The organism is Pseudomonas oryzihabitans (genome assembly GCF_032027545.1).
Lineage (GTDB): Bacteria > Pseudomonadota > Gammaproteobacteria > Pseudomonadales > Pseudomonadaceae > Chryseomonas > Chryseomonas oryzihabitans_F.
The window spans coordinates 1-56229 of record NZ_JAVSJB010000018.1 but is presented as its reverse complement, the minus strand read 5'-3'; the positions used below and the strand labels follow the sequence as shown (position 1 = coordinate 56229).

Below are 56229 nucleotides of genomic sequence, written 5' to 3'. Positions count from 1 at the left end.
CAATTGGGCTGAGCCGCCAGGGAGGAGGAGGGTGCATGCCATTCGTCAACGACCTGCTGGAGCATAACCGCGGCCAGTTGGCCCGTGAGGGCCAGGCGCCGCTGCCCTCGCGCTTCCTCTTCGAGCCGGCTGCGGTCATGGCCCTGCTGCGCGCCCGCATCCTTGGCCAGGACAGGGTGCTCGACCAGGTGGAAGCCTTGCTCAAGGTGGTGAAGGCCGACATCGGTGATCCGGAACGACCGCTCGGTGTCAGCCTGTTCATCGGCCCCACCGGGGTCGGCAAGACCGAGGTGGTGCGGCTACTGGCCCAGGCCATCCACGGCCGCCCGAATGCCCTGTGCCGCATCGACATGAACACCCTGGCCCAGGAACATTACACCGCGGCCCTGGCCGGGGCGCCCCCCGGCTATGTGGGCAGCAAGGAAGGCACCACTCTGTTCGATGCCGAAGCCATCGCCGGCAGCTATGGCCGCCCCGGCATCGTGCTGTTCGACGAACTGGAAAAGGCCGATCGCCAGGTCATCCGCACCCTGCTGAACGTCCTCGACAGCGGCCAACTGGTGCTCAGCGCCGGCAGCAAGCGTCTCGACTTCCGCAACAGCCTCATCTTCATGACCAGCAACCTGGGCGCCCGCGCCGTGCAGGCCTACAGCACCCGCTTCGAGCGCGGCTGGCGGCGCTGGCTCAACCTGCTGCCGCAGGACCAGGGCCGTATCCTGGAAGAGAATCTGCACCAGCACTTCGATCCGGAATTCCTCAACCGCATCGATCGCATCCTGGCCTTCGAACGCCTCGAACACGACTGGCTTCCCGGCCTGCTCGACATCGAGCTGGGCAAGCTCAACCAGCGCCTGGGCCGCCACGGGCGCAGCCTGGAACTGGACGAGAGTGCCAAGGCCTTCCTTTGCCAAGGACACGATGCCCGCTTCGGCGCCCGCGACCTGGTCAGGCGCCTGCGCCGGGAATTGGAACCGGCGGTAGCCGCCAGGCTGCTGGCTCAACCTATGGCCTGCCGCCTGCTGGCGTTGTACGGGGAGGAGGGCCTTATCGTTCGGGCGTTGGACTGACCCAGATCCTCACGACAATGAGGGCTGATAGGAATCAGCAAGGTAGCCAGTCTCAATCTTTGGTGCCCGGTCTGGCTGATCCGGGCGTCCTCTATCTTGGGGAAAAGCCACGCTGGAAAAGCTCAGCCCGGTGGCGAGCGAGAGGAGGGTGGCCGCCCAGGTTAGCCGGCCCTATTCGAATCCTGCTCCGCTGCGAGCGGGATACGGTCGATGACGTCCTGATAAGGCGCCAGGTCGAGAAAGGCCTCGACCCGGACGGCCTGGTCATCGTGCATGTCGAATATCCAGACGTATTCGTTGCGATAGGGCGCGCCATCGCGGGCGGTGGCCGTGCCCTTCCAGCGCACCACCACCTGGTTGCCCTGCGCCCAAATGGCCTGCACCCGGGGCACGATTGGCGTCGCCAGTCGCTGTGCGAAGGGCCGTACCGCGCGGTGCAGGAACTCCTGGCGACCGCGATAGACACCCGCAGCGGGGCCGCTTCCCTGTATGGTCCAGACCACGTCGGGCGAGATGACGTCCTCGAAGAAGCTGCCAGTGCCCGCTGTCCAGTTGGTGAAGGCCCGTTCGATGACCTGACGATTGCGCTCGGTGGTGGACTCGGCGGCTGCAGCGGTACCGACTAGCGCAGCGAGCATAAAGAGTGCGGTCCAGGCGAAACGATTTGATGGCTTCATGGTGGTTAAACCCCACAGCTAAGGCTCGTTGATGGGCGTCATGCACGGCTCCGAAATGGAGGCATCGCTTGAAAAACACCATAAGCCTGCAAGCCTGGCCAGATAATCCTCGAAAGCCTGGACAGTTCGATTAGCGTTTCTTACCAATCAGACCAGGGACTGCATTCGCCATCGGTGCTTGAGGTCGATACGTGCTGCGGGAAATCACCGTCCTAGGCCAGGATTTGGTTGTTTTGTCAGGGGGTCGTCAAGCTACAACGCGTTAGCGTCGATTCGACAGCCGGGCCATCTGCAGCCAGGGAAATGCGCCAATCGCGTTTCGATTGGAAACATTTGTGTTTTTCCATTCGTTTTTTAAAAGCGGTCCGTGACGTTCCGACCATTGATTCAAGCGGTTTGGACCCGCTGGCATATCCCGTTAATCGCGGAACGTAATCTCTTGAGAGGGCTACGAACGTGTAAAAGTCGGCTGCTCATCGAAGCTTCGATTATTGGCAGGCGAGGCCATGAGTAATCCCTGACCGCCAGCTACTAAAATACTTGTAACGCTAGGACGAACCTAGCGATTTCCGTCCGAATGACCAGACCTCATAGAGAGGCTCTCATACGCAGCATTGCGGCAGACCTCTAAGATCTCATCGGCGAGTGGCGAGTCATCGGGGCAAGCCCGTGACAGCAGTAGCCCGCCCACGACCTGTGCTATCAGGGCCAAATTCATGCTCCGAGAACGCCCGATTTGCTCACCAACCTCAGCTTCGCTGGTCTGCGTCGCCAAGAACTTCAGCATACCTTCCAATCCTTCGGCGAAGATCGCCTTGGTGGAGCCTGCTTGCCGGGCTGCATCCGTGCAAAGCGCCGCCATGGTACAGCCATTTCGGACATTGTCTCTGTGTGTCCGGGACAGGTAATGGCGGATAAATCCATGTTCATCAAGAACCTCGGCTTTCATTGCACCCTGAGCAAAGCCGCAGGCGGCGGCCTCATCCAGAAGGTCAGCCTTCGACGCGAAATTTTTGTAGAACCCCCCATGCGTGAAGCCCGCTTCTGCCATGAGCTCTGCGATACCTACGCCGTCATAGCCACGCTCGCGGAATAGATAGGACGCGGTTTCGACGATACGTGCGCGGTTGGCTTGCGCTTGTGCCTTAGTCACCTTCATGTCCGGCCCCTTATCAGCTCGACCTGCAAGAAAAAGCTTCACTATACATTGATGTTGATCATCATCAAAGCCATTGACGCCTTAGATTACGATTGACATCATTAAGGTGCGCCTGCGGAATCGCCTCACGCTATGCGCCGTCAGCGCAGCCGGATCCCTCCACGCTCTACGGAGCTGGGCCAAAGCTACGTGGGCTACCCCAACTCTCTATAAACCTCGAGAAATCAGCCATGACACCTCTCTCTACCGTTCTTATTACAGGTGCTTCCACCGGTATCGGCGCGAGCTATGCCGAGCGCTTTGCACATCGGGGGCACGATCTGGTTCTGGTTGCCCGGGATCACACGCGTCTGGAAGCCCTTGCTCAAAGGCTAAGAGAAGAGGCTGGCGTCGGCGTCGACATCCTTCCGGCCGACCTCACTCTGGCCGACGACCTAGCGACCGTTGAGTCGCGTTTACGTGAGGACACACGCATTGAGATATTGATCAACAACGCTGGAGCTGCACTCTCTGGTCAGTTCGTTGATCAGTCCACAGAGGCGGTCGCGCAGTTGGTTTCACTTAATACGGTAGCTTTGGTGAGGCTAGCCAGCGCTATAGCACCGCGGTTGGCGGCAGCTGGAAAGGGCTCGATCGTGAACGTCGGTTCAGTGGTGGGACTAGCACCTGAGTATGGAATGTCTGTCTATGGCGCTACCAAAGCGTTCGCTCTTTTTCTTTCCCAAGGCTTGAGCCTCGAATTGTCACCGAAGGGCGTTTACGTCCAGGCAGTACTACCTGCTGGAACTCGAACCGAGATTTGGGGACGTGCGGGCATCGATATTGCCACGTTACCCGATCTGATGGACGTAGATGAGCTTGTTGATGCGGCGCTTGTGGGATTCGATCGAAAAGAACTAGTCACTATCCCAGCGCTACATGTCGCAGCTCGCTGGAATGCTCTGGATGTTGCCCGGCAAATGCTGCTGGCGGATATCAAGCAAGCAAACGTCGCGGAGCACTATCGTCCTGATCTTTAGGTCGCGCCGTACATCACCTGGCTTGTGATGGAGCTGCGCCGCGCTGGCAAAGCGTTCGGATTTGGCCACCGCAGTTCCTCACGGAGTAGGTGATGACTTCAGCGAAGGCGAAGGTCGTAGGCGAAACATCTCTGCCGGCGTATTCATGGATCAACCCTCAAGGATGTTGGCCTTGGCGGGACATTTCAGTATCACGATAAATTTCGGCGTGTCAGCACCAGCGTTCCTTCAAGCACAAGGACGAGCGCTGAACGTTACGCTATCTTTCACTACACCCCTCAAACCTGGCAGTCGTATTTTTCGGAGAACTTCCTTCGCATGAAAGCATTCATCATTGATCGGTATGGAAAGCAGATCTTAGGCAGGTTGGGCGATATTCCGTCACCAGAAATGAAACCAGACGATGTGCTCATCCAGATTCATGCAACAAGCATCAATCCATTGGACATTAAAATAGGGAGGGGTGAATTCAAATTCATCCTTCCCTACACTCTGCCGCTGGTATTAGGTAGTGATGTGGCCGGTACCGTAGTAGCTGTGGGCTCGGAAGTTCATCACTTCAAGCCTGGTGATGAAGTCTATGCCCGTCCGGATCATGACCGGATTGGGAGTTTTGCCGAATTTATCGCCATTAAATCGTCCAGTATCGCGCTAAAGCCCACCACCATCAGTATGGTCGAAGCTGGTACCTTACCTCTCGTCGCCTTGACTGCTTGGCAAGCCCTCGTTGAGACAGCGAAGATAAAGAGGGGGCAAAAGATACTGATCCATGCCGGCTCCGGGGGAGTTGGCAGTATCGCAATTCAGCTTGCCAAGTATCTCGGAGCATTTGTCGCGACTACGACGAGCAGTTCTAATGTTGAGTGGGTCAGGGCACTCGGCGCTGATGTTGTCATTGATTATCGACAGCAGGACTTCGTGGAAAGTCTTCGGGATTACGATGTCGTCCTGACCAGCCTCGGCGCGATTGAGCTGAAAAAATCCCTTGGAATTATTAAGCCAGGCGGCCATCTTGTCTCTATTTCTGGGCCGCCAACTCCACAATTTGCTGATGATCAAAAATTAGCTTGGCCATTAAAACAGATTATGCGCCTATTGAGCCGTGGCATCCGTAAGCAAGCCCAGGCTCGCGGAGTTACTTATACGTTTGTGTTTATGCGCGCGGATGGGAACCAGCTTGCTAAGCTGGCGACCTTAATCGACCAGGGCGCAATTCGTCCAGTGGTTGACAGAGTGTACTCGTTAGCAGAGGCGGCAGAAGCGTTGGCCTATCTCGGGAGCGGAAGAGCGAAGGGAAAAGTCGGAATGCGGATCGCGGTACCCGGTTAATTTGCGGTGACTGATAACGCCCAGTAATGGAAGTGACTGGACGTCAAGGGGAGGGTGGTTGCGCTACCTTATCTCTCCTCAAGCTTACTGGCATTGACCGACAGTAGCCCAAGCTTTAGCTATATATTGTCGGAATTGATGTCCTCTTCCTCAAGAGCTTGGCTATTTACTTCATGTGCCATGCTAAACCTAACAATTGAAAGTTTGCAGTGTGATGGAGGGAAGCCTGGGATCTGGCTCGTAAGTGAGGAACAGCGTTCGCGTGCCAGGTTTTTTTACCAGCTCCGTATGGGTCTTGAGGCAATTGATTTCAATGCTTTTATGAGCGGAGATCTCTCAGCTGCAGCTCTGAATTGCTGTGATGCACGGAATGGCCACTCGGTACGAAGGGCTGCGGAGCTGCAATCGAGTCGAGCCTGTCAGCTTCATTCCACTAAGCCCGCGACTTCAAGGCGGGCGGTTTTCCATTCAAGTCGTTGAATGACATCGGGCGGCTGACCTGCCAGGAAGGCCATCAAGGGTTTGGGTCTTTCCACTCGGGTCGCAATCGGTGCAGGAGAGGCTAGCCCAATTGACCATCCTAGGAGGACCAGCAGAGATGTATTCAATTTAACATAATATACATTATGCGAAGTTATGCCTGTGAAGGCAGACCCTGGGCCTCGTGCTTTTTAAGCTTGAACCCTTCAGCTTGGTTCGCTCCCTAGCCTGCCAGGATCGTCGCCAAGCGATGCCAGTCACAGACGCTCATCACCCGGCGCTGCAGAATCCGAGTGCTCGTTCTGCCGCCGCTCATCGTTGGCCTGAACCCCAGGCGTATGCCTGTGCGGGTTTGAACAAGTCGCTACCGACAGCTTTAATCCGATGACGCCTTCGCCACGCCACGTCCCGTCGATTCCCCATTTCTTCCAAAGGAGCTTTGCATGGCTTATCAAGCCGCTTCCGATCGCTACGACCGTATTCCTTATCGCCGCGTGGGTCGCAGCGGTCTGGTGCTGCCGGCGCTGTCCCTTGGGCTGTGGCACAACTTCGGCGACAGCACGCCGCTGGATCGGCAGCGCGCCTTGCTGCGGACCGCTTTCGACCTGGGCATCAATCACTTCGATCTGGCCAACAACTACGGCCCACCCTATGGCAGCGCCGAGATCAATTTCGGCCGGCTGCTGCGCGAGGACTTCGCCGCCTACCGCGACGAGCTCATCATCTCCAGCAAGGCCGGCTGGGACATGTGGCCCGGACCCTATGGCCAAGGTGGCGGCTCGCGCAAATACGTCCTGGCTAGCCTGGACCAGAGCCTCAAGCGTCTGGGGCTGGACTACGTCGACATCTTCTATTCGCACCGTTTCGATCCGGATACGCCGCTGGAGGAAACCGCCGGTGCCCTGGCCACTGCGGTACAGCAAGGCAAGGCCCTCTATATAGGCATCAGCTCTTATTCAGGCACCAAGACCCGCGAAATGGCCAAGCTCCTGGCCAACTGGAAGATTCCGCTGCTGATCCACCAGCCGGCTTACAACCTGCTCAACCGCTGGATCGAGAAAGATCTGCTGGACGCGACCGAAGAGCTGGGTAGTGGCGTGATCGCCTTCACGCCCTTGGCTCAGGGACTACTGACCGACAAGTATCTCAATGGCGTGCCCGCCGATGCCCGGGTCAACCAGCCTGGTGGCCAGTCGCTGCAGCAGGGTCATCTGTCTGCCGAGAATCTCGCGCGGGTCCGTGCCTTGAACGATATAGCCAGGCGCCGCGGCCAGAGCCTGGCCCAGCTGGCCCTGGCCTGGACCTTGCGCGACTCACGCGTCACCAGTGCCCTGATCGGTGCCAGCCGGCCAGAGCAGATCGTGGAGAACGTGGCGGCGCTGGACAATCTGGCCTTCACTGCCGAAGAACTGGCCGAGATCGATACCCATGCGGTCGAAGGCGACATCAATCTCTGGGCCAAGCCGTCGAACGCCGAGTAAAGGGCAACCCATCCTGGCGCACTTGGACTCCGCGTTCGCCAGCGGCGGGCGAGGCGCCGCTACCCTCGCCCGCCCTCACCCGCCTCGCGCCTGGTTCTCAGCAGTCCGCGCCGATACTCACTCGGCGTCTGCTGCATTTCGTTGCGGAAATGCCGGTTGAAGTTGGACAGATTGGAATAGCCCACCGCGAAGCAGATGGTGGCGATGGAGAGCTCCGCCTGCATCAGCAAACGACAGGCACGCTGGATGCGCAGCTTGCGCGCCAGCTCGATGAAGCCATGGCCGGTGACCTTCTTGAAGAAGCGGGAAAACCCGGCCTCGCTCATGCCCACCCGCCGGGCGATCTCGGGCAAACGGATATCCTCGGCCAGGTCGCTCAGGAGGTAGTCGAAGGCCTGGTGCACCCGCGCGGCGCTACGGGCGTCCAGCGCCGGCGCATAACAGGCACTGGCGAGGACGATCACCTCGTCAGCCGGCGCCTGGGCCAGTTGGCCGAGCAGCCGGAACAAGGTGAGCAGCCGCGCCGCACCTCGCGCCTGGCCGATGGCCTCGATCAGCTCGGTGGCGTGCCGGGCGGTCTCGCCCCTGAATTCCAGGCCACGCCTGGCCCGCTCCAGCAGCGGTAGATAGTCGCCCAGTTCCGGAGCCAGGGTACTCAGCGCGCGTAGCCAGTCGCCCGTGAACTGGATGACCACGTCGCGCCCGGCGAGTACCTGGTCCGGCGGCAGATCGCCGATCCAGTCGTGCGGGAGATCCGGGCCGATCAGGGCGACGTGACCGGCCTCAAAGGGACCGACATAGTCCCCGGCCAGCAGTCGTCCGCTGCCCTGGCGGATCAGATGGATCTCATACTCCGGGTGATGATTCCAGCGGGCGAGCGCATAGGGATAGTCGTGCTCGTACCAGCGAAAGCTCTGGTCTGGCTCGGCCAGGATCACTTCCAGCTCCGCAGGTCGGGTTTCGAGGAAGGCGGAAACCGTCATGGCGCTTGCTCGGTTCGTTGTCGTGGGATCACTCTGCCCGCCCTCACCCGCTGCGGTCTACCGATGTTTTTTTGACTGCGCTGCAGCGGACGCTTCACATCAAAAAAGTATCAGCGATTGGTCAATGGCAGGTTAGCAAAGGCCTCGATGCTGCTGTTGTAATCAGTGCCGCCGCCACGACAAATCAAATTTCCATCGGCGGCGCTCGATCCATAACAACAACAAGCTGCCCGTCGCGGCAGCCACGGAGAGACAGGATGAAGCCTTCCCTCGCTTTGCTGCTGTCAACTGCACTCGGCTTGACCGGGGTCGTCCAGGCCGCCGAATCGGTCACCATCGCTACCGTCAACAACAGCGACATGATCCGCATGCAGCGGTTATCCCAGGTGTTCGAGCAGCAGCATCCCGACATCAAGCTCAACTGGGTGGTTCTGGAAGAGAACGTCCTACGCCAGCGGCTGACCACCGACATCACCACCGGGGGTGGCCAGTTCGATGTCCTCACCATCGGGACCTACGAGACCCCATTGTGGGGCGCCAAGGGTTGGCTGGAACCGTTGCAGGCTCTGTCGGCGAGCTACGACGTCAACGACATCTTCCCCGCGGTGCGCGAGGGACTGTCGGTCAAGGGCACCCTCTATGCCCTGCCGTTCTATGGCGAGAGCACCGTCACCTACTACCGCAAGGACCTGTTCCAGCAGGCCGGCCTGAGCATGCCCGCCGAGCCCACCTGGTCGCAGCTCGGCGCCTTCGCCGCCAAGCTGAACCAGCCGGACAAGGAGCAGTACGGCCTCTGCCTGAGAGGCAAGCCCGGGTGGGGCGAGAACGTCGCGGTCATCAGCATCCTGGCCAACGCCTTCGGTGCCCGCTGGTTCGACATGCAGTGGCAGCCGCAGCTCACCAGTCCCGAATGGCAGGCTGCCGCCACCTTCTATGTCGACACGCTCAGGAAATACGGTCCGCCCGGCGCTTCCAGCAACGGCTTCAACGAGAACCTGGCGCTGTTCAACAGTGGCAAGTGCGCGCTGTGGGTCGATGCCAGCGTGGCGGGCTCCTTCACTACCGACAGGAGCCAGAGCAAGGTGGCCGACGAGGTCGGCTTCGCCGCCTCACCCCGTGAAGTCACCGACAAGGGCTCCTCCTGGCTGTACGCCTGGTCGCTGGCCATTCCGGCGAGTGCCAAGCACAAGGACGCGGCCAGGACCTTCGTGACCTGGGCGACTTCCAGGGAGTACGTACAGCTGGTGGCTGACCGGGATGGCGTCGCCAACGTACCGCCGGGTACCCGTCAATCCACCTACAGTTCGGCCTATCTGGCGGCTGCACCCTTCGCCAAGATCACCCTGGACATGATGCAGCATGCCGATCCCGCCCATCCCTCGGCCCAGCCGGTACCCTACGTCGGCATCCAGTACGTGACCATCCCCGAGTTCCAGGCCCTGGGTACCAGCATCGGCCAGCTGTTCGCCGCGGCCCTTACCGGCCAGATGAGCGTCGAGCAGGCGCTGACCGCCGCCCAGACCGCGACGGTGCGCGACATGAAACGCGCCGGCTATCCCAAGTAACCGACTGACCGCCGCGGTGCACCTGGGGCACCGTGGCCCCAAGCTGCCCAGCGGAGCGACGAGCATGAACAGACTGGAAGGAAAGAGCGCGCTGATCACCGGAGCGGCCCGCGGCATTGGCAAGACCTTCGCCAAGGCCTATCTCGAGCAAGGCGCGACGGTGGCCATCGCCGACATCAACATCGACAAGGCTCGCGAGACCGCCGCGGAGCTGGGCGATCGCGCCTATGCCGTGGCGTTGGACGTGACCGACCAAGTCGCCATCGACGCCGCCATGGCCCAGGTGGTGGCCACGACAGGTAAGCTGGACATCCTGGTCAACAACGCGGCGCTGTTCGACCTGGCACCCATCGTCGAGATCACCCGCGAAAGCTATGACCGGCTGTTCGCCATCAACGTCGCCGGTACCCTCTTCACCCTGCAGGCCGCCGCGCGGCAGATGATCGCCCAGGGCCACGGCGGCAAGATCATCAACATGGCCAGCCAGGCCGGCCGCCGCGGCGAAGCCCTGGTCGCGGTCTATTGCGCGACCAAGGCCGCCGTGATCAGCCTCACCCAGTCGGCGGGTCTCAACCTCATCGAACACCGTATCAACGTCAATGCCATCGCCCCCGGCGTGGTGGATGGCGAACACTGGGAAGGCGTGGACGCCCTCTTCGCGCGTTACGAGAATCGCCCGCTGGGCGAGAAGAAGCGCCTGGTCGGCGAGGCCGTGCCCTATGGGCGGATGGGAACGGCGCAGGACCTGGTGGGCATGGCGCTGTTCCTGGCATCCAGCGACAGCGACTACGTGGTGTCCCAGACCTATAACGTCGACGGTGGCAACTGGATGAGCTGAGCGATGCGCCCTCAGCTCAGGTCGTGCAGGTCCTTGCCGAGCGCCGGACCGATCCGCAGGTCGGCAAAGGTCACTTCCAGGCCTTCGCGCTCCGGCGAGCAACAATAGGGCCCGACCTGGGGCGCCCCGCCCTCGCCCTTCGCGAACCGGCACAGGCGCAGCAACGGCCAGACCTGGCCGTCCAGCGAGTACTGGATGCGCAGCACCTCGGCCTGCAGTGTCAGGCGCAGCCAGAAACCGTGCAGCGCATCCGGTACCGCCCCCAGCGCCCAGTCGGAATGCCCCAGGGTCAGGACGCTGCCCAGGTGGGCGATGCCGTCGTTGATTTCCAGCCCGCTCTTGCACCACCGCTCGCTGCTCAGGCGCACCATCAGCCCAGCCTGATCGTACAGTGCGGTGAAGGTACCGGTAATCCTGACTTGCGCAGTGAAGTCCGCTGCCACCGGATGGCCGAGAAAATGCCCGTTGTCGCGCGCGAAGCCGTACTGGGTCTTCTGCCAGAAGTCGCTGCCGGCCTCGGTGCGGACGTGCAGCGAGCCATAGCTCTCGGACCAGCGTTGCGGCTCGTTCAGCCATTGGGGAGACGGGGCGTTCGCGGATTCCATGGCAGCATCCAGAGTGGAGTTGGGCTGCGAACACCTTAGTCCAAGGTGCCGCGGCGCGCCAAAGGAGGTAGCTGCGGACGCTAGCCGAAGAAGGCCAGCACCTGATGTGGATAGAGCTTGGTGACCATCATCAGGACGATGACGAACATCCCTGAAAACCCTGCTACGCCCATCCAGAACCAGAGAGCGTACGCGCGCTGGAATTCTGGCCCGAGCGCCCTGCCCTCGGCTACGGCGCGCTGAGCCAGCTTCAACATCCGACCTTGCAGCCAGAGCACGGGTAGCCAGAGCCCGCCTATCGCGAAGAACAGCACCAGCGAACCCAGTACCCAGCCCGAAGACATCGGTAACCCCAGCAGGCCGACCAGCGCGATGCCCGTGCCCAACTGCAGAAAGCCCGCCGGCGTGGTGATCCAGGTATCGAAGAACACCACCATCCGCGCGACGTGCGCGACCACCTGAGGGCTACGACTGCGCGCAGCGGCAATCAGGTAGAGATAGGAGCCCATGCCGAAGCCGAACAGGAACACGGCAGCCAGGATGTGCACATACTTCAGCGCCAGATAGGTCATCGCGTCCACTCCGTGACCGTGATGAACGAGGGTCCTATCTCGTCCAGGTATTCCCGCAGGTCCAGCTCGCCCACGCAGATGCGGGCACCAGGGACAGGTCGATAACCGGTGGCCATCTTGCGCGCCAGGGCGATGGCCGCGCAGCAGGGAATCTGCGGCCCCTTGTCATGCGTCGCCAGCAACTCCCAGCGGTAGGTCAGGGGTTGATCGTCCGCTGCCAGGCCGGTCAGCTCCAGATAGAAGGCACTCTTGCCGTTGCCGAACGGTTCGAATCCCTGGCCTAAGCGATGCAGCCAGCGCGCCGCCAAGTCGGTGTCGCTCACCAGGCCGCTACGCACAAGCCGCGCCAGCAGATAGTTGGCCAGGGTGCCCAGGGCCAGTCCGGGCCCGGCTTTGAAGCGAACGTCGCGTGCGCCGTAGCGCTGGGGAAAGAGCGCCATGTCCGGCACGTCGACATCGGCGACCAGTCGCCAGCCGCCGATGCCCTTTATCTTCACTGGGTACAGGCCCTGCCACCCCGCTACCTCGACGGGCTGGCCATTGCGCCATTGCGGGATGGGGCGGCCGGCATAGCTGAGTACACCCTTGATGGTGGAAAGGCCTGGCATCCTGGCGGACGAGGTGATGCCATAGTGCAGCGTTTCGACGCGAACTCCGTTGCCTGCTCGTGCGATGAAGGCGTCGATGACGGCCGCTGACAGGGTAGGTACCGAGCTACAGCCACTGAGGATGGCGACGCCGCGGTCAGAGGCCGCCTGGTTCAGTTGGGCGATACCTGCCACGAATTCCCGCGCGTCGGACAGATCGCAGTAATGCGCACCGGCTTCGATGCAGGCGCGGGCAACGTGATGACCCTGGCCCTGGAATGGCCCGGCGGTATGGATGACGAGATCGACGTCGAAGGTGCGCAAGGCAGCGACGAAATCAGGTCCGAGTACATCCCCCTGCCAGGACCTCGCCCCCAGCTCCGCCGCCAGGGCAACCACCTGGACCGAGCGCCCGGCTAGCACGAGGTCAATCTTCTGCTCCCGCGCCAGGCGGCGACTGATGATGGAACCGAAGTTTCCGTACGCACCGACCACCATCACGCGCAGTTCTACCGGCATCCATCCCATCCCCTGTCCAACCACCAGACTCGTCCCCGAACTGACGGCGACGTTTAGGGGAGCATAGGACAACTCAGGGACGCATGCAGGGCTCGCTTCAGTCTGCCGAAAGACGGTACCGGGCATGGCTTGGCGATTCGGCGAGACTTTTCGCCAGGCAAGAAAAAAGGGAACCCTCGGGCTCCCTCATCCAGGTACGTCGTTGTCCTTTTGTTTTTGTTGTCGGACGTCAACGTCATCGATTGTCAGTACGCCCCACCAGGAGGTGGGAAGTGAACAGATTACTTTGGTCACTCGAAGTGAGCTCCAAAATGATCGGTTCGCGAGCTTCAGCCGTCTTGTTCTTGTTGTGGGCTTGTGGCGGCGCATCTTGTTGTTCTTGTGCCAATAATAAAGCAGGCACTGTGCCAACATTATCAAGTCATTGAAAATAAAGGATTTTAAAAAATAACAACCAGTCACAGGCCCGGCGCAGCGAAGATTTCGTTACCTTTTCACCCGCTGCCGAAGGATCTCGTTACGACCTGGCTGCATCCGGTAACGCCCTTGCCTCACCCGCCTCGATCAGCGACTGTAGGTCGAACGCTTCAACGTGGCTTCGTTGTTTCGCTGGGCGGCTGGCCGTTCCGGATTGTCCGTGGGCAGGTACAGCAGCCGTGTGGCCAGCACTTCGCGACGGGGCTTGATGTCGGGACGCAGCGCGCCGCGCTGGGTGCGATCGAAGTCACGCAGATCCACTACCTGCATGCCGTCCTGGGCCGGCACCACGAACACGGGCAGGTTGGCGTGGATCATGGCATCGTAGCGGCTTTCCTCACCGAACCAGAGCATGGCCCTGGGATGAGGCGCGATCTTCTTGTGCCTGACCAGGATGTCGTCGTCCGCCATACGGATCAGCGCCTGGTGCTCCTGCCATTCCGGCGTGCGATCCAGGGCGATGTGCTCTCGATCCGCTCGGGCCAGGGCCAGCGTCTTGAGCTGCTCGCGGACCTTTGCCACCGTGACTCTCTCGCCACCGGCGGTATGGCCGGCCCAGGTGAAGGTCAGCTGGCGTACCGGATCAGGGAAACCATGCACCTTGCGGATCAACTGCTTGGTATTGAAAGCCCCGCCCAGCGCTTTGCGCATGATCCGCGGCCGTGCTTCCGGTGCCAGTTCCAGCTCGAGCCGGGTCTGCTCGATGGCTGCGCTGAAGGTGTGCTTGCATGCGTTGATGGCGAGGATTTCCTCCACCAGGGGTTCGCCCAGGGCTATGTAGCCCGGCAGGCGGCTGACCGTTCCGGGGGCCTGCCCAGGCTGGAGGTGGAAGGCCAGCAGGGCTTCGCGCGTAAGCTCCATTGCCGCACTGCCCTCGAAGGCCTCGACCTCGATGAGATCGGGCACTCGTTGCTGCGCCAACAGTGGCAGTCGCCAGACCTTGGCCGCCACTACCCGGCTTGGCCACGACTCATTGAAGGCGGCGATACTCGCCTGGAGATTTTCGAAGGCGCTCTTGATGTCTTCGTACATTGCAGACTCCAGCCAGATAACTGCCAAATTGTAGCATTTTGGCGCATTATTGCCTCATTCTTGATTACCTTGCACGGGAGTCAAGCAGGGCAACCGTTCATACTATAGGGGTGGTATTGTTCTCTGCTGGATTCAGTATCTGGGTGAACTGAGCCTTGCCATCCAGATCCCGCAGGGTGACTGTCAGCTGTCCTGACTGGCCATCGATCTCCACCTCGCCGAAGAACTGAAAACCGGCCAGGGGTGAGGTATTGGGCTTGGGCGGTGCCTTCTGGAAGACCACCTCTGGACCGAAGGTGGCATCCAACGGATTAGGCCCGAAACTGCCAGCGTTGAGCGGCCCGGCGACGAATTCCCAGAAGGGTTCGAAATCCTGGAAGGCGGCTCGATCCGGGTGGTAGTGGTGCGCTGCGCAGTAATGCACGTCGCCCGTCAGCCAGACGGTGTTGCGGATGTGTTGGCGGGTGATGAAGGTCAGCAACTCGGCGATTTCAAGTTCCCTGCCCTTCGGAACGCCGGGATCACCATTGGCGATCGCCTCCCACCGGGCTTGGCCCTGGGCATCCTTGCCGTCGGGCACCTGCAGGCCGATGGGCATATCCGCAGCGATGACCTTCCAGGTCGCTCGCGAGGCCTGCAGCTTGCCTTTCAACCAGTCCAGTTGCTCTCGCCCCAGAAAAGCCCCCGCCCCGCCGGCGTCATGGCCCAGGTTGCTGTCGTTGCCGGCGCGATAGCTGCGCATGTCCAGCACGAAGACATCCAGCAGGGGACCATAGGCGACCTGCCGATAGATGCGCCCTGCCCCGTCGGCCGAAACGCCGCGCATGGGGGCGTACTCCAGGAACGCCTGGCGCGCCCTCTGGCTCAGGATGCCGATATCCTTCACCTGGTAACGCTCATCCAGCTCCTTGGTCGGCGACCAGTTGTTGGTGGTTTCATGATCGTCCCACTGCCACACCTGTGGCACCTCGGCATTGAAGCGGCGCAGATGATCGTCCATCAGGTTGTAGCGGTAGTTGCCACGGAATTCGGCCAGCGTCTCGGCGACCTTGCTCTTGGCTTCGGTGGTGAGATTGCGCCAGATGCGGCCCTCCTCCACGGTCATTTGCGCCGGCACCGGGCCATCCGCATAGATGGTGTCGCCACTGTGCAGGAAGAAATCCGGTCGGCGTTCGCGCATGGCGGTGTAGATCCGCATGCCGCCGATGTCGGGATTGATGCCGAAGCCCTGGCCCACGGTGTCGGCGCCCCAGACGAAGCGAATGTCGCCGCGCTGACCCGGAGCCGCGCGCAGATGGCCCGTGACGGCTTCGCTGAGCGCTCCACTATCCACGTCCTCGAAGCGGACCCGATAGAAGATGCGCTGATCGGCGGGCAATCCGCTTAGATCGAGGCGCGCCGTGTAGTCCTGGGCCGCGGTAGTGACGGGCCCAACGACCCTACGTGCCGAGCCGAAACTTTCCCGGGTATCCCACTCCACCAGCAGGCGCGCCGGCCTGTCCGTACGACTCCAGATCAGGGCGCGATCCTGGGTGACATCACCGGACTGCACCCCATCGGTGATGGCGGGACGCCCACCGGGCGCGGCCCAGGTACGGGAGCCCAGGGCAGGCAGCAGCAGCGTAGCGCCCAGGCCTTGCAGGACACGACGGCGATCGGGACGGGTCAGGGACATGGCAGGTGCCTCCAGCGGAAAAGCCCTAGCACTACCCTGACCTGATGACCTGGTTGTGACAAAGAGGGGGTTTAAAGAGTGGCCTCTCTGATGCAGGGGTGGTATTAAGCGCTGGCATGCCTGGGCCTGCACGCCGTGAAATGGCATCATGGCGCCCTTGTTGCGACCCGCCGCCATGGCTGTCGCGAAGTTGCCTGGAGCCCCCATGTCCGCGAGACCCTACATCACCGTCACCCCTCCCAACATCGCGCTGCAGGGACGGATCGCCCCGCCCGGCTCCAAGTCCATCACCAACCGGGCCTTGCTGCTGGCGGCCCTGGCCAAGGGCACCAGCCGCCTCTCCGGCGCGCTCAAGAGCGACGACACGCGCCACATGTCCGAAGCGCTGCGGCAGATGGGCGTCACCATCGACGAACCCGACGCCACCACCTTCGTGGTGACGAGCTCCGGCCGCCTGCAACGCCCTGAGCAGCCCCTGTTCCTGGGCAACGCGGGTACCGCCGTGCGCTTTCTTACCGCGGCAGTGGCGACCGTCGACGGCGACGTGACCCTGACCGGCGACGCCTACATGCAGAAAAGGCCCATCGGGCCCCTGCTGGAAACCCTGAGCGCCAACGGCATCCAGGTGGACGCTCCCACTGGGTGTCCACCGGTGACGGTAGCGGGCCAGGGTCGCTTGAACGCCCGCCGCTTCGAGGTGGACGCCGGTCTTTCCAGCCAGTACGTCTCCGCCCTGCTGATGCTCGCCGCCCTGGGCAGCGAACCCGTGGACGTCGCCCTGCGCGGCAGCGAGATCGGTGCCCGTGGCTACGTCGATCTCACCGTGGCCGCCATGCGTGCCTTCGGTGCCGACGTGGAGCAGCTCGATGCGGCGACCTGGCGCGTCGCCCCGACCGGCTACGTCGCCCGTGATTACTTCATCGAGCCGGATGCGTCCGCCGCCACCTATCTCTGGGCCGCCCAAGCCCTGACCGATGGCGCCATCGACCTGGGAGTGGCCGACGCTGCCTTCACCCAGCCCGATGCCAAGGCGCGTGAATTCATTGCCGCCTTCCCGCGGCTGCCGGCCGTCATCGATGGCTCGCAGATGCAAGATGCCATCCCTACCCTGGCGGTGCTGGCGGCGTTCAACGAGACCCCGGTACGCTTCGTCGGGCTGGCCAACCTGCGCGTCAAGGAATGCGACCGCGTCGCGGCCCTGCACGACGGCCTGAACGCCATCCGTCCCGGCCTGGCGACGGTCGAGGGGGACGACCTGCTGGTCGCTGCCGACCCGGCCCTGGCCGGCAGCCAGGTCGAGGCGGTGATCGAAACCCATGCGGATCACCGTATCGCCATGAGCTTCGCCCTGGCGGGCCTCAAGGTCGCCGGCATTCGCATTCTCGACCCGGAGTGCGTCGGCAAGACCTATCCTGAGTACTGGAATGCCTTGCGCAGTTTGAATGTCCAACTGAGCGAGGGTGTCGAAGCCTGACGCGCGCCAGTCACAGGGAAGCCACGAATGTCGATTTCTTCGCTCGAGCAGCAGGCGCTGGCACAGCTGACGTCCCACGCCCTGATCATCACTGATCGCCAGGGGCGCATCGAGCACTGGAATCGCGGAGCCGAGCTGCTCTGTGGCTGGTCGGCAGCGGACACCCTCGGCTGGCTACTCTCTGACTTGCTGGCCGCGGAACGGGATGGCAGCTTCCTCGCCACGGCCCAGCACCAGGCACTGATCGAGGACCATGGCCGGGGCGCGGGCTGGATCGGTATCCGCAGCGGGGAAATCCGCTGGGTGGAGGTGGCGACGACGGCGCTGAGAGAGGCCGACGAGGTCAGGGGTTTTGCCCACGTCCTGCAGGATCGCAGTGAACAGCTGGTGACCGAGGAGCGGGTACGTCTGGCACAACTGGTCGGCCGGGTGGGTACCTTCGAACTCCTGCCAGGGGAATCCCGCTTGCTGGTCTCCCCTGGCTTCTGTCATCTCTGGGGATTGCCGGAACGGCGCAGCTATCGGCTGGACGACTTGGTCAAGCAGCTGCATCCGGACGACGTGAGCACGCTGCGCACCCTGACCGCCACCCCTGACGATGACGCCCTGGACTACCTCGAATACCGGATCCGCCGCGCCGACACGGGCGAAGAGCGCTGGCTCGGGCGGCGTGGCCAGCTGATGACCGGCCAGGGGCCCCAGCGTTACCTTGGCGTCTGCTACGACATCACTGAACGCAAACACAACGAAGCCGCCATCACCGAGCGGGATCTCTGGCTGCAGGAGCTTTATCACGGCATGCGCGAGGGTTTCTACATGGCCCAGGCCATCCGCGACGAAGCCGGGCGCATGGAGGACTTCCGCTTCCTGGAGGTCAACCCCATTTTCTCCAGCCTCACCGGCGTCCCCTTGGACCAGGTGCTGGGCAGGACCCTACGCGAGTCCATGCCGCAACTGGAGGCGGGTCTGCTGCCGGCCTATGCCGACTTCATGAACTCGGATGCGGAGTTCGTCCAGTTCGATATCCTGCTGCACATGCCACACGAGCACTGGTACGAGGTACGCGCGCATCGGCTGCCCGGTGATCGCTTCGCCGTGCTGTTCATCGACATCAGCGGCCATCGCCGGCAGTCCCAGGAGCTGGCGCGCAACGAGGCGCAGCTGCGGGCCATCATCAACTCCATCGACCAGATGGTCTGGGCCACCCGCCCCGACGGTCACCATTTCTACTTCAACGACCGCTGGTACGAGTTCACCGGCGTGCCCGTAGGCTCCACGGAAGGCGAAGGCTGGGCCAACGTGTTTCACCCTGACGACCAGGAACGTACCTGGAAAGTCTGGCACCACAGCCTGAGCACTGGCGAGCCCTATCACATCGAGTACCGGCTGCGGCATCGCTCCGGGCGCTATCGCTGGGTACTCGGCTGGGCCCAGCCGGTCCGCGACGCCATGGGACGGATCGAGCAGTGGTTCGGTACCTGCACCGACATCCAGAGCATCGTGGACGCCCGCGAGGTGCTCACCCGCTCGCGCCAGGAACTCGAACAGCAGATCGAACTGCGGACTCGCGAGCGCGACCGGATGTGGCGCATCAGCCACGACCTCATGGTGATCTGCCACGCCGATGGCGAGGTCAAGACAGTCAACAGCGCGGCGACCCGTCTGCTGGGTCGCCGCGAAACCGATCTCGCTACCTTGCAACTGACCGAGCTGGTCCATCCGGACGACCAGCACCAGGTCTTCGACACCCTGCGCAGCCTGGGCTCACGCCAGGGCGCCGCCAGCCTCAGGGCCCGCGTACGAGCCCGTGACGGTAGCTATCGCGTCCTCGACTGGACGGCCAGTGCCGAAGACGACCTCATCTACGCCGTGGGCCGGGACGTCACCGAACAGCAGGAATTGCAGGAACAGCTGCGTCAGGCGCAGAAGATGGAAGCGGTTGGCCAGCTCACCGGCGGCATCGCCCACGACTTCAACAACCTGCTGACCGGCATCATGGGTAGCCTGGACATGCTGCAGCGCCACCACAAGGCTGGGCGCCAGGACAAGTTCGACCAGTACCTCCATTCCGCCCTGACCTCCGCCCAGCGCGCGGCCGCGCTGACCCAGCGCCTGCTGGCCTTCTCCCGGCGCCAGGCATTGGACCTGCAACCGATCCAGGTCAACGACAGCGTACGCTCCATGGAGGAGTTGTTGCTGCGCAGCCTGCGGGGCGACATCGGCCTGGTCCTGGATCTGCATGCCGACCTCTGGCAGGCCCTTACGGACGCCCATCAGTTGGAAAGCGCCCTGCTCAACCTGGTCATCAACGCCCGCGATGCCCTGCCCGATGGCGGGACGATCCGCATCGAGACGCGCAATGTCTACCTGAGCGAAAGCGGCAACGGCCTGGATGCGGTGAGCGCCGGAGACTATGTCGCCCTGCTGGTGGCGGACGATGGCACCGGGATGCCGCCGGAAGTCATGGCCCGAGCCTTCGATCCCTTCTTCACCACCAAGCCCATCGGCCAGGGCACGGGGCTGGGCCTGTCGATGATCTACGGCTATGCCAAGCAGTCCAAGGGCCACGTCCGGCTCGACTCCTTCCCCGGGCGCGGTACCACCGTGGGTCTGTACCTGCCGCGCTACCTGGGGGCCGATGTCGAGGTGCAGCCTGCGACACCCTCCACCGTGACGCCCAATGGGGCCGGCAAGACCATCCTGGTGGTCGAGGACGAGCCCGTGGTCCGGCAGATGGTGGTGGAGCTGCTCAGGGAACTGGGCTATGCGACGCTGCAAGCCGAGGACGCCCGTGGTGCCCTGCCGATCCTGGAAAGCACGCGTCCCATCGATCTATTGCTGTCGGATGTCGGCCTGCCCGGCATGAACGGTCGCCAACTGGCGGAAATCGCCCGCCAGCACCGGCCCGGCCTCAAGGTCGTCTTCGCCACCGGCTACGCCGAAGGTGCCCATCTGGAGGGTTACCTGGAACCGGGAATGACCCTGATCGCCAAGCCCTTCAACCTGGACGTGCTGGCGGCTCGCGTCGGGGAAACCCTGGCCGCCACGGATGCCGGCCTCACCGATGGTCCTGCCCGCCTGCACGACGTCGATAGTTGAGCGGGCTCTGGCCGGTCCCGCGACGAAAGAAGCGGGCGAAGTAGGCGGGATCGGCAAAGCCCAGGGCGTCGGCGATTTCCGCGACCGGGGCCTGGGTGAAGGTCAGACTGCGCCGCGCCTCCAGCAGCAGGCGCTGATGGACGATCTCCAACGCCGAGGCGCCGGCCAACTCACGGCACAGCGTATTCAGATGTACCCCGGAGATGCCCAGGGCAGCCGCATAACGCCCCAGGTTCCAGTGGGCACGATAATGCTGCTCCACCAGGGCTAGGAAACGTCCCAGGTGTTGCTCGGCACGCCGTGGCAAGGCCGCTGCCACAGCCCGGGTCTGCTGGCGGAGCAACCAGATGGCCAGGCTGTCGAGCAGGGCCTCGAGCATCACCTCGCGTCCGGGTCTGCGCCCTTCGTATTCGCCGACCAGCTGGCCAACCAGTTGATCGATCCATCCCGCTTCCGTCGCGGCGAGCGGCAGCCGCGCAGCGCTCTGGAACAGCCCCTGGCCGGCCCGCTGACAACGTAGCTTGAGGCGCTCCACCTGGGGCACGGGCAGGGTGATGACAAAGCCCTCCACCGCCGGATCGAACTCGAAGGCATGGACGCAGAGTACCGGCAGCACCACCAGCAAGGGCCCGGACAGGGCACCGTGCCAATCCTCCAACTGCAGCTCCACCCGCCCCTGGCGGACGTACAGCAGTTGCACCAGGTCGGCATGGCGATGGGTCGCGATGTTCCAGGCGTGGAGGCGGCTACGGCTCTCGATCGTCTCGCAATGCAGCAGATCGGGATCGGGCCAGGCCTGGGCCTCGCCGTACAGCTTGAAGATGGGTGGATAGGCGTCACTCATGATCCAACCTCGGGCGATAGCCGCACGAATCATTGAAAAGTACCAGATTTCAGACGCCAACAGGCTGACCACCCTGCCGTAAACCGTCCAAAAATACCGGGGAGCCCTACAAGAACGCGGCGATCACGCCCCACAAGAGGACACTTCCATGCACACCCGAGTCGTCATCATCGGCGCCGGCCCTTCCGGTCTGCTCCTCGGTCAGCTGCTCACCCGCTCCGGCATCGACAACATCATCCTCGAGCGCCAGAGCGCCGACCACGTCCTCAGCCGTATTCGTGCCGGCGTCCTCGAACAGGGCACCGTGGATCTGCTCCGCCAGGCCGGCGTCAGCGCGCGCCTGGAACGTGAAGGCCAGGTGCACGAAGGGGTGGAATTCGCCATCGACGGCAAACGCGAGCGCCTGGATCTGAACGACCTGCTGGGCGGGCGCTGTGTCACCGTCTATGGCCAGACCGAGGTGACCCGTGACCTGATGGAGGCGCGCGGCGCCAGCGGAGCCGCCACCCTGTACGAGGCCAGCGACGTGCAGCCGCACCAGCTCAAGGGCGACCGGCCCTACGTCACCTGCCAGGTCGCCGGTGAAACGCTGCGGATCGACTGCGACTACATCGCCGGTTGCGACGGCTTCCACGGCGTGTGCCGCCGCGCCATCCCCGCCGGCGTGCTCACCGAGTACGAGCGGGTCTATCCCTTCGGCTGGCTCGGCCTGCTCAGCGACACCCCACCCGCCAGCGAGGAACTCATCTACGCCAGTCACGCACGCGGCTTCGCCCTCTGCAGCATGAGATCCGCCACCCGCAGTCGCTACTACCTCCAGGTGGAAGCCGGTGATTCGGTGGAGAACTGGTCGGATGAGCGCTTCTGGGACGAACTCAAGGCCCGTCTCCCCGCCGAAACGGCCGCTCAGTTGGTGACCGGACCGTCGTTGGAGAAAAGCATCGCCCCGCTGCGCAGCTACGTGGTGGAACCCATGCAGTACGGCCGGCTGTTCCTGGTCGGCGACGCCGCCCACATCGTACCGCCCACGGGGGCCAAGGGCCTCAACCTGGCCCTGGGCGACGTGCGCAATCTGCACCTGCTGCTGGAAAGAGCCTATCGCACCGGCGATGCCGCCTGCCTGGAGCGCTACTCGACACTCTGCCTGAAGCGGATCTGGGCCGCCGTACGGTTCTCCTGGTGGATGACCACCGCCCTGCACCGCTTTCCCGATACCGATGCCTTCACCCAGCGCGTCCAGGATGCCGAATGGTGCGCCCTGTTCGATTCCAAAGCGGGGCGTACCACCATCGCGGAGAACTACGTCGGATTGCCCTTCCCGGCGCTGGATTGAGCGGGATTCGTCACGGGTGGTGACGGGCACGCGACTGGTGCATGATGGCGCCCCCGTTCCACCTGGCCTGCCCTTCCCATGCTCGACTTCGCTCTGGACCCCACGACCCTTCTGCTGCTCGCCGGGGTCGCCTTCCTCGCCGGCTACATCGACGCCATCGCCGGCGGTGGGGGGCTGCTGACGGTCCCGGCGTTACTGATGGCTGGCGTGCCGCCGCATCTGGCCATCGGCACCAACAAGCTCAGCTCCACCTTCGGCAGCGCCACGGCGGCCTACACCTTCTATCGCCGCAAGCTCTTCCAGCCACGCCAATGGCGTAATGCGCTGATCGCCACGGGCGTCGGGGCCGGCGCGGGTGCGCTGATCGCTCATCACCTACCAGCGGATTTCCTCAATCAACTGTTGCCGGTGGTAGTGTTCAGCTGCGCCCTGTACCTGCTGTTCGGCGGTACGCCCAAGGCCCCGGTGCTTAGCGATGCCCCCGTACCGCAACGGCGCCAATGGCCGCAAGGCGTCACCCTGGGCATGTACGACGGGGTCTTCGGCCCGGGTACCGGCGCCTTCTGGACGGTCAGCAGCCTGCTCCTCTACCCACTCGATCTGCTCAAGGCCAGCGGTGTCGCTCGCACCATGAATTTCGTCAGCAACGGCGTCGCCCTGGCGATGTTCATCATCCTCGGTCAGGTACTCTGGGTGCTGGGCCTGACCATGGGGCTGTCGTTGACGCTGGGTGCCTACCTGGGAGCGCGCAGCGCCATCGCCGGCGGTGCCAAGTTCATCCGCCCGGTGTTCATCTGCGTGGTGTTGGCCCTGACCGTGAAACTAATCTGGCAACACTGGTTTGGCGCCGCCTAACCGCTCGACCCGGTACAGGTCGATCAGATAGCGGGAGATGGAGAACGGCGGCGGCAGCAGCGGCAGATCCCGCAGGTCGAACCAGCGGGCATCCTCGATCTCATCGGGCTGGCAGCGAATCTCACCGGCCCGGTAATCGACGTGATAGCCGAGCATCAGGGAGTGCGGATAGGGCCAGTTCTGGCTGCCCTGATAGCGCAGGTTACCCACCGTGACCCCTACCTCCTCCATGATCTCCCGGTGCACACAGGCTTCCGCCGACTCACCGGGTTCGACGAAGCCGGCGAGGGTACTGAAGACACCCGGCGCGAAACGCGGCGAGCGCGCCAGCAACACGTCGTCGCCGCGGGTGATCAGGGCAATCATGCTGGGGGACAGCCGCGGATACTGAGTGAGCCGGCAATTCGGGCAGGTGAGACCACGCTGGCCGTCGAGGGCGAAGGTCCGGGTGCCACATTGGCCGCAGAATCTATGCTGGCGGGCCCAGACGCCGATCTGATTGGCATAGCCCATCAGCTTGAACAGCGCATGGGGCGATTGCAGCATCAGCGGGCGGAGCGGCTGCCAGCTGCAGCCTTCGACGTCGGTCGGAGCATCCAGCTCCAGGAGGGTCACGGCCTGGGACTGCCATTGGCCGAGACCGTGACGATCACCTTCCAACCCATGGATGCGCGGATCGTCCGCGCTGAAGAGCACGTCCGCTCCGCTGCTGAGAAAGGCCTGGCCACTGTGCACGACCAGCAGGCCGGACGACGGTTGGGTCGTCTGGAACCAGCCGGGCTGCCACGCGGTCATGCGGCGGCCGAAGTCCAGCCCAGGGCACGAATGCTCTGGGCAGCGATGTCGAGGATCTCCGGCGTGCCGTCCTGACTCTCGGTACCACCGCTCTCAACGAAGAACTCAATGCTGCTGAGAGCGTCCGCCAGGACTTCCAGGGTGGCAGGCTCGCAAGCCTGCCCCCCTTCGATCATGCAGCGCTGGATGTAGCCAGTGCAGGCACGCACCAGCTCGGCGGCACGGGGGTTACCGAGGAAGAACAGCGCTCCGCGCACGGTATCGAGCAACGCCGGAACGGTGGCCAGATGCAGGACATCGCCCCGCGAATCGAGGAAGGCACCGATGGCCCGCTTGGCCTCGTTCAGGCCATTGTACGCCTCGCGATGCAGCAGGGCCTGCGCCTCGCCCAACTGGTAATGGGCGACGCTGACCTGGACGTCCTTGGCTTCGAGCGGTACGTCGAGCACCATGGCCTGCCCCTCGGGCTGCGCCACCAGGCTCTCCACCAGCAGCAAGGCGTCCGCCAGAGGAATCAGGTCCTCCAGGGTCAGGGATTTGTCCTTCCACTGGGAAAGCGTGGGCAGGCACCGCTGCAGTACCTCGCCCGCGTTCTGCTGGCCGACCATCTCCAGCGTCTTGCCGAGCAGTCCGACCTGGACATAGAGCCGGGAGAAGTTGTCGGACACCGCCGAGCGACTAGATTCAGAACCTTCGCGGACCTCGTTCTCGATGACGTCGATCAGGTCCTTGACCGTTTCCAGCTCTTCGCGAATCGCCGCGGACAATGAATGCATGACCGCATGGCCAGGGCCGGCGAGGCGCTTCTTGCCCGCTTCCAGCTGGGCATCGGTGAAGCCCAGGCGCTCGATACCATAGGCTGCCATCACCTGGCGCGGATGATCGCTGTCGACACCGGCGAGCGCCAGTAAGTAAAGAAGCTCTTTCAAGGTGCTGCGCGCCGGCTCGTGCAACTCGTTGCCGAGCATCTGCCGCAATTCCCGGTCAACCCGGGCGAACAGTTGCTTGCGCTCGCGCGTGGCGGTCAGGCGGCCCTGGGCAAAGCCTTCGGCAGCGGCCGCGGCGACCCACGGCAGGTAGCCGCCGACATGGTCGTGCAACAGGCTCGCAGAGCGCTCCAGCGCCCGCGCCATCAGCTTGAGGCTCGCGGCGGTGTTGACGTCTCGCAGGAAGCCCAGCAGGCCGATCTGGTACGTCCGCCGCATACTGCGCGCCTGGTTCTGGCGGTCGCGATAGGCCAGCCGGGTCGTGGCGCTGAGCGAAGGCCGCTGATCCAGGCGAACGCTGAAGAAGTAGCTTTCCGGCAATTCCGGCTCACCACCGGCCAGCCGCAGGGCGTTGATGGCCGGCAACAGCAGTTCGGGCATTTCATCCTGCCCGCTGCGCAATTGTTCGAGATAGCGACGCAGCACATGCAGACCGCGACAGATCGACATCAGGTGCTCGTCATGCTCGGGGCCGGCACCGGCAGGGATGTCGTTGGCGATCTGCAGCGTTTCATGCGCCAACAGTTGAGCGCCTGACAGCTCGATGAGCGTCAGGGCGCCGCGAATCTGGCCGATGCTTTCGACCGCACGTTGCAAGAGGCTGCTGCAATGCCGCTCGACGATGAATCGTTCAAGATGGGATTCAGCTTCCTCAATGGTCGCGAACAACTGTTCGCGGACCAAGCTCAAAGCTCTCGCTCCGGTCACCATGGTGCCTTACGCCTCCTGCGCCATTACAACCTCGCAAACGCCACCCAAGAACGGGATCAAAGGCTTGCTATTCCTGATGAAGCTAAGGTACCCGGATCATCCTGATCAGGTCACGCCAACCGTTTTCTTCCACCTGCGCATCACCGCAGAGGCGTTCGAGCGGAACCTGCCACTCTCGTCGCCGCCCGCCAATTGATCGTACAAGCGCAGCGATCACGTTGATTCGCCATAGGAATCCTGAAAGCGAACAAAGTTCCAGGTGATTCGAAATTCGGCACTTCATTCAGGTCCAAACGGTCAGCGTGCACCATCTTTGTTGAACGATAGCTGAAAATTGTGAAGCCTTTCTGCTTATTCGGACGAGCGTAGGCCCTGGCGCCCTGATCTACCAATCCGCCGGAAGAGGCATGAACCGTAGGACTATTCGGCGCGTTCGCCTGCAAGCCAGAGCGGGGTCCTGCCGCAACTCTTCTCGATGGCCGCCAGGCGCACCGCGTGGGCTTCGAGATCGGCGGTCGTGGCGCTGATCACCCGGGTGCGGGGGCGATCGGCCGGCAATCGCCTGATCGGCATCACATAGTTGCCGTCACCGTTGCCTTCCTGGCCGTGGGCCGCCAGCGACAGGCTGGTCTGGCCACCGGTCATGGCGAGGTAGACATCCGCCAGGATCTCGGCGTCGAGCAGCGCGCCATGGAGTTCGCGGTTCGAGTTGTCTACCCCATAGCGTTTGCACAGGGCATCCAGGCTGTTGCGCTGGCCGGGGTGCCGACCACGAGCCATGACCAGGGTATCGAGCACCGTGCAGTGCTGGGTGATGTCGGCGCGCTCGGGGTGGCTGCCCAGCCGGGCGAATTCGGCGTTGATGAAACCCACGTCGAAGGGCGCGTTGTGGATGATCAGCTCGGCGCCTTCGATGAACTCGAAGAAGCTGTCGGCGATCTCGGCGAAACGTGGCTTGTCGGCAACGAATTCGTCGGTGATGCCGTGGACGGCAATGGCGCCCTCGTCGATCTGCCGATCCGGATTGAGATAGACGTGGAAATGACGCCCGGTCAGGCGCCGCCCGATGACCTCGACGCCGCCGATTTCGATCACGCGGTGGCCATCGGTGACCGGCATGCCGGTAGTTTCGGTATCCAGAACTACGTATCTCATCGTCACCTCTCGCGCCGCTAGGCCTTAGCGGCCTGTTTGATCTGTCGGACTTCATCCACCCCACGGTTGGCCAACTGGTCGGCCCGCTCGTTCTCCGGGTGACCGGTATGGCCACGCACCCAGCGCCATTCCACGTCGTGGCGCTGGACCTGCTCGTCGAGGGCCTGCCAGAGCTCGGCGTTCTTCACCGGTTGCTTGGCGGCCGTCTGCCAGCCGCGCTTCTTCCAGTTCACCAGCCACTGGGTGATGCCCTTCATCACGTACTCGGAGTCGGTGGTCAGGCGGATACGGCACGGCCGCTTGAGCGCGGCCAGGGCCTGGATGGCCGCCATCAGTTCCATGCGGTTGTTGGTGGTGTTGGCTTCACCGCCCCAGAGCTCGCGCTCCGCGCCACGGAACTTCAGCAGCGCGCCCCAGCCACCCGGACCGGGATTGCCCTTGCAGGCGCCGTCGGTAAAGACCTCGACGATGTCGTCACTCATTGGATTCACTCGATTCGCGCCGGGCGATCTTGGCCACCGGCATGGGCACCAGCTTGCCGCGCGGTTCCTTGCGGACCTGAGGCACGGGACGCAGCCCGAACATCAGCTTGCGGGCCGACAGCAGATAGAAGCCCGCCCCCGCGGCCTGTTCGCTGTGGGGATCGATGTCCCCCTGCTCCATCCAGGCCAGGCGCTGTTGCCACTTATGGGATGAAAGCGGCGGACGATAACACCCGAAGCGGCGTTTCTCCAGCGCGAAGCCCAGTAGCGACAGCCAGTCGGCGACGCGGCTGGCCCCGTAGCAGCGGGCCTTGCGCAAGGCATCGCGCGCCAGATAGTGCCGCACGCCCCAGAGGCTCCAGGGGTTGATACCCACCACCACCAGGTGCCCGCCGGGCCGTACGCTCAGGGCCGCCTCGCGCAGCAACCGGTGGGGCGACAACGAGAAATCCAGCCCGTGTTGCAGCAGCACCACGTCGGCAGCATGTTCTCCCAGCGGCCAGGCCCCCTCCTCGCAGACGATATCGACATCGCCCAGCGGCGGCCCGATGCGCACGGCGTGCCGCAACTGGCCGCAATTGGCCGGCGCGGCCGGATGAGGCCCATAGTGGATGAGATAGCTGCCGAAGTGGCGCTTGAGTTCCTCGTCGATCAGTACCCGCTCCTGTTCCAGCAGCAGTTGCCCCAAGGGGCCGGCCATCCATTCCCGGGCGGAACTCATGAGCTTGAGCCAGCGCGGATCCACCTGGGCCGAGAATTCATCGTGCATCGTCTGGTCCTCTCATACAGAAGCCGAAACCGTCGCCGTCCTCGAGACTGCTACCCTAGGAACTCGCGTTCCGACCAGAGAGCTGCCCCCATGTTCGACATCCTTCCCCTGCCCGCTTTCAACGATAACTACATCTGGCTGATCAAGGACGCCTCGACGAGACGGGCGGTCGTCGTCGATCCGGGTGACGCCGGCCCGGTCCTGGCCTGGCTCGATGGCCATCCCGACTGGCGGCTGACCGACATCCTCGTCACCCATCATCACCACGACCATACCGGCGGCATCGCCGCCCTCAAGCAGCGTACCGGCGCCCGGGTCACCGCGCCGGCCGACGAAGCCATCGCCGACGTCGACCTTCCGCTCGCGGACGGCGATCGACTGGCGGTGCTGGACGCGACCGTCGAAGTCATTCGCGTGCCGGGGCATACCGCTGGTCACCTCGCCTACTACGTTCCTGGCGAACAACCGCTGCTGTTCAGTGGCGACACGCTCTTTTCCGCAGGCTGTGGCCGCCTGTTCGAAGGCACCCCGGCGCAGATGCTGAATTCCCTGCGCCGCCTGGCCAGCCTACCGGACGAAACCCACCTCTACTGCGGTCATGAATATACCCAGAGCAATCTGCGCTTCGCCCAGGCGGTGGAGCCGGACAACGCCGCCATCCAGGCTGCCGCGGCCGAGACCCAGCGCCTGCGGGCTGCCCAGCGGTCCACGCTGCCGAGCACCCTGGGCCGCGAACGTACCATCAACCCCTTCCTGCGTAGCGGCGAACCCAGTGTCCGGCAGCGCCTGCAGCAGGAACGCAGCGTAGCGGCGGACGCGCCGGAGGATACCTTCTTCGCCGCCCTGCGCGCTTGGAAGGACACGTTCTGACACGCAATGGCGAGGCCCGGCAAGGACGCCGTGGCGCCTGGTTTTCCGTCGTCGTACAGGTCACAGGCTAGTGGGTTGTTCCTTGACCCCTCGGGAGGCGGTTCCTAGAATCGCCCATCCTCCAAATCCCGGAATGCCCAGACCGATGCCGCCAGCGACGCCGAAAACCCGCGAAATAGACGTGCTGGCCACCTCCTTCAAAGTCTCCGCCCTGTGCCTCGCCCTCTTCCTCGCCGGTTGCCAGAGCAACCAGCAACAGCCGGAAAGTGCCTACCAGGCCGACCTGGAAATGACGCCGAACAAGATGCAGCGTCCACCGGAGTGGCTGCGCAAGGCGCCGGCGGCGGCTGCCACCAGTGGCGACATCTGGGACCGAGTACGGGACGGCTATCAACTGCAGGGCCAGGGCGAGAACACCACCAACCCGCGCATCGATCGCCAACGGCTGTGGTACGCCAGTCACGAAGCCGCGCTGGCCCAGTCCTGCAGTCGCGGCGCGCCCTATTTGCACTACATCGTCGAACGGTTGGAAGAGCGCAACATGCCGCTGGAACTGGCACTGCTGCCGGTGGTGGAAAGCTCCTTCAATCCCAATGCCCTCTCCCGCAGCGCCGCTGCCGGCCTGTGGCAGTTCATCCCCACCACCGGCGCGTACTTCAACCTGCGCCAGACCCGTTTCTACGATGGCCGCCGCGACATCACCGCCTCCACCAATGCCGCCCTGGATTACCTGAGCAAGTTGCACGACATGTTCGGCGGCGACTGGCTGCTGGCCCTGGCCGCCTACAATGCCGGCGAAGGCACGGTCAGCCGCGCCATCGAGCGCAACCAGTCGCTGGGCCTGCCGACCGACTACTGGAACCTCTCCTCGCTGCCGCCGGAAACCCAGGACTACGTGCCCAAGCTGCTCGCCGTCTCCCAGATCGTGCGCAACCCAGGCGCCTATGGCCTGGCGCTGGAGTCGATCCCAGACGAACCCTATTTCGAAGTGGTGGACATCAAGCAGCATCTGGACCTGACCCGGGTCGCGGAGCTGGCCAACCTGGATGCCAACGAACTCTATCGCCTGAATCCGGCCTACACCCAGCGGGTGGCCATGGACGGTCCCAAGCACCTGCTGGTGCCGGCGGAGAAGGCCAAGCGCCTGATGGCCACCCTGCCCACCATCGCCTCCGATGCCGAGGTGCAATGGCAGGAGTACCGGGTGCGCCGCGGCGACACCCTGCGCACCATCGCCAAGCGCAACAAGGTCAGCGTCGAACAGCTCGCTTCGCTCAACAAGCTCAGTGGCAACACCCGACTGGCCGCCGGCCGTGAACTGATGATCCCGCGCCGGCAAAGCGGCAACGCCACCACGCCGCTGGAGACCATCGCGGTGGCCGAAGAGCCGGTGGTGCGCACCTACAGGGTCCGTACCGGCGACAGCCTCTGGTCCATCGCCCGCGCCAACGACGTCGAACTGGCCGATCTCAAGCGCTGGAACGACCTGGGCAAGCGCGGCCTGAAGGTGGGGGAAACCCTGAAGCTGCACGACAACGCCGTGGCGACCCGCACCACGACCGCAACCGCGGTGCCGGCGTCCTACACGGTCAAGACCGCCAAGAACAGCAAGGGCGCGCCGACCTACTATCGGGTCAAGGCGGGCGATTCGCTCTACCAGATCGCCAAGCGTTACAACATCGGCGTACAGGCGCTGCAGGACTGGAATCCGCGCATCGCGTCCGCCCTGACCCCGGGCCAGACGCTGACGCTGTTCCTCAACTGAGCCGCGACCGCTCACCGCAGCGGTCATCCAGCGCTTTTGTCGAAGGTATCGACCTGCTACCTTACCGCCCCACCCGTGCCTGGCCCCTCAGGGGGCCCCGGACAAGGTCTCGCTCTGCCCCGTGCAGAGCCCTGCCCAACCCGGACGCCAGCCTAGCGGCGGTCGCTCCGGATTCAACACAGAAGAGGAAAAAACCATGGGATTTCTCGCCGGTAAGCGCGTTCTCATCGTCGGCGTCGCCAGCAAGCTGTCCATCGCCTCCGGCATCGCCGCCGCCATGCATCGCGAGGGCGCGGAACTGGCCTTCACCTACCAGAACGAGAAGCTCAAGGGCCGCGTCGAGGAATTCGCCGCCGGCTGGGGCTCCAATCCCGAGCTGTGCTTCCCCTGCGATGTCGCCGACGATGCCCAGATCGAAGCCGTGTTCACCGAGCTGGCGAAGAAGTGGGACGGCCTGGACTGCATCGTGCACTCGGTCGGCTTCGCGCCCGGCGACCAGTTGGATGGCGACTTCACCAGCGTGACCACCCGCGAAGGCTTCAAGATCGCCCACGACATCAGCGCCTACAGCTTCGTCGCCCTGGCCAAGGCCGGTCGCGAGCTGATGCGCGGCCGTAACGGCAGCCTGCTGACCCTGTCGTACCTGGGTGCCGAGCGCACCATGCCCAACTACAACGTCATGGGCATGGCCAAGGCCAGCCTGGAAGCCGGCGTGCGTTACCTGGCCGGCAGCCTCGGCCCGGAAGGTACCCGTGTGAACGCCGTGTCCGCCGGCCCCATCCGCACCCTGGCTGCCTCTGGCATCAAGAGCTTCCGCAAGATGCTGGCTGCCAACGAGCGCCAGACGCCCCTGCGTCGCAACGTGACCATCGATGAGGTCGGCAACGCCGGCGCCTTCCTGTGCTCCGACCTGGCCTCGGGTATCAGTGGCGAGATCCTCTACGTCGACGGTGGTTTCAACACCACCGCGATGGGCCAGCTCAACGACGACGAGTGATCGCGGCAGTTGCCTGATCACTGCGAAGGGCCGGCGATTTGCCGGCCCTTCTGCTTTTAGCTGTCGCTGCGTACCTGCGCATGGCTGATCAGCGCAAAGATCAGACTGCCGCCGACGATGTTGCCAGCCAGCGTCGGGCCGGCGAAGGTCAACCAGAACTCGCTCCAGGTCGCCTCCCCGGCGAACACCAGGTAAGCCACCTCCAGGCTGCCCACGACGATGTGGGTGAAGTCACCCAGGGCCATCAGGTAGGTGATGAGCACGATGATCCAGATCCTGGCGCTTTCCGCCGCAGGCAGCATCCAGACCATGGTGGCGATCATCCAGCCCGAGACTATGCCCTTGGCGAACATGCCGGCGGCATCGTTCTCCATGACCTTGGTGCCGATCTCGATGAATTTGGCATCGGTCTTGGCATCGAACAGCGGCAGGTGCAGGATCACATAGGCCACCAGCATGGTGCCCAGCAGGTTGCCGATCAGCACTACGCCCCACAGCCGGCCGAGCCGACCGACGTTGTGCAGCGTAGGCTCGCTCATCACCGGCAGCACTGCCGTCAGGGTGTTCTCGGTGAACAACTGTTGGCGCGCGAGGATCACCGCGAGGAATCCCGCCGAATAGCCGAAGCTGGCGATGACCTTGGTGTAACCACCCGCGGGCAGGTTGGCGTTGAGCAGCCCCATCGACATGAGCGACAGGCCCATGGTGAGTCCTGCCGCCAAGGCGGACCAGAACAGCGCGGCGATGGTCCGCTCCAGCTCGTGATCGCCCTGAGTACGGATGATCTCGTGCAACACCACCGCCCGCGGCAGCTGGTTATCGTCGACATCCTCCTCTTCTTCCCGAGTCAGCTCCGGGTCATCCGGTCCCGGTTCCTTGCCCTTGCGGTGCTCTTCGGCCTTTCCCTGGTCGTTATCCATCAGATGGCCTGCTCGTCCCAGAGAAGTTCGTCGTTGTCACCTATCTCGGCTACCCGATTGAGGGCGGCATCGGCGGCTTCTTCGGCCTCGGAGGCCAGATCGAAGTGGCGCTCGGTGGCGACCTTGTGGAAGGTCGGTTTCGCGTCGTCCTGGCGCGCCTTGACGGCGATGACCGCGGCGAATCCCTGCTCAGCCGGGACGGCGGACGAGATGGCTTCGTGATGAGTGAAATGCTTGATGGCCATGGATGCCCTGGTCTCCCAACCTGCGGCGGCCGGACTGGCCGCACCTGATCAGTAGACTGTTCCAGCGGGAAAACGATCTATGGCTTGCGCCGCTCAGTTGCCGAGCAGCTTCTGCACCTGCTGATGCAGGCGTTCCAGGGAAAAAGGCTTGGTAAGCAGGGGAATACGACCCAGCAACGGCGAGCCGGTATCGATGATCTCGGCAGGGTAGCCGCTGATGAACATGACCTTGAGGTCAGGACGCAACTTGAGTGCCGGCTCGGCGATCATGACCCCCGATACGCCGTCGGGCAGCCGAAAATCGGTGATGAGCAGATCGAGGCGAGGCCTACCGGCGAGGATGCGGAAGGCTTCCACGGAAGAAGGTGCCTGGAGAACGGTGTAGCCCAGTTCAGAGAGATAGTCTGCCAGAATCATCAGTATCTGCGGCTCATCCTCGACGACCAGCACCACCTTGTTCGTTTCCACGCTCACCATCTAACCCCTGTACGCACGCATTCGGCTCGCTTGGACCCAAGAGAGCCGTAAAGTTCCAACTCATTGCAGCAGTTACAGGCCGCTGGCGGTACCAGCGGCCTGTCGCCATTACTGCTGTTTCTTCTGGCCTTGCTCGTTGAGGGTGGTCTTGCCAGCACCGGTCGCGGCGCCTGCGCCCTCGCCGGTCTTCTGGCCGGACGGGGTACCCATGCCAGCGCTGTTGGCTTTCGGCGGATTACCCGCGCTTTCGGCGGCGAAGGCAGCGCCACTGACGGCGATCAGACCAGCAAACATCAGAGCAGCGGTTTTCTTTGCGTTCATGGTAGGACTCCGGTTGGTTTGGACACTGTTTTAGGCAGGCCAAGCGCCGATTCGTTCTCTCATTGTGCATACGGGGGCTGTAACCGAATGCGAACTGCTGCAAAGACGGCAACCTTAGCACGAAAAGCCCATGCCAGAGCGGTTCCTGGATAGCGGATACCAGGGCACCATGTCGCTGCGCGGCAGGGTCAACCCTGATCGCCGCCCCCGACGGGCAGGACAGTCCCGGTAATGTAGGAAGCTTCGTCCGAAGCCAGGAAGAGAATGGCGCCCGCTTGCTCGTCCAGGGTGCCGTAGCGCTTCATCAGGCTGCTGTCGCAGGTCTGGTCGACGATCTGCTGATACCACTGGCGGTCCTGCGCTGATTCCACCTGCTCGTTGCGCGGAATGCGCCGTGGCGGTGCCTGGGTACCACCCGGTGCCGTGGCATTGACCCGGATGCCCCGGCCGGCGGTTTCGAATGCCAGGCAGGCGGTCAGGGCATTGATGCCGCCTTTGGCGGCACCATAGGGCACCCGGTTGATACCACGGGTGGCGATGGACGATACATTGACGATGGCGCCCTGCCCTCGCGCCAGCATGTGCGGAAGTACCGCATGACAGCACCAGAGCGTGGGAAACAGCGAGCGACGGATTTCCGCTTCGATCTCCTCGACCCGATAGTGCTCGAAGGGCTTGACCCAGAGAGTGCCGCCGACGTTGTTGATCAGGACGTCGATCCGTCCCTGCCAGGCGTGGGCCTCGCGCAAGACCCGCTGGCAGTCAACGGCTTGCTCGAGGTCGGCCGTCAGGGTCAGGCTGAGGTCGTCCCGCAGTTCATGGACCAACGCCGAACGATCGATGGCCACCAGCAGCGCCCCCTCCGCTCGCAATCGCTCGGCCACTGCCCGCCCGATGCCTTGCGCCGCACCGGTCACCACCACGACCCTGTTGGAAAATCGGCCATTCATGATGCTCTCCTCAGGCGGCGTTGCCGGCCGTCACGACCGTGGGCGTGAATTTCTCGTAATGGAAGCTGGCAGGCTCGATGCGCTGCTCGCCCAGGTACTGGCGGACCGCGTCCACCATGGGCGGCGGTCCGCACAGGTAGAGGTCGACGTCTCCCCCGTTCAGCGCCTGCGCAGGTAGGTGCTGGGTGACATAGCCCTGACGCGGGTGCTGGGTCCGCGGGTCCGCGACACAGGTCAGGACGCTCAGGCCCGGCAAGCGGCGGGCGTAGGCCTCCAGTTCGTCGACCAGCACCAGGTCCTCGTCGTGGGTCACGCCGTACAGCAGCTGGATCGGCTGCCGGCAGCCCTGTTCGGCCAGCACCTCCAGCATCGACAGGAAGGGCGCGAGCCCGGTGCCTCCGGCCAGGAACAGCAGTGGCCGGCGGACTTCACGGAGGAAGAAGCTGCCCAGGGGACCGCTCAGGCGCAGCTGATCGCCGACGCGCGCCTGCGCCAGCCAGCCGCTCATGAGTCCGCCAGGCACCTGCTTGACGAGGAAGCTGGCCACGGCCTCCCCGGGCCGGCTGCTGAAGGAATAGGCCCGCGTCTGGCCGCTACCGGGCACCTCCAAATTCATGTACTGCCCCGGGAGAAAGCCCGGCGCGCGATCCAGGGTCAGGCGCAGGGCGACTGCGGCGTCGCCCAGGCGCTCGAGTCCGGCGACGCTGGCCTGGTAGGTGGCCACGCCGGTCTTGCAGCGGGCCGCGGGCACGGGCACCCGCAGCACGCAGTCGGAAGTCACCGTCATCTGGCAGGTCAGCACCCGCCCCTCGGCGGCTTCGCTGGCGCTCAGGGCATCTTCGAGGTAGTCCTCGCCGAGGGCATAGTCGCCCTTCTCGCAATGGCACTTGCAGGTCCCGCAGACGCCATCTGAGCAGTCCATGGGGAGGTTGATGCGCTGGCGGTAGGCGGCATCGAGCACCGTCTCGCCAGGGTTGCAGTCGATGAAGCGAGTGACGCCGTCTTCGAACGTCAGGGCCAGGGTATAGCTCACGGCGGCGTCCTCCTAACAGTGGTAGATGTCGATGACCTGGTGGATGTAGTCGTTCTTCAGCACCACCTTCTTGCGGGTGATCAGTGGCCGCTCGCCGCGTAGGTCCAGCTCGTAGAAGGAAGTGCCGAAGAAGACGTCGGTGGCGCGATAGCGATGGCTCAGGGTCTGCCAGTTGAAGCGCAGCTCGGCCGTCTCGGCATCCACGGCCAGGACTTCCAGGTTGGTGATGAAATGGGCCGTGCGCGGCTCCGGGGTGCTGGCGCTGGAGCGCTCGGTCTTGATGCGAAAGAGGCGGTCTTCCAGGCCTTCACGATTGGGGTAGTAGATCAGCGAGATGTGCGCCTGGGGGTCCTCGACCAACTGGTCGTTGTCGTCCCAGGCGGGCATCCAGAACTGCACCTGGGGGCTGTAGCAGGCGACCCAGTCGTCCCACCGGCGATCATCCAACAGGCGGGCTTCGCGGTAGACGAAATCGATGAGTTGGCTTCGGACGATGTTCATGCGGCGCCCTCCCCATCGGTGGCCACCAGAATGGCGCGCTCCCGCTCGATGGCCTGCCCCAGGGCCTGGGCCCAATAGGCGTGCTGGCGCACGAACAGGCCCTCGTCCTCGGTACGGGGGCCGGACAGCAACGGCGCCATGCCCAGTGCGCGGGCGTTGTCGTCCGCGCCCGCTTGCCAGTGCCGCGCGCCGCGGGAGAGGTCGTTCCACAGCGCGGTATTGCCCTGGTAGCCGCCCTGGCAGGCGCGGAATTCCTCCAGGTCGTCCGGCGTGCCCATGCCGCTGACGTTGAAGAAGTCCTCGTATTGGCGGATGCGCAGAGCGCGGTCGGCAGCGCTTTCGCCCTTGGGTGCGAAGCAGTAGATGGTCACCTCGGTCTTGTCGACCGCCAGGGGCCGCACCACGCGGATCTGGGTGGAGAACTGATCCATCAGGTAGACGTTGGGGTACAGGCACAGGTTGCGGGTCTGGCCGACGATGAGATCGGCCCGCTCCGCACCGAGCCGCTCCCTGAGCGCCTCGCGCTGGGCGTACACCGGACGCACCTCGGGATTGAGCAACTGGGTCCAGAGCAGAAGGTGGCCGTGCGCGAAACCGTAGACGCCGCCGATGCTCTTGGACCAGCCGTTGGCATCCACGGTACGGGTACCTTCGGCCGCGTAGTTGCGCCGCTGCATGGTGGCGGAGTAGTTCCAGTGCACGGAGCTGACGTGGTAGCCGTCCGCGCCGTTCTCCATCTGCAGCTTCCAGTTGCCGTCGTAGGTGTAGGTGGAATTGCCACGCAGCACCTCGATACCCTCGGGTGCCTGGTCGACGATCTGATCGATGATGACGCGGGTTTCGCCGAGATGGTCGGACAGCTCGGGCACCGCCGCGCTGAGCGAGCCGAACAGGAAGCCGCGATAGCTTTCGAAGCGGGCCAAGCGGCTCAGGTCATGGGAGCCGTCGCAGTCGAATTGCTCCGGGTAGGCGCCATGCTTGCCATCCTTCACCTTGAGCAGCTTGCCACTGTTGCTGAAGGTCCAGCCATGGAAGGGACAGGTGAAGGAGCTCTTGTTGCCCTGCTTGCGACGGCACAGCATGGCGCCGCGGTGGGCGCAGGCGTTCACCAGCCCGTGCAGCTCGCCCCGCTTGTCGCGGGTAATCACCACCGGTTGGCGACCGATCCAGGTGGTGAAGTAGTCGTTGACGTCGGGAATCTGGCTCTCGTGGGCCAGGTAGACCCAGCCGCCTTCGAAGAGGTGCTCGAGCTCCAGTTCGAACAGCGCGGGATCGGTGAAGACGTTACGGCGGCAGCGGAAGACGCCACGGGCCGGGTCGTCTTCGACGGCGCTGGCAACCTGCCGGGCGAGGCGGTCGAGCATGCTGATCATGGGGTATCCCTCGGTTGTTGTTGTGTCAGGCCAACCCAGGGTAGGAGCGGCGGTACCCCGCCAATAGCCGTGGCGTGCGAATCGCTATCCGCCTTGTGCGCCCTCCTCGCGCCCGCGCTTCCAGGTGACCGACGGCCGTTCGCCGAACCTCTTGCGATAAAGCTCGGCGAAGCGCCCCAGATGCACGAAGCCGAGGTCTAGGGCCACGGCAGTGACACTGCAGGCACGCGGGTCCAGCAGCCGTTGCCGGACCTGCTCCAGCTTGCGTTGACGGATGTAGTCACCTGGGGCAACGCCGACATGGCGCTCGAACAGGCTGTAGAGCGTGCGCCGGCTGACATTGGCTACCTGCATCAGGCGCTCCACACTGATGTCTTCGCCGAGGTGCTCATCGATGAAGGCCTGCAGCACCTCGAAGCGGCGGCTGCCGGCGGTGAATACGGTGGGCACTGCCCAGGTGCTGTTCTCCACCAGCGCCAGTAGCTTGCTGGCCACCAGGCGCTCGTACAGCGCCGAGGTAGCGGGCGTGGCTACCTCCTCTGCCTCCAGGCACAGCAGCTCCAGCAGCGCCAGGAAGTTGCCCACGGCAACAGCGTCACCGGCCTGATGCTCGAAGCGAACGCCCGTGGCGGGCAGTGGACAGCCCTGGGTCAGGCAAGCCGTCTCCAGCACCCGCACTGGCAAGGTGAGGATGAATTTCTCGCAGTCCTCCGAGTAGGTGAGGTCGACCGGCTCGTCGGGATTGATCAGCAACATCTGCCCCGGCGCATACACCCGCTCCCGCCCTGCCCCGCGCGCGAGGCAGCGTCCCTGGAGCAGCACCTGCAGGTGAAAGACGCTTTCCAGTGCCGGACTGGTGACCTGCACCTGGCCGCCATAGCTCAGGCGGCAGAGATCGAGGTTGGAAAAGCTCCGGTGCAGGATGCTCGCCCGCGGGCGGTCGCGTACCGGCAGGCGAATACGGTGATGGCCCACGTGCTCGTTGACGTAGGCCGATACCATGGCTGCATCGGCCTGGGCGAACACCAGGCTGCGCTCGCTGAGCAAGGTCATGGTCGGAACCCCTCTTGTTGTTGTAGTGGATCGAGGCGCACGGCAAAGCCCGGGACACGAGGCGCCCCGGGCTTTCGGCGGGTCAGCACCGAATTCAGGCCTCCAGGGCGCGAACCCGCTCGCGACGTTCCTCGGCGGCCGGCTCGGCGGCGGGCTGCAGCTCGAAGTCGAAGTCGATCTCGGCGAAACGGCCGGACACGCCCAGCGCCTCGGCACGGGCCGGGTCTTCGCTGAAGGTGATCTCGGCGATCAACTCGTCACGGGTGGCGTAGGCGAAGTCGTCATGCAGGTATTGGTCGCCGGCCAGGTTGATCTGGGTGGTCAGGTGGCGATGCTGGGGCGCAGAGATGAAGAAGTGCACGTGGGCCGGACGCTGGCCATGGCGACCGAGCTGGTCCAGCAACTGCTGGGTAGGGCCATCCGGCGGGCAGCCGTAGCCGGAGGGGACGATGCTCTGGAAGCGATAGCGCCCTTCGTTGTCGGTGACAATGCGGCGACGCAGGTTGAACTCGGACTGACTGGGGTCGAAGTAGGAATAGGTACCGCCGGTATTGGCGTGCCAGACGTCGACGATGGCACCGGCCAGTGGTTTGCCTTTCACATCCCGCACCACCCCCTGCATAAACAGCGGCGTACCGGCGTCGGTACCGTCATCCAGACGGGCACTGCCCTCGCACAGCGGCGCTCCGGCCACGTAGAGCGGGCCCTCGATGGTCCGCGGGGTGCCACCGACCAGGCCGCGCTCGGCGTCCTCGGCATCCAGGCGCAGATCCAGGTAGTGCTCCAGCCCCAGGCCCGCGACGACCAGCCCCGCTTCCTGGCGCGCGCCGAGCACATTGAGGTAGTGCACCGCGGCCCAGAATTCCTCGGTGGTGATGTCCAGGTCGTCGATGATCCTGATGGTATCGGTCAGTACCCGGTGCACGATGGCTTTCATGCGCGGATTGCCGCCGGCTTGCTCGAAACCACTGACGGTTTCGAAGAATTTCTGCACGTCGGCGGTCTGGGCGATGCGTACGGTCATGGTGATGGTCCTCGTATTGTTCTTGTCAGGCAGTCAGGCACATTGCAACGGGATCAGCGGTCGTCGACGTGGATCGACGACGGGTGTCGGCACAGGGCGGAGACCTCGATCTCCATGTAGGGGTACAGCGGTAACTGCATCAGGGTGTCGTGCAGTGCCTGAGCATCGGGTACGTCGAAGATGCTTACGTTGGCGTAGAGCCCGGCGATACGCCAGAGGTGACGCCAGGTGCCTTCGCGTTGCAGGCGCTGGGCCAGCTCCTTCTCGTCGGCCTTGAGCCGGGCGGCCTGCTCGGCGGGCATGTCGGTGGGCAGCTTCACGGTCATGCGGACATGGAACAGCATCTCGAAGACTCCTCTCTTGAGCGTGATTAGCGGCGGGCGAAGCGCGCCAGGCGCTCTTCGTCGAGGACGACGCCGAGTCCCGGCGTGGTCGGGATCTGCAGTTGGAAATCCTGGTAGCGCGGCGGCTCGACGAGGATGTCCTCGGTCAGCAGCAGCGGGCCGAAGAGTTCGGTGTGCCACTCCAGGCGGTCCAGGGTCGCGAAGGCGTGGGCGCTGGCCAGGGTGCCGATGCTGCCTTCGAGCATGGTACCGCCGTAGAGGCCGATGCCCGCGGCTTCGGCGATGGCGGCCGCGCGCAGTACCGCACGGGGGCCGCCGGTCTTGGCGATCTTCAGGGCGAAGATGGGCGCGACGCCTGCCTGCGCCAGGGCGAAGGCATCCGCCACCGATTCGATGGCTTCGTCGGCCATCAGCGGGATCGGGCTGTGGGCATTGAGACGGGCCATGCCCAGTCGATCATGGCGCGGCAAGGGTTGCTCGATCAGTTCGACGCCTGCCTCGGCCAATTCACGCGCGGCCTTGATGGCGACTGCCTCGCTCCAGGCCTGGTTGACGTCGACCCGGACGGACGCCCGATCGCCGAGGGCACTCTTGATCGCGCCGACATGGGCGACGTCCTGCGCCGGCGTCCGGCTGCCGATCTTGAGCTTGAAGTGGCGGTGGCGACGCAGGTCGAGCATCCGCTCGGCCTCCTCGATATCCCGGGCGGTATCGCCGCTGGCCAGGGTCCAGGCGCATTCCACGCCGTCGCGCACCCGTCCGCCGAGCAGCTCGGCCACCGGCAGGCCCAGCCGCTTGCCCTGGGCGTCCAGGATGGCGGTCTCGACGGCGCTGCGGGCGAAGGTATTGCCTCGCACGCTACGGTCGAGGCGCTGCATGGCGGCGTTGAGATTGGTGGCGTCCTGGCCGAGCAGCAGCGGCGCGATCCAGGTATCGAGGTTGGTCTTGATGCTTTCCGGGCTTTCCCCGGCGTAGCTCAGACCGCCGATGGTGGTGGCCTCGCCCATACCGACGATACCGTCGCTGCAGTGGAGCTTGAGGATCACCAGCGTCTGACCATGCATGGTATGCATGGCGAGCTTGTGCGGACGGACGGTCGGCAGGTCGACGATCAGGGTCTCCAGCCGTTCGAAGGTAGGACAGGCCATGGGCTCAGTACCGCTGCGCGTTGTTGTTTGAGCCGAGATTGACGCGCCGGAAGACCTCCGTCCAATATGGATTAGGTCTGGCTTCATACCCTGGAGGTATCGTGGAACTGCGGCAGTTGCGCTATTTTCGCGTCTTGGCGAACACCCTGAACTTCACCCGGGCCGCCGAGCTGCTGCATATCGCCCAGCCGCCATTGAGCCGGCAGATCCAGCAGATGGAAGACGAGCTAGGGGTGACGCTGGTGGAGCGCGGGCGCCCGCTCAAGCTGACCGATGCCGGCCGCTTCTTCAACGAGCAGGCGTCGCAGCTGCTCGAACAGTTCGAACGCCTCTGCACCGATACCCGGCGCATGAACGCGGCCAGCCGTCGCTTCCTCAGCATCGGCTTCGCGCCCTCGACCCTCTATGGTCAGTTGCCGGAGCTGATCCGCCGCCTGCGCGCCCATGGCGACATCGAGCTGAACCTCGCCGAGCTGATCACCCTGCAGCAGATAGAAGCCCTGAAGACCGGGCGTATCGACATCGGCTTCGGTCGCATCTTCCTCGACGACCCGGCCATCACCCAGTTCGTGTTGCGCGAAGACCCGCTGGTGGCCGTGCTGCCCCAGGGTCATCCGCTGCTGGCGGTACCAGTGAGCCTGGCCCAGCTCGCCGAGCAGCCGTTCATCCTCTACCCTGGCTCGCCGCGCCCCAGCTATGCGGATCACGTGCTCAAACTCTTCGCCAGCGAGGGCCTGACCATCCATGTGGTCCAGACCCCCAACGAACTGCAGACCGCCATCGGCCTGGTGGCCGCTGGCGTCGGCGTGACCCTGGTGCCGGCCTCGGTGCAGCGACTGCACCGCGACGACATCGGCTACACCGCCCTGCTGGACTCCCAGGCTACCTCGCCCATCGTGGTCAGCCACCGCACCGGCGACGGCTCGGCGATGCTGCTGGAGGTGCTGGCAGAGTTGCAGCAGCTAGCGCGCACGCCGAATGTTTCGGACTAGACGGCGAACTCCTGCACCATCCGATTCAGGCCGACGGCGAGCCTGGAGACTTCGGCGCTGGCCGTAGCGTTCTGGGTCGCACCCGCCGCGCTCTGCGTCGCGAGATCGCGGATGCTGGTGATGTTGCGGTCGATCTCCCGCGCTACCTGGGCCTGCTCTTCCGCGGCAGTGGCGATCACGGCATTGCGCTCGTTGATCTGGCCAATGGACCCAGCAATCTGCTCCAGCGACGCATTGGCCAGTTGCGCCACAGCGCTGGAATCACCAGCCAGTTGCTGACTCTGCTCCATGGCCCGCACGGCCTGGGACGAGTCATCCTGGATGGCGCCGATCATCTGCTCGATTTCCCGGGTCGACTGCTGGGTCCGATGCGCCAGCGCCCGTACCTCGTCGGCCACCACGGCGAAGCCACGGCCCTGCTCGCCGGCCCGGGCCGCCTCGATGGCGGCGTTCAGCGCCAGCAGGTTGGTCTGCTCGGCGATGGCGCGGATGACCTCGACCACGGTGCTGATGTCCTGGGCGCGGGACGACAGCGCCCGTACCTGTTCGCTGGTACTGAGCACGTTCTGGGTCAGGGCTTCGATTGAGTGGACAGTGCGCGCCACCTTGTCCAGGCCTTCCTGGGTCAGGTCCTGAGTGTGGCGGGAAGTAGTCGCGGCGTCGGCCGCGTTGAGCGCTACCTCGTCGACCGCAGAACTCATCTCGGTCACGGCACTGGCGGCCTGGTTGACCTCGTCGTTCTGGCGAATGAGACCGCGGCTGGCCTCGTCGATCACGGTCGTCATCTCTTCCGCGGCGGAGGCCAACTGGGTGGAGCTGTCGGCGATGTGGGACACGGTCTGGCGCAGATTGTCCTGCATCTGGGCGAGCGCCTGGAGCAGCCCGGCGGCCTCGTCGCGGCCGACCACGGTGATTCGTTCGGTCAGGTCCTTGCGGGCGATCCGCTCGGCGATCCGCAGCGCTTCGCCCACGGGACGGGTGATGCTGCGCACCAGCAATAGCGCCAGCACCACGGTGACCAACATAGTCGTACCAATCAGGCCGTAGACCCAGGTCAGGCCACGGGTGAAGGTGGTCCCGGCTGCCACCCCGGCAGCCTGAGCGCCCCGTTCGTTGAAGGCCATCAGGTCGGCGATATTCTTCTCCAAGGCGTTGGTGAGCGGCCGGATGGAGGTATTGATCAGACTGACGGCACCCGCGGTGTCACCGGCCCGCAGCTTGGGTTCGAAGGCGTCCAGCAACTGGCGATAGGCCTCCGCCCCCTGGACGACGGCCGTATACAGCCGCCTGTCTTCTTCGTTGGAGACCGTCGTCTCGTAGCCCTTCACGGCATCGAAGAAGGCCGTGCGATAGCCGGGAAAGGCATTGATGGTCTGCTCGCGCAGGGCGGCGTCCGGCGTGGTGGTGCCCCTCAGGCTTTCCAATCGCAACCGCAGCAGCCCGCTGCCCATGCGCCCGGCGAGCTGGTTGCCTGGCAGCCAGTTGGTCTCGACATCCTGCTCCGCGCCGTACAGCCGATTCATCTGGAGCACGGCCACCGCGCCGAGCGCGAAGACGATCAGCACGATGACGGAGAAGAACAGCAGGGCGCGCGGTGCGACCTTCAGACTGCGCAGACTCATGGAGCGATACTCTTATTGATTGACTAAAAGAGCTATCGACGACACCCCGAAGCCTTGAGTCGGGAGTGATGGGTGGTCAGGGAGCGGCGGTCAGCGGTAGGCCTCCACGGATTCACGCGTGATTGATTCACAGCAGCCGTAGCGGATAATCGAGAATCACGCGCAACTGGTCGACGGAGCCACCGGTGGACAGCGAGCCACGGTGCCACGCCTGGCGTACCCGGATCGAAAGCCCCTTCGCCGAGCCGGATTGGACAAGGTAGCGACCTTCCAGGTTGAGCTCCCGCTCGCGGTCATCCGCACCATACAGGCCGCGATAGGCGCTGTTGGCAGGCAGGTTGCTGCCATCGATGTCGGAGCCCTTGATATAGCGGGTCATCAGGCTGAGCCCCGGCACGCCCAGGGTCTTGAAGTTCAGGTCGTAGCGCGCCTGCCAGGAGCGTTCGTTCGGGGCGTTGAAGTCGGAGAACATCGAGGCGTTGCCGAGGAACAGGCCACCCCCGACACGGCCGTTATCGCCGAATCCAACGTAGTCGAAGGGCGTATCGCCATCGATCCGTTGCCAGCCGAGGGTGAACGTCTGAGGTCCCTGGGTGTAGGCCACAGCAAGGCTATAGGCGGTATTGTCGATAGGACCGGCCTTGGCCGCGCCGGTGTCGAGCGTCCGGTAGAGGTTAGCGTCGAAGGTCAGCGACCGGGTGCTGGACAGCGGCTTCACCAGATTCAGGTTGCCGTAGTACTGGTTCCAGATGTCATCCAACTGTGCGGCATACAGGGATAGGCTGACACCTTTCACCGGGCTGTACTTACCCCCGGAGAAGTCGAGATGGTCGGCGCGTCGACGGGCGTAGCCGGCCCAGAGATCACCGTCGTGGTTGGTGCTGACCTGATCGGTCGCCGAGGTGAAGTGACCAGCTTCCAGCAGCAGATTGGCGACGTCGGTACTGGCCAGGCTCCAGCCCGTGGCGGTCTGCGGCAGCAGCCGACTGGTGCTGATGGCGAACACCGGTGCGGTAGGCGCCTGCTGACCATAGCGGACTACCGTTTGGGCCAGCCGCAGCTTCATTGCCGCGCCGGTGCGGGAGTAGTCATCGGCGGGCTGGTTGCCGGCATGCACCGGCAGGTTACCGGTACCCCGCCGCCCAGGACCGCCGTCGAGTTTCAGGCCCAGGTAGCCGAAGGCGTCGATCCCGAGTCCCACGTCGCCCTGGGTGAAGCCGGACTGATAATCCAGCAGGAAGCCCTGGGTCCAATCCTCTTGATCCAGGCGCCCATTGCGCCGATCGCTGCCGAAGTAGTAGTTGCGCGCGGTCAGGGTCAGCTTGCTGTCCTCCACGAAACCCTCGGCGAACACAGCCTCGCCATTCCCCAGCAAGGTGCAGCCCCCTACCACTCCCAGTGCCAACGGACCGAGCAGTCTGCCGACGCCCAGCCGGTGGGCGTCGGCAACTGTTACATCCTCTTGAAGCGAGCGTTCCATGATGTCCTCTGATTGCTGGATATAAATCGCGGGTGTCCGCATGCCTGCCAGGACGGCTAGCCGCCCGGCTGGAAACAAGGGTTCGAAGGTGGGCGACACCCTGCCTCAGATAAGGGCTTCGGCGAGTCGTCCGGCTGGTGGCGTCTGCCACTGGGCAGGGGTGGCTGGATCGCTCAGTTGAAGGCGTCGGTCGGCCACGGCATCGACCAGGGCTTCATCGTGGCTGACCAATAGGATGGCCGTACCCGCTTCCTCCGCCGTTTCCACCAGCAGCTCGATCATTTCCTTCTGGGTGATGAGGTCCAGCCGCGAGCTGGGCTCGTCGGCGAAGATGAGCGCTGGATCGAGCAGCAGTACCCGTAGCAGTGAGAACCGCTGCAGCTCGCCTCCGGAGATATTGCCCGGCAGACGGTCCAGCAGGCGCTCGTCGAGGCGCAGTCGCTGCATCAGCCGCCCGATGCGCGCCGCATCCAAGCGGTGCAGGCGAACCAGATCCGCCAGTAACTGGCGGATCGTCGCCGCCGGGGCGAAGGCCGAAACCGGGTCCTGGTGGAGTTTCTGGAAGGCGAAGCGGCTCAAGCCGTCCTGGCGCCGCAGCCGACCGCCGCTGGGCGCCGCAAGTCCCAGGACGATATCGCCCAGCGTCGACTTGCCACAGCCGGACGGCCCCGTCACGCCGAGGATCTCTCCCGGCCTGACTTCGAACGAGAGGTCTTCGAACAGCTGCCGGCCGCCACGGCTGGCGCTCAAGCCCTCGACCGCCACCACCGGCTCACCCTTGCCCTGCCGCTGCGGGCGACGGCACCAGTGCGCGGGATCGGCCGCCAGCAGTTGCCGGGTATAGGCGTGCTGGGGGGCGCCGAGCACCTGCTCGGCCGTGCCCGACTCGATCACCCGGCCCTTGAGCATGATCATCACCGCTCCACCGAGCCGTCGAGCGACCTCCAGGTCATGGGTAATGATCAGCAGACTGCCGCCCTCGGCCAGCAGCGTCTCGAGCAGGCCGATTACCTCGTCGATCCGATCACGATCCAGGCCCTTGGTGGGCTCGTCGGCGATCAGCAGCGGCGCCCCACCGGCATGGGTGGCGGCGAAGGCCAGCCGTTGCGCCATCCCCCCCGACAGCTGGAAGGGATACTTGCGCTCGGCACCCGCGAGCCCCAGGCGCGCCAGATCCGTCGTAGCCTTCTGCCGCGCCGCTGCGCCCGGGAGTCCCACCACCCGGGTGTAGGTCTCGCTCACCTGGGCCAAGGCCCTCATGGTCGGGTCCAGGCTCAGCCAAGGCTCCTGGGGCAGCACTGCCAAGCCCCTGCCCCACTGGCGTCGCCGCCCTGCCTGGCGCCCGTCTTCACTGAAACCGTCCGCCAGGCCTATCCGGCCATGGGCTTCGAGGCCTGCCGGCAGGTTGCCGACGACACCCTGGGCGAACAGGCTCTTGCCCGAACCCGTCTCACCGATGATCGACAGCACCTGTCCTGGCGCCAGACTGATGGACAGCGGCTCAACCAGCGGCGTATCGCCGGCGCGGATTTCCAGCGCCGTGGTGGTCAGCAAGGTGGTCATGGCTTGCGCCCTCCGGTGATGAGCAGCAGCGCCAGCACGGTCAGAAAGATCGCGCCGATCGGCAGGGCGATGACCAAGGGCGCCTCGGCGTAATAGGGCAACAATTCGGTGATCATCAATCCCAGCTCCGCGGTCGGCGGTCGCACGCCGATGCTGACGAAACCCAGCGCGGCAACGGCCATGATGGTCGAGGCGGCGCCGAAGGCGGCGATGGTCAGCAGCACCGGTGCCAGCTGCGGCCAGAGGTGCCGACGCACGATGTACAGGGGACCGAAACCCAGCAACTGGCTGGCGGCGACCGCCGGCGAGGCCAGTACCGTACGCGCGAGGGCGCGGGTCATGCGGAAGTACTCCACCCAGAGCACCAGGGCGACGGCACTGTAGAGCGCGACGAAGGAGCCGGGAAACACCGCGACGATCAGCAACACCAGCAGGAGCCCCGGCACGGCAAGGAACAGCTCGGCCAGCCCGCCCAGTAGCCTGTCCACCCAGCCGCCCTGCCAGGCCGCCAGGATGCCCAGCAACAGGCCGGGAACGGCGGCGGTGCAGACACTGATGAAGGCCAGCCCGAGGGAAAAGCGCAGGGCCACCGACAACCGCGCGAGCATGTCGCGCCCCAGGTGGTCGGTACCCAGGGGATAGGTGCTGCTGGGCGCGGCGAGGATCGCCAGGTAGTCCTGGCGCGCGATGTCGCCCTGCCAGAGCAACGGGATGAGCACGGCGACGGCGATCAGGGCCACCAGCAGGCCCAGTCCCAGCGCCCGGGCGCCGGTACGCGCTGGAGGTGCCGTGAGTACGGCGGCGCTTTCCAGGTTCATGCAGGCCTCCCACGCGGATCGAGCAGATGGTTGGCCACGTCGACCGCCGTATTGAGCAGGACGAACAACAAGCCCATCGCCAGGGCCGTGCCCTGCACCATGGGCACGTCGCGCTGGACGATGGCATGGACCAACCCGTGGCCGATGCCGGGCCAGGCGAACAGTGTCTCCACCACCACCACCCCCTCGATGAGATACACCAGCTGCACGCCCAGGTAGGTCACCACCGGCACGCCGATGTTGCGCAGGCCGTGGCGCAGGAAGACGCTTGCACCGCGCAACCCCTTGAGGCGCCCAAAGCCGTAGTAGGCCGAGGCAGCCACCGCCTGGGTGGCGTCCCGGGCGACGCGGGAGGACACCGCTGCCAGCCCCAGGGCGAGGGTCAAGGTCGGCAATACGCTGTGCCAGAAGGTGCCGTGTCCGGCCGCCGGGAACAGCTGCCAGGAGATGGCGAACAGCAGCACGAAGAGCACGCCCAGCACGAATTGCGGCAGCGCCCGGATTGCCGTGGTCAGCACCAGCAGAAGGCGGTCCAGCAGACCGCCTGGCCGTAGACCGGCCAGCACACCCAGCGGCGGACCGATCAGCAAGGACAGGCAGACCGCGCCGATGGCCAGGCGCACGGAGCTGCCCAGCTCATGGGCGACCACCTCGATCACCGGTTTGCCGGAAACCAGCGAATGCCCGAGATCGAGGGTCAGCAGATCGCCGATCCAGGCCAGGAAGCGCCACAGCAGCGGCTGGTCGAGCGCCAGTTCCGCTCGCACCGCCTCGGCGGCCGCCGTGTCCACCAAGTCGTAGCCATAGCGTCCGGCGGCGATGCGGTAGGCGGCGTCCCCTGGCAGCAGGCTCATGAAGAGAAACGTCAGAGCACCCACCAGCAAAGCCACCAGGCCCGCCTGCAGCAGGCGGAAGGTCAGAAGGCGCGTCATTCGACCCACCGCATCTTGCTCAGGCCGAAGGTCCGCTCGAAGGGATCGATGGCGGCCCCCTCGACGGCAGTGGACACGGCGAGGGTCTGCCGATACCAGGCCACCGGAATCACCGGCAGCTCCTGCTGGACCTGGGCCATGGCGATGCGCCGTTGCCGCTGCTGCTCAGCCGGATCTTCGGTGGCCAGCAGGGATACCAGCGCCTGGTCGAAGGCAACGTTCCGCCAGCCCATTGGCCCCCACTCGGAACCGCCGTTGCCGAAGTCGTTCAGCAGGGTGACCAGGGGATCGGGTACCAGGGCGAAATTGCGCCCATAGAGCGCGAGCTGCAGCGAGCCGTCCTGATGGGCCGCCGGGATGGCACTGGAGTTCTGCACGGCGACCTCCACATCCACCCCAACTTCGCGCAGTTGCGCCTGCAGCGCCGTGGCGATCAGCGGCAGCTCCGGGCGATCGGCATAGGTCAGCAGCTTCAGTCTGAGGGGTGCGCCATCCTTCTGCAGGATGCCGTCGCTCCTGGGCGTCCAGCCCTGCCCGGCCAGCAGTTGGCGCGAAGCCGCAGGATCGTAGGCAAGTGGCGCCAGTTGCGGGTCGTGCCAGGCCGGTACGTTCTTGGCGAACAGCTGGGTCGCCCCCGTCCCCGGTGCCCGCAAGACGGCGGCGGCCACCCCTTCACGCTGGATGGCGAGGCTGAGCGCCTTGCGCACCTCTACCGAGGCCGTCGCGCCCGCGCCGGAGTTGGGGGTCAGCAGCACCACCCGGGGTACCGGCTCGATGAGTACCTTGAGGGCGCTGGAGCGCCTGAGTCTGGCGATGCTCGGCGGGTCCAGCTGGAATACCAGCTCGGCATCGCCGCTCTCGGCCATCAGGGTACGTGTCTCGCCGCGGCCAGCGGCCAGATAGGTCGTCCTGCCGATCTGCGGCCGGGTGCCCCAATAGCCATCGAAGCGCTCCGCAGCCAGTCGCTGGGGCGGCTCCAGAAGCGTCAGCCGATAGGGGCCGGTCCCGATGATCCGCTGTACCTTGCCCTCGGCGTCATAGGACGCCGCCGCGAGGATGTTGGTGGACGAATGGGCCAGCAACGCCAACAGCGGCTTGAAGGGCTTGCCGAGCTGGATCACCACCTCGTTGCCTTGCGCCGTGACCGCCTCGATCCCGGCCTGCCGGAGCACCCCGGGCTTGCCCCGCGCGGCATTCAGGGCGGCCGCGGCGACCTCAGCCGTGAGGGCGCTGCCATCATGGAATCTCACCCCCTGCCGCAGGGTCAGGCGCCAGGTCCGGCCATCCGCCGACACCTGCCACTCCTGCGCCAGGCCCGGTGCGGGCTGCCCCTGGACATCCGCTTCCAGCAACGTCTCCGCGATCTGCATGCGCTGGAAGACGAACCCGGAGATCGACGGATCAAGGCCACCGATCTCGAAGGGCCCGACCACGTCGAATACCCGGTCCTGGGCGAAGGCACCTGGCAAGGCCAGGAAGGTCAGCGTCGACGCGGTAACGGCGGTACGGATGCAGCGAGGGATAAGCATGGTGTTCCTTACGAGCGACTGTCTCATCGCAGCCCGAGCCACGATGGAAGGGGTGAGAGCGGCTGGCTCTGCGGGCCCAGGATGCTGACGGCACCGTTCTGCCCTTCGGCTGCAACCCCGAACCCCGTCATCCAGGCATCCGACTTGTACCCAGACCTGGGCCAGCCCACGAAAGCCGCACGTTATATCATAACAATTTCGCGAAATCCGTAATCCATACGTAACCGCAACATCCTGAAACAACAGTGCTTTCCGTTGCGCCTGACCGTTCCTACCGGGTCACCGTCAACAGCGGGAACCGCTCCGACAAGGGCCGACCTACACGATCGGTCGTGAGCGCGACACCTGGAACGAACCAAGGGGAGCCGTCATGCAACGACTGGGGACGGCGCGGCGCCCGGCCGCCCCACCCCTCCCGCTGCGGCTCGATCAGGCAGCCACGCTCAGTCCACTGCTGGAGCTGCTGGTGCCATAGCTGCCAATACTCTGGTACTGGCGCAGAACTGCCTGGACCAGCTGATTGTAGGGAGTCGAGGTGGTCTGGCTGGTCGTATCGCTGGACGAAGACTGAGTCTCGCTCGACTTCGGCGGCGGGGGTGGCGGCAGGCGTCCGCCGCTACCTTCGCTGCTGGCCAGGCCCTCGCCAGAGACCTCATCTTCACCCGCCGGCGGTGGCGCGAATACCGAGGCGAATTCGTTCTCGCCCACGCTGCCGTCGCCGTTCTGGTCCAGCATGCCGAGTAGCTTGTCGACGTCGATGTCACCGTTCGCCGCATCGCTATCCTGGCTGCCACTGGCCGCGCTGGCGGCGGTGGCGAGCTCGCTCTTGCTGATGGCGCCATCGCCGTCGCTATCGAGCTTGGTGAACAGCTTCTTCAACGGATTGTCGTCATCGCTGCCACCGATGCGACTGTCCACGCTGCCGCTACTGTTGCCGTTGCCTTTGATCGCGCTGGCACTGCCATAGTAGCTGGAGTAGCCACTGCCTATTCCGCTGATCATGGGAATTTCTCCTGGAAGATGCGAGACGTAGGTATCCCGCACGATCCAGTATCCAGCCGCTACGTATCGGCGATTTACCGCCTTTGTATGCCCCCCGACACAAGCTAGGGTGGCGGGCGGTGCAACGTCACCTGGCAGGTCAGGCCGCCCCGGGGGGTTTCCTCGAGATTCAGCTCGCCGCCCATGTGCGCCGCGGCCTCGCGAGCGATGGCCAGCCCCAGCCCCGTACCGCCGGACGATCTGTTGCGTGAGCCTTCGAGGCGATAGAAGGGCTCGAAGACCGCCTCACGCAAGGCCGCGGGAATGCCCGGCCCATGGTCGACGATGCGAATGACCAGGCGATCGGGTCGTTCCGCCAGGCGGATTTCCGCGTGCCCGGCGTAGCGCAGGGCATTCTGCAGCAGATTGGTCAGGCACGAACGCAGCGCCATGGGAGCCACCCGCAAGGGCACGCAGGTACCCTCGACCGACACCTGGGCGCCCTCCTCCTCGGCATCCTCAGCCATGGCCTCGACCAGCGCCTGGACGTCGCACAGCACCGGACATTCCTCACGATGCTGTTCGCGCAGATACCTCAGGGTGCCATCGAGCAAGGCGATCATGTCGTCCACGTCCTGGCTGACCCGGGCATGCAACCGGGGATCGTCGATGTCTTCGATGCGCAGCTTCACCCGGGCCAAAGGCGTGCGCAGGTCGTGGGAGATGGCCGTGAGCATGCGGCCACGCTGCTGGATCTGATCGAGCAGGTGCTGGTGCATGCGATTGAGTGCCCGGGCGGCCTCGCGGGTTTCCCAGGGGCCGGTGACGGGAATGGGCGAGCCATCGAGATTGTGGCTCAGATGCTCCGCGGTCTGCGTCAACTGGCGCAGGGGCCGCGTCAACAACCGCGCGCCCAGCCAGGCGGCGATCACCAGGGAGCCCAGTTGGAACACCAGCGGTCCGCCCAGCAGCCATTCCACGCGTCGCCACCAGTTGGGCTCCTTGTCGGGAAAGCGTTCCGGTGGCGGCGGTGGCCGCTCGAAGGGCGCTTCCCGCATCGACAGCGGAGGTCGGGGCGGCGCTCGGTCACCGAACTCATGCCGGAACCAGAAGAACGCCAGCAGGTGTCCGAGCAGGATGGCCAGCAGGAACACGCCAAACAGCCGCGCGAACAGGGTATCCAGGCGCCGCATGGCTAGGCGCCTATCTGCTTGGCATCGAACAGGTAGCCTTCTCCGCGCACCGTCTTGATCAGTTGGGGCGCGCGGGGATCATCGCCCAGCTTCTGCCGCAAACGGGACACCTGCAGGTCGATGCTTCGATCGAAGGCCTCGATGGCGCGGCCCCGCGTGGCATCGAGCAGTTGCTCCCGGCTCAGGACATGGCGCGGGTGCTCGATGAACACCCACAGCAGCCGCACCTCGGCATTGGACAGGGGCACCATCACGCCCGCGGGCGAATGCAATTGGTGCAGGACCCCGTCCAGCTTCCAGCCATCGAAGCTGACGCAGGTACGTGGCGCCTTGCGCGGGGCGTGGCGATTGTCCTGCGTCCGCCGCAGCACCGACTGGATACGGGCCACCAGTTCCCGCGGCTCGAACGGCTTGGCCATGTAGTCGTCGGCGCCAAGTTCCAGCCCGATGATCCGGTCGGCGGGCTCGCACTGGGCAGTCAGCATCAGGATCGGAATGCCGCTGTCCCGCCGCAGCGCCCGGCAGAGGGACAGGCCATCCTCCCCCGGCAACATCAGATCCAACACGATCAGGTCGAACGCCTCTTCCGCCAGCGCCCGGCGCATCTCCTGCCCATCGCCCACACCCCGCGCATGGATGCTGAAGCGCGCCAGATACCCACAGATCAACTCGCGAATCGGCGGATCGTCGTCCACCAGCAGAATGCGGGACGTCCAGCGCGGGGATTCGGATGGAAGCGACATCGTGGTTACCTGAACAGTCATACGATCTGGAAGCGCATGCTAGCCGGTCCGCCAGCAAGGCAGCTACGGATCGGAATGTAGGCTTGTGTAAAGGTCGTCAAGGGCTGGATACGGAGCGTGAACCCGCCAAGCCTCCAACTGCCAAGGAGTCGATGGACTGTGCGCACTCGCCGGCAATCGCGATTGCGAGGTCGCCTTATCGATGGTAAATCGAGAGAACGTTCCGTCGCTTTTCCAGTTGTCCCGCGTGGGCGAAGTCGTCAAGGCCAGTACTCCTCTCCTGGGCTCATGACAATGCCTGCCACGGTGTCGTCTACCCTGTGTCGGCCCTCAGGCCTACGCGAGCTACCTTTCCTGCAATCCTGTCGGAACGCCATCCTTGACGAGCAGATCAGCCGTACCGGCTAGCCCTGAAGCGAATCCCGAGTCCGTCGCACTCACTGTCCTGCTTCAGGCCTGCGGCCAGGGAAACCGCCTGGCGTTCGAAACGCTGTACCGCGTGACCTCGAGCAGGCTGTTCGGCGTATGCCTCCAGTACGTGGGTGATCGTGCGGAGGCGGAAGAGGTGTTGCAGGAGGTCTATACCACCATCTGGCTAAAGGCCGGAACGTACGACGCCAGGCTTTCCAGCGCCATGACCTGGATGGCGACCATCGCACGGCACAAGGCCATCGACCGACGTCGAGCGCAGCATCGCCACGAGTCACTCGACAGCATTGCCGAGTGGACAGCCCCCCACTCCGTTGCCGAAGACTTCGAAACGCATCGACAGAGTCGCCAGATCGATCACTGTCTGAAAACCCTGGGAAAGGACCAGCAGGCCTATATCCGGGTCGCCTTCTTCGAAGGCTATTCCTACGCTGAATTGGCCGCTCGCCACCGCATCGCGCTAGGAACGATGAAAAGCTGGATTCGGCGGGGCCTTCTGCAACTGCGCGCGTGCCTGGGACTATGAACGACAAGGATCTTCCCCCTACCGACCAGCACTCTATGCTCATCGCAGAATATGCCTTGGGCGTGCTGTCCGCTGAAGAACGCCTGCAGGTGGAGGAGCTTCTACGGCGGGATCCTGCACACCGGGAGCAGCTAGCGGCCTGGCAGCGGCATTTCGCCGAATGGCTCACCGAGTTTCCCGTCGTCGAACCGCCCGCTCGCGTCTGGCAGGATATCCAGCAGCAGCTGTTCCCGGTGGAGCAACTGCCGCCCGAGCCGATACGTCACTGGAGCAACGCGCGCCTGTGGCGCTGGACAACGGCGATGGCGCTGGCCGCCGCGCTCGTGCTGGCAATGTTCGTGGTGCTACGTCCAGTCCAGGCACCAGCCCCCGCCCTGCTGGCACGCCTGGAGCAGCGCGACGGCGACCTGCTGTTCAGCGTCACGCTGCAGGCAGGTGGCCGCCAACTGCTGTTCGCACCTACTGGCAAGCCCAATTGGCCGGATAGGAGCGCAGAGGCCTGGATCATAACGGCCGACGGCAAGCCCCATTCGCTAGGGCTGCTTCAGGACCATTCTGCCGTGGCGTTGGCTGTGCCCGCTGAACTCGCGATGGCGGTGACCCCTGGTGCGGTGCTGGCGGTCTCCATTGAACCCCTGGCCGGTTCGCCGACCGGCGCTCCCACGGGGCCAGTCATCGCTCAAGGAAAAATAATCGCGCTCTGATGCATCCGTTTCTCGGACGCCTCCGTACATTCATCACCCTCATTTGGAGGGCCGAAGAACTCAGGAGACGAATAATGCACACCTTGCTGAAACGAATTGCCGCTGTAGCCAGTCTCGCGATCCTTTGCGCCACCGTCCCGCTCAGCTTCGCCGCCGATACCGTGATGGTAGGCGGTGCGCCAATGTACCCGTCCAAGACCATCGTCGAGAATGCGGTCAACTCCAAGGACCACACCACCCTGGTAGCCGCCGTCAAGGCAGCGGGCCTGGTCGATACGCTCAATGGCGGCGGCCCCTTCACCGTCTTCGCTCCAACCAATGAAGCCTTCGCCAAGCTGCCAGCCGGCACGGTCGATACCCTGGTCAAGCCCGAGCATAAGGCCGACCTGACCAAGATCCTGACCTATCACGTAGTACCTGGCACTCACACCGCCAAGCAACTGATGGCCGAAGCCAAGATGCATGGCGGCATGGCCAAGCTGAAAACCGTCCAGGGCGAAGACCTGACCGTGAAGCTGCACGACGGCAAGCTCTGGATAGTCGACGCCAAGGGCGGCAAGGCAGCCGTCACCATCGCCGACGTTATGCAGTCGAACGGCGTGATCCATGTGGTCGATACCGTGCTGATGCCGAAGTAACGGGCAGGCACACCGCGGACACGTATGGGCCAGCGTCACGTTTGACTCTCGGCATAGCGCTTGGGCGCTGTGCCGAGAGGCATTGCTATCTAATGCCTCCTTTTCCCAGCAAAGAATCCTACCGTTAGGAGGAAAAAGATGAATCCACGTAACTTAGTTACCTAAAAAATGGCAGCACCGGCGGGAACAGCGCTGTTGCTGCTTGTTCGACCACACCTGGCAGTCTGCTTCCCGTCGAAAGTTCGGGTTTCCTGATAGACTCGGACTCCATCCCGCATGACGCGGACCTGGGCCGTATAGCCCGTGCTGCCATCCCTCCGGCGGCGTGAAGTTATCGTCCCCTTTATTTGCTACGGCCTTGATTGCCGTTGCTGCCTTGCGGCAACGCGCCTCAAGAACAGGCTGACATGTAGCAAGACGGGCCTAGAACAGACGTACCCTGATGCTTGCCGAAACCGTTCCAACCTCAGTCACCACGTACCCAGAGCCA

The 56229-nt window shown here is 64.3% G+C and carries 53 protein-coding genes and 1 pseudogene (1 of these 54 only partly in view); 18 read left to right on the top strand and 36 right to left on the bottom strand.

What is annotated here, in order from left to right; translation table 11 throughout:
* On the top strand, nt 1–12 hold the end of the coding sequence (locus tag RND78_RS22360; protein ID WP_312732175.1) for an aliphatic amidase. Its footprint begins 1032 nt before the window's first position; the window shows 12 of its 1044 coding nt (coding positions 1033–1044); the start codon falls outside the window, past its left edge; the stop codon is at nt 10–12.
* 23 nt (nt 13–35) lie between these two features.
* Nucleotides 36–1067: an AAA family ATPase gene (locus RND78_RS22355; protein ID WP_312732174.1), complete on the top strand. Its 1032-nt coding sequence runs from the start codon at nt 36–38 to the stop codon at nt 1065–1067.
* A gap of 161 nt (nt 1068–1228) precedes the next feature.
* Here the strand turns inward: RND78_RS22355 and RND78_RS22350 are convergent, their stop codons facing one another.
* Together RND78_RS22350 and RND78_RS22345 are read right to left on the bottom strand one after the other, a co-directional pair.
* Entirely contained in the window at nt 1229–1705 is a 477-nt protein-coding gene (locus tag RND78_RS22350) for a nuclear transport factor 2 family protein (protein WP_312732173.1), read from the bottom strand.
* A 598-nt stretch (nt 1706–2303) separates the two neighbouring features.
* A complete protein-coding gene (locus RND78_RS22345) occupies nt 2304–2903 on the bottom strand; it encodes a TetR/AcrR family transcriptional regulator (RefSeq protein ID WP_312732172.1) in 600 nt (199 codons plus the stop codon).
* Nucleotides 2904–3133: 230 nt separating this feature from the next.
* Between RND78_RS22345 and RND78_RS22340 the strand changes: the two genes are divergently transcribed.
* The 3 genes from RND78_RS22340 (at nt 3134) to mgrA (ending at nt 7212) form a co-directional block, all read left to right on the top strand.
* Complete coding sequence (locus tag RND78_RS22340) at nt 3134–3922, top strand: SDR family oxidoreductase (RefSeq protein WP_312732171.1); 789 nt, start codon at nt 3134–3136, stop codon at nt 3920–3922.
* Between the two features lie 318 nt (nt 3923–4240).
* Nucleotides 4241–5251, top strand: coding sequence for an NADP-dependent oxidoreductase (locus tag RND78_RS22335; protein ID WP_312732170.1), 1011 nt, complete (start codon nt 4241–4243; stop codon nt 5249–5251).
* 923 nt (nt 5252–6174) lie between these two features.
* The gene (mgrA, locus tag RND78_RS22330) at nt 6175–7212 is read left to right on the top strand and encodes an L-glyceraldehyde 3-phosphate reductase (RefSeq protein ID WP_312732169.1); all 1038 of its coding nucleotides are present in this window, start codon (nt 6175–6177) and stop codon (nt 7210–7212) included.
* 59 nt (nt 7213–7271) lie between these two features.
* On the opposite strand, the gene RND78_RS22325 is transcribed toward mgrA, so the two are convergent.
* Nucleotides 7272–8195 (bottom strand): AraC family transcriptional regulator, encoded by a 924-nt coding sequence (locus tag RND78_RS22325; protein WP_312732168.1) that lies wholly within the window; start codon nt 8193–8195, stop codon nt 7272–7274.
* 257 nt (nt 8196–8452) lie between these two features.
* Here RND78_RS22325 and RND78_RS22320 point away from each other — a divergent pair, with 257 nt between their 5' ends.
* Together RND78_RS22320 and RND78_RS22315 are read left to right on the top strand one after the other, a co-directional pair.
* Nucleotides 8453–9760, top strand: coding sequence for a sugar ABC transporter substrate-binding protein (locus RND78_RS22320; RefSeq protein WP_312732167.1), 1308 nt, complete (start codon nt 8453–8455; stop codon nt 9758–9760).
* 64 nt (nt 9761–9824) lie between these two features.
* Entirely contained in the window at nt 9825–10598 is a 774-nt protein-coding gene (locus tag RND78_RS22315) for an L-iditol 2-dehydrogenase (protein ID WP_312732166.1), read from the top strand.
* Between the two features lie 11 nt (nt 10599–10609).
* Here RND78_RS22315 and RND78_RS22310 read toward each other — a convergent pair whose 3' ends face one another.
* The 5 genes from RND78_RS22310 to RND78_RS22290 form a co-directional block, all read right to left on the bottom strand.
* On the bottom strand, nt 10610–11203 hold the full coding sequence (locus tag RND78_RS22310) for a DUF1349 domain-containing protein (protein WP_312732165.1): 594 nt from the start codon (nt 11201–11203) through the stop codon (nt 10610–10612).
* Between the two features lie 80 nt (nt 11204–11283).
* Complete coding sequence (locus RND78_RS22305; protein ID WP_312732164.1) at nt 11284–11775, bottom strand: DUF2269 domain-containing protein; 492 nt, start codon at nt 11773–11775, stop codon at nt 11284–11286.
* A complete protein-coding gene (locus tag RND78_RS22300; protein WP_312732163.1) occupies nt 11772–12881 on the bottom strand; it encodes a saccharopine dehydrogenase NADP-binding domain-containing protein in 1110 nt (369 codons plus the stop codon). Before RND78_RS22300 ends, RND78_RS22305 begins: the two co-directional genes overlap by 4 nt.
* 564 nt (nt 12882–13445) lie before the next feature.
* Entirely contained in the window at nt 13446–14390 is a 945-nt protein-coding gene (locus tag RND78_RS22295) for a DNA replication terminus site-binding protein (protein ID WP_312732162.1), read from the bottom strand.
* 97 nt (nt 14391–14487) lie between these two features.
* On the bottom strand, nt 14488–16065 hold the full coding sequence (locus RND78_RS22290; protein ID WP_312732161.1) for an alkaline phosphatase D family protein: 1578 nt from the start codon (nt 16063–16065) through the stop codon (nt 14488–14490).
* 205 nt (nt 16066–16270) lie between these two features.
* Here RND78_RS22290 and aroA point away from each other — a divergent pair, with 205 nt between their 5' ends.
* Nucleotides 16271–17539 (top strand): 3-phosphoshikimate 1-carboxyvinyltransferase, encoded by a 1269-nt coding sequence (aroA, locus tag RND78_RS22285; RefSeq protein WP_312732160.1) that lies wholly within the window; start codon nt 16271–16273, stop codon nt 17537–17539.
* 27 nt (nt 17540–17566) lie between these two features.
* Nucleotides 17567–20638: a PAS domain S-box protein gene (locus RND78_RS22280; RefSeq protein ID WP_312732159.1), complete on the top strand. Its 3072-nt coding sequence runs from the start codon at nt 17567–17569 to the stop codon at nt 20636–20638.
* Here RND78_RS22280 and RND78_RS22275 read toward each other — a convergent pair.
* Entirely contained in the window at nt 20598–21482 is an 885-nt protein-coding gene (locus RND78_RS22275) for a helix-turn-helix domain-containing protein (RefSeq protein ID WP_312732158.1), read from the bottom strand. The genes RND78_RS22280 and RND78_RS22275 overlap by 41 nt on opposite strands.
* 148 nt (nt 21483–21630) lie before the next feature.
* Between RND78_RS22275 and pobA the strand changes: the two genes are divergently transcribed.
* Entirely contained in the window at nt 21631–22815 is a 1185-nt protein-coding gene (gene pobA / locus RND78_RS22270; protein WP_312732157.1) for a 4-hydroxybenzoate 3-monooxygenase, read from the top strand.
* A 78-nt stretch (nt 22816–22893) separates the two neighbouring features.
* Nucleotides 22894–23670 carry a TSUP family transporter gene (locus RND78_RS22265; RefSeq protein ID WP_312732156.1) on the top strand — a complete coding sequence of 259 codons (777 nt, stop codon included), beginning with the start codon at nt 22894–22896 and terminating at the stop codon, nt 23668–23670.
* Here the strand turns inward: RND78_RS22265 and nudC are convergent.
* The 5 genes from nudC to RND78_RS22240 form a co-directional block, all read right to left on the bottom strand.
* Nucleotides 23638–24465 carry an NAD(+) diphosphatase gene (nudC, locus tag RND78_RS22260; protein ID WP_312732155.1) on the bottom strand — a complete coding sequence of 276 codons (828 nt, stop codon included), beginning with the start codon at nt 24463–24465 and terminating at the stop codon, nt 23638–23640. The genes RND78_RS22265 and nudC overlap by 33 nt on opposite strands.
* Nucleotides 24462–26162: a ferrous iron transporter B gene (locus tag RND78_RS22255; RefSeq protein WP_312732154.1), complete on the bottom strand. Its 1701-nt coding sequence runs from the start codon at nt 26160–26162 to the stop codon at nt 24462–24464. The genes nudC and RND78_RS22255 overlap by 4 nt, the downstream gene beginning before the upstream one ends.
* Nucleotides 26163–26582: 420 nt before the next feature.
* Complete coding sequence (gene dnaQ, locus RND78_RS22250; RefSeq protein WP_312732153.1) at nt 26583–27317, bottom strand: DNA polymerase III subunit epsilon; 735 nt, start codon at nt 27315–27317, stop codon at nt 26583–26585.
* A gap of 17 nt (nt 27318–27334) precedes the next feature.
* Nucleotides 27335–27799 carry a ribonuclease HI gene (gene rnhA / locus RND78_RS22245; RefSeq protein ID WP_059229351.1) on the bottom strand — a complete coding sequence of 155 codons (465 nt, stop codon included), beginning with the start codon at nt 27797–27799 and terminating at the stop codon, nt 27335–27337.
* Nucleotides 27792–28568, bottom strand: a complete 777-nt coding sequence (locus RND78_RS22240) for a methyltransferase domain-containing protein (protein WP_312732150.1) — start codon at nt 28566–28568, stop codon at nt 27792–27794. The genes rnhA and RND78_RS22240 overlap by 8 nt, the downstream gene beginning before the upstream one ends.
* A 90-nt stretch (nt 28569–28658) precedes the next feature.
* Here RND78_RS22240 and gloB point away from each other — a divergent pair, with 90 nt between their 5' ends.
* The 3 genes from gloB (at nt 28659) to fabI (ending at nt 32200) form a co-directional block, all read left to right on the top strand.
* Nucleotides 28659–29438, top strand: a complete 780-nt coding sequence (gene gloB / locus RND78_RS22235; protein WP_312732149.1) for a hydroxyacylglutathione hydrolase — start codon at nt 28659–28661, stop codon at nt 29436–29438.
* Between the two features lie 145 nt (nt 29439–29583).
* Nucleotides 29584–31203 (top strand): LysM peptidoglycan-binding domain-containing protein, encoded by a 1620-nt coding sequence (locus tag RND78_RS22230; protein WP_312732148.1) that lies wholly within the window; start codon nt 29584–29586, stop codon nt 31201–31203.
* Between the two features lie 196 nt (nt 31204–31399).
* The gene (gene fabI, locus RND78_RS22225; protein WP_312732147.1) at nt 31400–32200 is read left to right on the top strand and encodes an enoyl-ACP reductase FabI; all 801 of its coding nucleotides are present in this window, start codon (nt 31400–31402) and stop codon (nt 32198–32200) included.
* A gap of 56 nt (nt 32201–32256) precedes the next feature.
* Here the strand turns inward: fabI and RND78_RS22220 are convergent, their stop codons facing one another.
* The 12 genes from RND78_RS22220 to RND78_RS22165 form a co-directional block, all read right to left on the bottom strand.
* Nucleotides 32257–33120, bottom strand: a complete 864-nt coding sequence (locus RND78_RS22220) for a formate/nitrite transporter family protein (RefSeq protein WP_312732145.1) — start codon at nt 33118–33120, stop codon at nt 32257–32259.
* Entirely contained in the window at nt 33120–33365 is a 246-nt protein-coding gene (locus RND78_RS22215) for a hypothetical protein (RefSeq protein WP_312732144.1), read from the bottom strand. The genes RND78_RS22220 and RND78_RS22215 overlap by 1 nt, the downstream gene beginning before the upstream one ends.
* Nucleotides 33366–33458: 93 nt before the next feature.
* Nucleotides 33459–33842 carry a response regulator gene (locus RND78_RS22210; protein ID WP_312732142.1) on the bottom strand — a complete coding sequence of 128 codons (384 nt, stop codon included), beginning with the start codon at nt 33840–33842 and terminating at the stop codon, nt 33459–33461.
* 108 nt (nt 33843–33950) lie between these two features.
* Nucleotides 33951–34163: a hypothetical protein gene (locus RND78_RS22205; RefSeq protein WP_312732141.1), complete on the bottom strand. Its 213-nt coding sequence runs from the start codon at nt 34161–34163 to the stop codon at nt 33951–33953.
* Between the two features lie 188 nt (nt 34164–34351).
* Complete coding sequence (locus RND78_RS22200; protein WP_312732140.1) at nt 34352–35113, bottom strand: 1,6-dihydroxycyclohexa-2,4-diene-1-carboxylate dehydrogenase; 762 nt, start codon at nt 35111–35113, stop codon at nt 34352–34354.
* 10 nt (nt 35114–35123) lie between these two features.
* On the bottom strand, nt 35124–36146 hold the full coding sequence (gene benC, locus RND78_RS22195) for a benzoate 1,2-dioxygenase electron transfer component BenC (protein WP_312732139.1): 1023 nt from the start codon (nt 36144–36146) through the stop codon (nt 35124–35126).
* A gap of 12 nt (nt 36147–36158) precedes the next feature.
* Complete coding sequence (gene benB, locus RND78_RS22190) at nt 36159–36647, bottom strand: benzoate 1,2-dioxygenase small subunit (RefSeq protein WP_312732138.1); 489 nt, start codon at nt 36645–36647, stop codon at nt 36159–36161.
* Nucleotides 36644–38020, bottom strand: a complete 1377-nt coding sequence (locus tag RND78_RS22185) for a Rieske 2Fe-2S domain-containing protein (RefSeq protein WP_312732137.1) — start codon at nt 38018–38020, stop codon at nt 36644–36646. Before RND78_RS22185 ends, benB begins: the two co-directional genes overlap by 4 nt.
* 84 nt (nt 38021–38104) lie before the next feature.
* A complete protein-coding gene (locus RND78_RS22180; RefSeq protein ID WP_312732136.1) occupies nt 38105–39073 on the bottom strand; it encodes an AraC family transcriptional regulator in 969 nt (322 codons plus the stop codon).
* 94 nt (nt 39074–39167) lie between these two features.
* Nucleotides 39168–40097, bottom strand: coding sequence for a catechol 1,2-dioxygenase (catA, locus tag RND78_RS22175; protein ID WP_312732135.1), 930 nt, complete (start codon nt 40095–40097; stop codon nt 39168–39170).
* Between the two features lie 53 nt (nt 40098–40150).
* Complete coding sequence (gene catC / locus RND78_RS22170; protein ID WP_312732134.1) at nt 40151–40441, bottom strand: muconolactone Delta-isomerase; 291 nt, start codon at nt 40439–40441, stop codon at nt 40151–40153.
* 26 nt (nt 40442–40467) lie between these two features.
* The gene (locus RND78_RS22165; RefSeq protein ID WP_312732133.1) at nt 40468–41589 is read right to left on the bottom strand and encodes a muconate cycloisomerase family protein; all 1122 of its coding nucleotides are present in this window, start codon (nt 41587–41589) and stop codon (nt 40468–40470) included.
* Between the two features lie 101 nt (nt 41590–41690).
* On the opposite strand from RND78_RS22165, the gene RND78_RS22160 reads away from it, so the two are divergent.
* Nucleotides 41691–42581 carry a LysR family transcriptional regulator gene (locus tag RND78_RS22160; protein WP_312732132.1) on the top strand — a complete coding sequence of 297 codons (891 nt, stop codon included), beginning with the start codon at nt 41691–41693 and terminating at the stop codon, nt 42579–42581.
* Here the strand turns inward: RND78_RS22160 and RND78_RS28410 are convergent.
* From RND78_RS28410 to RND78_RS22115, 10 genes and pseudogenes are all read right to left on the bottom strand, one after another.
* Entirely contained in the window at nt 42578–43366 is a 789-nt protein-coding gene (locus RND78_RS28410) for a methyl-accepting chemotaxis protein (RefSeq protein WP_409457098.1), read from the bottom strand. The genes RND78_RS22160 and RND78_RS28410 overlap by 4 nt on opposite strands.
* 66 nt (nt 43367–43432) lie before the next feature.
* Nucleotides 43433–44203 (bottom strand): annotated as a pseudogene (locus RND78_RS28405) (MCP four helix bundle domain-containing protein); the annotation flags it as partial.
* Between the two features lie 127 nt (nt 44204–44330).
* Nucleotides 44331–45683 (bottom strand): OprD family porin, encoded by a 1353-nt coding sequence (locus tag RND78_RS22150; protein ID WP_312732130.1) that lies wholly within the window; start codon nt 45681–45683, stop codon nt 44331–44333.
* A gap of 105 nt (nt 45684–45788) precedes the next feature.
* Complete coding sequence (locus RND78_RS22145) at nt 45789–47246, bottom strand: ATP-binding cassette domain-containing protein (protein WP_312732129.1); 1458 nt, start codon at nt 47244–47246, stop codon at nt 45789–45791.
* Nucleotides 47243–48064 (bottom strand): ABC transporter permease, encoded by an 822-nt coding sequence (locus RND78_RS22140; RefSeq protein ID WP_312732128.1) that lies wholly within the window; start codon nt 48062–48064, stop codon nt 47243–47245. The genes RND78_RS22145 and RND78_RS22140 overlap by 4 nt, the downstream gene beginning before the upstream one ends.
* Nucleotides 48061–48996, bottom strand: coding sequence for an ABC transporter permease (locus tag RND78_RS22135; protein WP_312732127.1), 936 nt, complete (start codon nt 48994–48996; stop codon nt 48061–48063). The genes RND78_RS22140 and RND78_RS22135 overlap by 4 nt, the downstream gene beginning before the upstream one ends.
* Nucleotides 48993–50525: an ABC transporter substrate-binding protein gene (locus RND78_RS22130; RefSeq protein WP_312732126.1), complete on the bottom strand. Its 1533-nt coding sequence runs from the start codon at nt 50523–50525 to the stop codon at nt 48993–48995. The genes RND78_RS22135 and RND78_RS22130 overlap by 4 nt, the downstream gene beginning before the upstream one ends.
* Before the next feature lie 429 nt (nt 50526–50954).
* Nucleotides 50955–51527: an EF-hand domain-containing protein gene (locus RND78_RS22125; RefSeq protein WP_312732124.1), complete on the bottom strand. Its 573-nt coding sequence runs from the start codon at nt 51525–51527 to the stop codon at nt 50955–50957.
* A gap of 104 nt (nt 51528–51631) precedes the next feature.
* Nucleotides 51632–52699 (bottom strand): ATP-binding protein, encoded by a 1068-nt coding sequence (locus RND78_RS22120; protein ID WP_312732123.1) that lies wholly within the window; start codon nt 52697–52699, stop codon nt 51632–51634.
* Nucleotides 52700–52701: 2 nt separating this feature from the next.
* Nucleotides 52702–53442, bottom strand: coding sequence for a response regulator (locus RND78_RS22115; protein WP_312732122.1), 741 nt, complete (start codon nt 53440–53442; stop codon nt 52702–52704).
* A gap of 379 nt (nt 53443–53821) precedes the next feature.
* Here RND78_RS22115 and RND78_RS22110 point away from each other — a divergent pair, with 379 nt between their 5' ends.
* The 3 genes from RND78_RS22110 to RND78_RS22100 all read left to right on the top strand — a co-directional run bounded on the left by RND78_RS22110 (nt 53822) and on the right by RND78_RS22100 (nt 55739).
* A complete protein-coding gene (locus RND78_RS22110; protein ID WP_312732121.1) occupies nt 53822–54397 on the top strand; it encodes a sigma-70 family RNA polymerase sigma factor in 576 nt (191 codons plus the stop codon).
* Nucleotides 54394–55101, top strand: a complete 708-nt coding sequence (locus RND78_RS22105) for an anti-sigma factor domain-containing protein (RefSeq protein WP_312732119.1) — start codon at nt 54394–54396, stop codon at nt 55099–55101. Before RND78_RS22110 ends, RND78_RS22105 begins: the two co-directional genes overlap by 4 nt.
* A gap of 74 nt (nt 55102–55175) precedes the next feature.
* Nucleotides 55176–55739 (top strand): fasciclin domain-containing protein, encoded by a 564-nt coding sequence (locus RND78_RS22100; RefSeq protein ID WP_312732118.1) that lies wholly within the window; start codon nt 55176–55178, stop codon nt 55737–55739.
* Nucleotides 55740–56229 lie beyond the last annotated feature (490 nt).

Coding starts and splice junctions, on each gene's coding strand:
- benB (WP_312732138.1), bottom strand. CDS start 36,647: ATGAACATCGTCCGAAGCCAACTCATCGATTTCGTCTACCGCGAAGCC.
- RND78_RS22205 (WP_312732141.1), bottom strand. CDS start 34,163: ATGAACGCAAAGAAAACCGCTGCTCTGATGTTTGCTGGTCTGATCGCC.
- catC (WP_312732134.1), bottom strand. CDS start 40,441: ATGCTGTTCCATGTCCGCATGACCGTGAAGCTGCCCACCGACATGCCC.
- nudC (WP_312732155.1), bottom strand. CDS start 24,465: ATGACCGCGTGGCAGCCCGGCTGGTTCCAGACGACCCAACCGTCGTCC.
- RND78_RS22140 (WP_312732128.1), bottom strand. CDS start 48,064: ATGAACCTGGAAAGCGCCGCCGTACTCACGGCACCTCCAGCGCGTACC.
- RND78_RS22240 (WP_312732150.1), bottom strand. CDS start 28,568: ATGCACGATGAATTCTCGGCCCAGGTGGATCCGCGCTGGCTCAAGCTC.
- RND78_RS22345 (WP_312732172.1), bottom strand. CDS start 2,903: ATGAAGGTGACTAAGGCACAAGCGCAAGCCAACCGCGCACGTATCGTC.
- RND78_RS22305 (WP_312732164.1), bottom strand. CDS start 11,775: ATGACCTATCTGGCGCTGAAGTATGTGCACATCCTGGCTGCCGTGTTC.
- RND78_RS22210 (WP_312732142.1), bottom strand. CDS start 33,842: ATGGTGAGCGTGGAAACGAACAAGGTGGTGCTGGTCGTCGAGGATGAG.
- RND78_RS22180 (WP_312732136.1), bottom strand. CDS start 39,073: ATGACCTTGCTCAGCGAGCGCAGCCTGGTGTTCGCCCAGGCCGATGCA.
- RND78_RS22215 (WP_312732144.1), bottom strand. CDS start 33,365: ATGGCCATCAAGCATTTCACTCATCACGAAGCCATCTCGTCCGCCGTC.
- RND78_RS22280 (WP_312732159.1), top strand. CDS start 17,567: ATGTCGATTTCTTCGCTCGAGCAGCAGGCGCTGGCACAGCTGACGTCC.
- RND78_RS22265 (WP_312732156.1), top strand. CDS start 22,894: ATGCTCGACTTCGCTCTGGACCCCACGACCCTTCTGCTGCTCGCCGGG.
- RND78_RS22200 (WP_312732140.1), bottom strand. CDS start 35,113: ATGAATGGCCGATTTTCCAACAGGGTCGTGGTGGTGACCGGTGCGGCG.
- RND78_RS22125 (WP_312732124.1), bottom strand. CDS start 51,527: ATGATCAGCGGAATAGGCAGTGGCTACTCCAGCTACTATGGCAGTGCC.
- RND78_RS22350 (WP_312732173.1), bottom strand. CDS start 1,705: ATGCTCGCTGCGCTAGTCGGTACCGCTGCAGCCGCCGAGTCCACCACC.
- catA (WP_312732135.1), bottom strand. CDS start 40,097: ATGACCGTACGCATCGCCCAGACCGCCGACGTGCAGAAATTCTTCGAA.
- RND78_RS22185 (WP_312732137.1), bottom strand. CDS start 38,020: ATGATCAGCATGCTCGACCGCCTCGCCCGGCAGGTTGCCAGCGCCGTC.
- RND78_RS22115 (WP_312732122.1), bottom strand. CDS start 53,442: ATGTCGCTTCCATCCGAATCCCCGCGCTGGACGTCCCGCATTCTGCTG.
- mgrA (WP_312732169.1), top strand. CDS start 6,175: ATGGCTTATCAAGCCGCTTCCGATCGCTACGACCGTATTCCTTATCGC.
- RND78_RS22355 (WP_312732174.1), top strand. CDS start 36: ATGCCATTCGTCAACGACCTGCTGGAGCATAACCGCGGCCAGTTGGCC.
- RND78_RS22145 (WP_312732129.1), bottom strand. CDS start 47,246: ATGACCACCTTGCTGACCACCACGGCGCTGGAAATCCGCGCCGGCGAT.
- RND78_RS22320 (WP_312732167.1), top strand. CDS start 8,453: ATGAAGCCTTCCCTCGCTTTGCTGCTGTCAACTGCACTCGGCTTGACC.
- RND78_RS22150 (WP_312732130.1), bottom strand. CDS start 45,683: ATGGAACGCTCGCTTCAAGAGGATGTAACAGTTGCCGACGCCCACCGG.
- RND78_RS22335 (WP_312732170.1), top strand. CDS start 4,241: ATGAAAGCATTCATCATTGATCGGTATGGAAAGCAGATCTTAGGCAGG.
- RND78_RS28410 (WP_409457098.1), bottom strand. CDS start 43,366: ATGACGACCGTGATCGACGAGGCCAGCCGCGGTCTCATTCGCCAGAAC.
- RND78_RS22275 (WP_312732158.1), bottom strand. CDS start 21,482: ATGAGTGACGCCTATCCACCCATCTTCAAGCTGTACGGCGAGGCCCAG.
- pobA (WP_312732157.1), top strand. CDS start 21,631: ATGCACACCCGAGTCGTCATCATCGGCGCCGGCCCTTCCGGTCTGCTC.
- RND78_RS22300 (WP_312732163.1), bottom strand. CDS start 12,881: ATGCCGGTAGAACTGCGCGTGATGGTGGTCGGTGCGTACGGAAACTTC.
- RND78_RS22255 (WP_312732154.1), bottom strand. CDS start 26,162: ATGGTGACCGGAGCGAGAGCTTTGAGCTTGGTCCGCGAACAGTTGTTC.
- fabI (WP_312732147.1), top strand. CDS start 31,400: ATGGGATTTCTCGCCGGTAAGCGCGTTCTCATCGTCGGCGTCGCCAGC.
- rnhA (WP_059229351.1), bottom strand. CDS start 27,799: ATGAGTGACGACATCGTCGAGGTCTTTACCGACGGCGCCTGCAAGGGC.
- RND78_RS22120 (WP_312732123.1), bottom strand. CDS start 52,699: ATGCGGCGCCTGGATACCCTGTTCGCGCGGCTGTTTGGCGTGTTCCTG.
- RND78_RS22135 (WP_312732127.1), bottom strand. CDS start 48,996: ATGACGCGCCTTCTGACCTTCCGCCTGCTGCAGGCGGGCCTGGTGGCT.
- RND78_RS22100 (WP_312732118.1), top strand. CDS start 55,176: ATGCACACCTTGCTGAAACGAATTGCCGCTGTAGCCAGTCTCGCGATC.
- RND78_RS22105 (WP_312732119.1), top strand. CDS start 54,394: ATGAACGACAAGGATCTTCCCCCTACCGACCAGCACTCTATGCTCATC.
- RND78_RS22165 (WP_312732133.1), bottom strand. CDS start 41,589: ATGGCCTGTCCTACCTTCGAACGGCTGGAGACCCTGATCGTCGACCTG.
- RND78_RS22325 (WP_312732168.1), bottom strand. CDS start 8,195: ATGACGGTTTCCGCCTTCCTCGAAACCCGACCTGCGGAGCTGGAAGTG.
- aroA (WP_312732160.1), top strand. CDS start 16,271: ATGTCCGCGAGACCCTACATCACCGTCACCCCTCCCAACATCGCGCTG.
- dnaQ (WP_312732153.1), bottom strand. CDS start 27,317: ATGAGATACGTAGTTCTGGATACCGAAACTACCGGCATGCCGGTCACC.
- RND78_RS22290 (WP_312732161.1), bottom strand. CDS start 16,065: ATGTCCCTGACCCGTCCCGATCGCCGTCGTGTCCTGCAAGGCCTGGGC.
- RND78_RS22315 (WP_312732166.1), top strand. CDS start 9,825: ATGAACAGACTGGAAGGAAAGAGCGCGCTGATCACCGGAGCGGCCCGC.
- RND78_RS22310 (WP_312732165.1), bottom strand. CDS start 11,203: ATGGAATCCGCGAACGCCCCGTCTCCCCAATGGCTGAACGAGCCGCAA.
- RND78_RS22220 (WP_312732145.1), bottom strand. CDS start 33,120: ATGGATAACGACCAGGGAAAGGCCGAAGAGCACCGCAAGGGCAAGGAA.
- RND78_RS22340 (WP_312732171.1), top strand. CDS start 3,134: ATGACACCTCTCTCTACCGTTCTTATTACAGGTGCTTCCACCGGTATC.
- RND78_RS22295 (WP_312732162.1), bottom strand. CDS start 14,390: ATGTACGAAGACATCAAGAGCGCCTTCGAAAATCTCCAGGCGAGTATC.
- RND78_RS22230 (WP_312732148.1), top strand. CDS start 29,584: ATGCCGCCAGCGACGCCGAAAACCCGCGAAATAGACGTGCTGGCCACC.
- gloB (WP_312732149.1), top strand. CDS start 28,659: ATGTTCGACATCCTTCCCCTGCCCGCTTTCAACGATAACTACATCTGG.
- RND78_RS22130 (WP_312732126.1), bottom strand. CDS start 50,525: ATGCTTATCCCTCGCTGCATCCGTACCGCCGTTACCGCGTCGACGCTG.